We start from the raw sequence: 55,432 nt of genomic DNA on the forward strand, positions 1-55,432 counted from the left end.
CGGCGTGCAGACTATCGCCATGGGCTCGATCCGGGGCTTGAAGGACGCCCGCACCACCTTCCTCATCGGCGCGGTGTGCTATTGGCTGGTGGGGGCGCCGTGCGCCTGGCTGTTCGCCTTCACCCTGGGCGGTGGCGCGCCAGGCATCTGGTGGGGCCTGGCGTTGGGGCTGGCGTGCGCATCGGTGGCGCTGACGTTTGGCTTTGAATGGCGGATGAAGCGGATGATCGGCAAGGCGGGGATTACCGCGAAAGCAGCTGTCCCCGCTCACCTGTAGGAGCGGCTTCAGCCGCGATGGGGCAACGCGGTGCCTGGCACCCGCTTTGCGGGTGATCGCGGCTAAAGCCGCTCCTACAGGATGTCCAGCAGGCGGGGTTGCTGTGACTGCGACAGGTACTCGATCAACGCCGCCACCGGCAACGGCCGGCTGACCAGGAAGCCCTGCACCTGGTCGCAGCCGAACGCCCGCAGCAGCGCCATCTGCTCCTCGCTTTCCACCCCTTCGGCCACCACCTCCAGGTTGAGGTTGTGCGCCAGGTTGATCATCGCGTGCACCAGCTTGCGGTTCTCTTCGCGCTGCTCCATGCCACCGACAAAGCTGCGGTCCACCTTGAGCAGTGTGATTGGCAGGCTGTTCAGGTGCACGAACGAGGAGAAGCCGGTGCCGAAGTCGTCCAGCGAGAAGCGCACGCCCAGGCGCCCCAGCGCGTCCATGGTCTGGCGCACCAGTTCGTTGCGGCGCATCACCGCGGTTTCGGTGAGTTCGAATTCCAGCCAGCGCGCATCGACGCCATGCTCGACGATCAGCCGGCTCAGGGTGGCCAGCAGCTGGCTGTCCTGGAACTGGCGGAAGCTCAGGTTGACCGCCATGTGCAGCGGCGCCAGGCCGCGTTCGCGCAGGGCCTGCATGTCGCTCAAGGCACGGGAGATCACCCAGTAGCCCAGCGGCACGATCAGGCCGCTCTGTTCGGCCAGCGGGACGAACTCGCTGGGGGCTAGCAAGCCACGCTCCGGGTGATTCCAACGCACCAGCGCCTCGAGGCCGACGATGCGGCCATCGGTGAGGTTCAGGCGCGGCTGGTAGTGCAACTCCAGTTCGTCGCGACGCAGGGCGCGGCGCAATTCGCTTTCCAGGTCGGCGAGGCTGCGGGCGTTGCGGTTGATACGTTCGTTGAACACGTGGAAGGTGCAGCCCTGGCTGCCCTTGGCCTGGCGCATGGCGATATGCGCATGCCACATCAGCGGGTCGGCGCCGGCCTGGGCGCGGGCGTGGGCAATGCCCAGGCTGCAGCCGAGCAGCAGGCTCTCGCCATCGATCCAGTAGGGTTCGGTCAGCGCTTCGACAATACGCTCGGCCATCCACTCGGCGCGGTTGGGGTCGCGACGGGTGTCGATCAACAGGGCGAATTCGTCGCTGCCCAGGCGTGCCAGCTGGTCACCGGCTGCCAACTGCGCCTTCAGCCGCGCCACCACCTGCAGGATCAGGCGATCGCCACCTTGATGGCCCAGGGCGTCGTTGACGTGGCGGAAGTTGTCCAGGTCGAGGTGGCCAAGGGCAAGGCCACGTCCGTCGTTCTCCGCCAGTCGCGCCGTGAGCAAGGCCTGGAAACCTTGCCGGTTGGCGATGCCGGTCAGCGGGTCCTGCTCGGCCAGGCGTTGCAGGGTGGCGACCAGCACACCGCGCTCACGCACATGGCGCAGGGAGCGACGCAGGGTGTCGCTGCTCAGCTGCGCCAGCACCAGCCAGTCGCTGACCCCCACCGGCGTGGTGGCCGGTTCCTGCTCCAGCAGCAGGATGGTCGGCAGCTCGCAGCGCCCCGGCGCCGGTTGCAGCGCGGGGGTGGCCAGCACCACGGCCTGGCGGTCGTTGGCGAACAGGCTGTCGACCGCCGCCCAGTTGGGCGCGGTCAGCAGCACCACTGTACCGTCCAGCGGCTGCAGGCACTCGCGCAGACGCGCGGCCCATTCCGGCTCATCGGCCAACAGCAGCAAACGCAGAGGTTCGGCAGGCGTGGACAAGCGGGCTCCTTAGACGTGGCGGTGAATCGACGGGCGCGGCGTATCCTACAGCATCCAAGTGAAAATGATTTTCACTTTTAGTCATGGCCGTTCCCTGGCCGCGAACCCGACGTATTTTGACGTGCATCCTGCGCGAAACCCGCGCAACCGGCAAACAGGATTTCGGGGATTTGCGAAAGGATCGGCAGCCACCGGCGGCGAACAGGCCGCGAGAAAACATTGACTCACACGTCAGACGGTCGCGCCACAACCGCGCGAGGCCTGTTAGAATGCGCGGCTATTTTCTGGCGACCCCCGGTTTCTAGCATGTCCCGACTCAATCCCCGGCAACAGGAAGCCCGTGACTACGTCGGCGGCCCTCTTTTGGTGCTTGCCGGTGCAGGCTCGGGCAAGACCAGCGTGATCACGCGCAAGATTGCCCACCTCATCCAGAACTGCGGCATCCGCGCCCAGTACATCGTGGCGATGACCTTCACCAACAAGGCCGCGCGCGAGATGAAGGAGCGGGTCGGCACCCTGCTACGCCCAGGGGAAGGCCGGGGCCTGACGGTGTGCACCTTCCACAACCTGGGGCTGAACATCATCCGCAAGGAGCACGAGCGCCTGGGCTACAAGCCGGGCTTCTCGATCTTCGACGAATCCGACATCAAGGCGCTGCTGTCGGACATCATGCAGAAGGAATACTCCGGCGACGACGGCATCGACGAGATCAAGAACATGATCGGTGCCTGGAAGAACGACCTGATCCTGCCATCCGAAGCCCTGGAAAAGGCGCGCAACCCGCGCGAGCAGACCGCCGCCATCGTCTACACCCACTACCAGCGCACGCTCAAGGCGTTCAACGCGGTGGATTTCGACGACCTGATCCTGCAACCGGTCAAGCTGTTCCAGGAGCACCCCGAGGTGCTCGAACGCTGGCAGAACCGCGTGCGCTACCTGCTGGTGGACGAATACCAGGACACCAACGCCAGCCAGTACCTGCTGGTGAAGATGCTGATCGGCATGCGCAACCAGTTCACCGTGGTGGGCGACGACGACCAGTCGATCTACGCCTGGCGCGGCGCCCGCCCGGAAAACCTGATGCTGCTCAAGGAGGACTACCCCTCCCTGAAGATCGTCATGCTCGAGCAGAACTACCGCTCCACCAGCCGCATCCTGCGCTGCGCCAACGTGCTGATCGCCAACAACCCGCATGCCTTCGAAAAGCAGCTGTGGAGCGAGATGGGCGTGGGCGACGAGATCCGCGTGATCCGCTGCAAGAACGAGGAAGCCGAGGCCGAACGCGTGGCCATGGAGATCCTCACCCTGCACCTGCGCACCAATCGCCCGTACAGCGACTTCGCCATCCTCTACCGGGGCAACTACCAGGCCAAGCTGATCGAACTGAAGCTGCAGCACCACCAGGTGCCGTATCGCCTGTCGGGCGGCAACAGCTTCTTCGGCCGCCAGGAAGTGAAGGACCTGATGGCCTACCTGCGCCTGCTGGTGAACCCGGACGACGACAACGCCTACCTGCGGGTGATCAACGTGCCGCGCCGCGAGATCGGCTCGACCACCCTGGAAAAGCTCGGCAACTATTCCACCGAGCGCGGCATCTCGATGTACGCCGCCAGCGAGGAGATGGGCCTGGGCGAACACCTGGACGCCCGCTACACCGAGCGCCTGCAGCGCTTCAAGCATTGGCTGGACGGGGTACGCCACAAGGTTGCCCTGGACGACCCGATCGCCGCGCTGCACGAGATGATCCGCGACATCGACTACGAGAACTGGATCCGCCAGCAGACCGCCAGCGACAAGGCTGCGGAGTTCCGCATCAGCAACGTCTGGTTCCTCGTCGAAGCGCTGAAGAACACCCTCGAGAAAGACGAAGAGGGTGACATGACCATCGAGGACGCCATCGGCAAGCTGGTGCTGCGCGACATGCTCGAGCGCCAGCAGGAAGAGGAAGAGAACGCCGAGGGCGTGCAGATGATGACCCTGCACGCCTCCAAGGGCCTGGAGTTCCCCTACGTGTTCATCATGGGCATGGAGGAGGAGATCCTCCCCCACCGCTCGAGCATCGAGGCCGACACCATCGAAGAGGAACGCCGCCTGGCCTACGTGGGCATCACCCGCGCGCGCCAGACCCTGGCCTTCACCTTCGCCGCCAAGCGCAAGCAGTACGGCGAAATCATCGACTGCACGCCCAGCCGGTTCCTCGACGAACTGCCGCCGGACGACCTGGCCTGGGAAGGCCTGGACGATGCCCCCGTGGAAGTGAAAGCCGCGCGCGGCAACAACGCCCTGGCCGATATCCGGGCAATGCTCAAACGCTGACCAACCATTACTCTTTAACATCGCCGCTTCTTGCGGCCACCTTTGCTACATCGAGGAAACAACAGTGGAAGCACTGCAGCAGAAGATTCGCGAAGAAGGCATCGTGCTTTCCGATCAGGTCCTGAAAGTCGATGCGTTTCTCAACCACCAGATCGACCCGGCGCTGATGCAGCTGATCGGTGACGAGTTCGCCCGCCTGTTCGCCGACTCCGGTGTGACCAAGATCGTCACCATCGAAGCCTCGGGCATCGCCCCGGCGGTGATGACTGGCCTGAAGCTCGGCGTGCCGGTGATCTTCGCCCGCAAGCACCAGTCGCTGACCCTGACCGAGAACCTGCTGACCGCCTCGGTGTACTCCTTCACCAAGCAGACCGAGAACACCGTGGCCATCTCGCCGCGCCACCTCAACAGCAGCGACCGCGTGCTGGTGATCGACGACTTCCTGGCCAACGGCAAGGCCTCGCAGGCGCTGATCTCGATCATCAAGCAGGCCGGCGCCACCGTGGCCGGCCTGGGCATCGTCATCGAGAAGTCGTTCCAGGGCGGCCGTGCCGAGCTGGACAGCCAGGGTTACCGCGTCGAATCGCTGGCCCGGGTCAAGTCGCTGGAAGGCGGTGTGGTGACCTTCATCGAGTGATGTCGCCTGTTCCGGCCTCTTCGCCAGCAAAGCTGGCTCCTACAGGTGATCGCATTCCCCTGTAGGAGCCAGCCTTGCTGGCGATGGGCTGCGCAGCAGCCCCAGCCATTCATCGGGTCGCCGCCAATCCTGCCAGCAACAACCGCTGGTACAGCTCCTCCTTCAACCCCTGCGGCTCCGCCAGCCCCATGCGCGCCAACTGCGCCGCATAGGCATCGGGCGCCGGTGCGTCCAGCGCCGCCTTGCCCAGTTCCAGCACCTCGCTCAACTTGAACTTGCGCTTGAGCCAGTTCAGCGCCCGCAGCAGGTCGCGCTCTTCAGTCGTGAAATCGCAGCCCAATGGATACTCCGGGAACAACCGCGAATGCCGCGCGCGAATCGCCTCCAGGCGTTCGGGCGTGTTGTCGGTGTAGCGCGCATCCAGCATGAAATCCTTGGCCAGCTTGCCCGCCGCCTTGGCCTGCTCGATCAAGTCACCCTGGAACCTCGAATCGCTGACCGCCAGCAACCGTGCGATCACCTCGCTGTCGGTCTGCCCGCGCAGGTCGGCGATGCCGTACTCGGTCACCACGATATCGCGCAGGTGGCGCGGGATGGTGCAGTGCCCGTAGGTCCAGAACAGGTTCGACGTAACCTCGCCGCCCGCCTCGCGCCAGCTGCGCAGCAGCAGGATCGAGCGCCCGCCTTCCAACGCATGGCCCTGGGCGACGAAGTTGTACTGCCCGCCGACGCCGCTGAGCACCCGCCCGTCCTCCAGCTGGTCGGCCACCCCGGCACCCAGCAGGGTCATGCCGAACACCGTATTGATGAAGCGGGCATCGCGGCGCTGGCGGCGCTTGAGGTCTTCCTGGCCGTAGAGCTCGTTGATGAAGCTGATAGCCGTCATGGCGAAACGCGCGCGCTGTTCCAGCGGCATCTCGCGCAAGCGCTGGTAGAAGGCCCGAGGGCCAAGGAAGAAGCCGCCATGGATCAGCACACCCTGCTCATCCGCCGGGCGGCGCACCACGCCAGCCTCGGCCAGGGCCAGCAGGCCGTTGACGAACATCTCGCTGCAGCCGTACAGCCCCTGGGCGAACGTATCCAGCCCCCCTTCCCGCTCGATCAGCGCCCGCCACGAGCCGATATCCAGCTCATCGAGCAGCGCACGATAGCCGGCGTTGTCGCCCTGGCGCGCCAGCAGCGCGGCTGTCACGGCATCGCCCATGGCGCCGATGCCGATCTGCAGGGTACCGCCGTCACGCACCAGGGCGCTGGCATGCAGGCCGATGCAATGGTCCTGGGTGTTCACCGGCATGTTCGGCGTGGAGAACAAGCGGCGCCGCTCTGGCTGGTCGATCAACAGGTCGAACTGCTCCAGACCCAGCTCCGAATCGCCGGGCATGTAGGGCAGTTCGTCGTGGACCTGCCCCAGCATCAGGATGGTTTCGCCCGCAGCCCGGCGCCGGGCGATCATCGGCAGCAGGTCGAGGGTGATGTCGGGGTTGCAGGCCAGGCTCAGGTGGTCAGGGCGCTCGGGCGTTGCCGCCACTAGCTGGGCGATCAGGTTCAGGCCCTTGGCGTTGATGTCGCGGGCGGCGTGGCTGTAGTTGCTGCTGATGTAGTCCTGCTGCGCAGTGGCGCTGTGCAGCAGGCTGCCGGGCTGCATGAAGAACTGCTCGACGCGGATGTTCGGCGGCAGTTGGTCATTGCGCAGGTCGGCGAGGTAGGTGAGCTCTTCGTAGTCGGCGAACACGCGCTCGACGAAGGGGCCGAGGAAACGACGTTGCAGGCCGTCACCGAGGGGTGGGCGACCGAGGGACAGGGCGGTGTAGATCGTCAGATGACGCTCGGGCAGCGCGTGCACCCGAGCATAGAGCGCGTTGACGAAGGCGTTGGGTTTGCCCAGGCCCAGGGGCAGGCCCAGGTGGATATGGGCAGGCAGGCGACTCAGGACCTCGTCCACTGCCTGGTCGATGGGACAGCGCTGCATCGGGGGCCTCCTGCGACATCCATGGATTCAAGGTTGGACATGAACCTTAGACCATTGGTTGCCTGTACCGGCCCTTTCGCCGGCAAGCCGGCTCCTACGGATGGCGCCCTGTAGGAGCCGGCTTGCCGGCGAACAGGCCACAAAACAAAGCCCGCCATGAAAGGCGGGCTTTGCTGGAATCAGGCTTGGCTCACAGGCCGGACATCTTCTTGATCGCACCCTTGAGGTCATCATCCGAGCAATCCGCGCAGGTGCCTTTGGGTGGCATGGCGTTGATCCCGGTAATGGCCTTGGCCAGGATGCCGTCGAGGCCGCCCTGGTGGTCGGCGCGCTCTTTCCAGGCCGCAGTGTCGCCGATCTTCGGCGCGCCCAGCAGGCCACTGCCGTGGCACGCATTGCAGTGCTTGGCGATGATGTCATCCGGCGTCTTGGCGCCACCGCCACCTGCCGCAGCGACGACTTCCATGCCCTTGCACTCCTGGCCCTGGACACACACCTGGCCTACGGGCGCCAGGCGCTTGGCGATTTCATCGTTGGTCGTAGCGTTTGCATTGATTGCCCAAAGGGCGAAAACGGCTGCTGGTATGGCCAGCATCTTCTTGATTTGGTTCACGCGAACACCCTCATGGTGGCTAATCACGCCCGCGGCCACGGAATTGCGAGCGTTGAAAAGTATAGCGGCACTCCTGAAAGCGTGGAACGACCACACTCGGGGAAAGGGTATTGGCGAATCAATGCACTGCGCTGGATCAAAAGTTCGACGGGGTCGCCGCGCTGATCAGCCGTGCCGGTTCCTCGAACGGGTTGCGGAAACGGTGCGGGCGGGTGCTTTCGAAGTAGTAGCTGTCGCCGGCCTCGAGAATGAAGGTTTCGGTACCGACCACCAGTTCCAGGCGGCCTTCGAGCAGGATGCCGGTCTCCTCGCCGTCGTGGGTGAGCATCTCCTCGCCGGTATCGGCCCCGGGTGGGTACACCTCGTTGAGGAAGGCGATGGCCCGGTTGGGGTGCGACTTGCCCACCAGCTTCATGGTCACCGCGCCGTCGGAGATGTCGATCAGCTCATGGGCCTTGTAGACGATCTGGGTCGGGCTCTCGGGCGCCAGCTCGACCGAGAAGAACTCGACCATGGACATGGGGATGCCGCTGAGCACCTTGCGCAGGGAGCTGATCGACGGGCTCACGCTGTTCTTCTCGATCATCGAGATGGTGCTGTTGGTCACGCCCGCGCGCTTGGCGAGTTCGCGCTGGGACAGGCCCTTGAGCTTGCGGATGGCTTGCAGTCGTTCACCGACGTCCAAAGCGTGCGCCTCCAGAAACGGTCGAGGTGGGGGAAGTGTGAACGATATGATGGCAATGCCGTTCAGTATTTACAACACACCGCCCCACAGCCTGTCCGCTTCGGCGCCTTATTCGCCGATACAGTCCAGCGGCACGCGCTTGAGATTGCAGAAGATCTGGTAAGGAATGGTGCCGGCCTGCATCGCCACGTCGCTGGCCAGTACCTGCTTGCCCCACAGCTCCACCGGGCTGCCGACGGTGGCCTCGGGCACTTCGGTGAGGTCGACGCAGAGCATGTCCATCGACACCCGGCCGATCAGCTGGGTGCGCTTGCCAGCCACCACCACCGGGGTGCCGGTGGGTGCCTGGCGCGGGTAGCCGTCGGCATAGCCCATGGCGACCACGCCCACACGGGTCGGGCGTGGGCTGATGAATTTGGCGCCGTAACCCACCGGTTCACCGGCTGGCAGTTCACGCACACTGATGATGCGCGATTGCAGGGTCATCACCGGCTGCAGGCGGGCCGCTTCTGCCTGCGCCACCTCAAAAGGCGTGGCGCCATACAGCATGATGCCCGGGCGAACCCAGTCGCTCTTGATGCTAGGCCAACCCAGCACCGCCGGCGAGTTGCGCAGGCTGCACTCGGCGCTCAGGCCCTGGCGCGCGGCCTCGAACACCGCCACCTGCTGCTCGGTGGCGGCGGCATCGAGTTCATCGGCGCGGGCGAAGTGGCTCATCAGCACGATGCGCGACACCTTGCCGCTGGCCAGCAGGCGCTGGTAGGCGTCCTGGTAGTCCTTCGGGTGCACGCCGACCCGGTGCATGCCGGTGTCCATTTTCAGCCAGATGGTCAGCGGCTTGCGTACCGGGGTTTGCTCGATGGCTTCCAGCTGCCACAGCGAATGCACCACGCACCACAGGTCGTGCTCGGCGATCAGTGCCAGCTCGCTGGCCTCGAAGAAGCCCTCGAGCAGCAGCACCGGCGCCTTGATGCCCGCCGCGCGCAGCTCCAGCGCCTCCTCGATGCAGGCCACGGCAAAGCCGTCGGCTTCGGTCTCCAGGGCCAGGGCGCAACGCACCGCGCCATGGCCATAGGCGTCGGCCTTGACCACGGCGAGGGCCTTGGCGCCGGTCAGTTCACGGGCCAGGCGGTAGTTGTGACGGAGGGCTTGGAGATCGATCAGGGCACGGGCGGGACGCATGGCGGCAGCCTTCTGGCAGTTCTGGTTATCGGTAAAGCCCCGGCGCGGCAGATGGGGGTAGGTACCCACCGCGCCGGGGTGAGGGAACAGTGTCGATTGTTTCGCGGCTGAAGCCGCTCCTACAGGGCTTTTTGTGCTGATCCCTGTGGGAGCGGCTTCAGCCGCGAAGAGGCCGGTACAGGCGCCTTATTGCTGATGGACCGGCGCGCTCTGCCCGTGCTTGGCCACCTCGCGGCTGTTGCCATAACGCGAGATATCCAGGCCTTCGGCGCTGATCTGCGGCTTCTTGCGCGCGATCAGGTCCGCCAGCAGGCGGCCGGAACCGCAAGCCATGGTCCAACCCAGGGTGCCGTGACCGGTATTGAGGAACAGGTTACGGAACGCAGTGGCACCGACGATCGGGGTACCGTCCGGGGTGGCCGGGCGCAGGCCGGTCCAGAAGCTGGCCTGGCTCAGGTCGCCGCCGCGAGGATAAAGGTCGTTGACGATCATCTCCAGCGTTTCGCGCCGACGCGGGTTCAGCGACAGGTCAAAACCGGCGATCTCAGCCATGCCGCCGACGCGGATGCGGTTGTCGAAACGGGTGATGGCGACCTTGTAGGTTTCGTCCAGGATGGTCGAGGTCGGCGCCATGTCGCCGTTGGTGATCGGCACGGTCAGCGAGTAACCCTTGAGCGGGTACACCGGGGCCTTGATGCCCAGTGGCTTGAGCATCTGCGGCGAGTAGCTGCCCAGGGCCAGCACGTAGCGGTCGGCGGTTTCCAGCTTGCCGTCGATCCACACGCCATTGATGCGGTCACCGGCGAAGTCCAGGCGCTGGATGTCCTGGCCGAAGCGGAACTCGACGCCCAGCTTGATGGCCATGTCAGCAAGCTTGGTGGTGAACAGCTGGCAGTCGCCAGTCTGGTCGTTGGGCAGGCGCAGGGCACCGGCGAGGATACCTTTCACGCTGTCCAGGGCCGGCTCGACGCGGGCGATGCCGTCGCGGTCGAGCAGTTCGTAGGGCACGCCGGACTGCTCCAGCACGGCGATATCCTTGGCCGCGGCATCCAGTTGCGCCTGGGTGCGGAACAGCTGGGTGGTGCCCAGGCTACGGCTTTCGTAGGCGATGCCGGTTTCGGCGCGCAGTTCGTCGAGGCAGTCGCGGCTGTACTCGGACAGGCGCACCATGCGCTCCTTGTTCACCGCGTAGCGGCTGGCGGTGCAGTTGCGCAGCATCTGCGCCATCCACAGGTACTGGTCGACGTCGCCGGTCAGCTTGATGGCGAGGGGCGCGTGGCGCTCGAGCAGCCACTTGATGGCCTTCAGCGGCACCCCCGGGGCGGCCCAGGGCGAGGCATAGCCGGGCGAGATCTGGCCTGCGTTGGCAAAGCTGGTTTCCATGGCCACCGCCGGTTGACGATCGACCACCGTGACCTCGAAACCTTGCCGGGCCAGATAGTAGGCACTGGCGGTACCAATAACACCGCTACCAAGTACCAGAACTCGCATTGTTTATCCCTCGCACGCGGCTTGCCGCAGACTTTTGTTGATATGGCATGGATGCGCGCAGTATAAGAATCTCCGACCAGTGCTATTCACTATATAAGCGCCTATATTTGGCGAGAATTCTCGGCAATATCGCCTTTGACGGAGGGGCATCCCCTATGAGAACCCAGCACCAGAGCAAACGTGAGCTGGACAAGATCGACCGCAACATCCTGCGGATCCTGCAGAATGACGGCCGCATCTCCTTCACCGAACTGGGCGAGAAGGTCGGGCTGTCCACCACCCCCTGCACCGAGCGCGTGCGCCGCCTGGAGCGCGAGGGGATCATCATGGGCTACAACGCCCGCCTCAACCCGCAGCACCTCAAGGGCAGCCTGCTGGTGTTCGTCGAGATCAGCCTGGACTACAAGTCCGGCGACACCTTCGAGGAATTCCGCCGTGCGGTGCTCAAGCTGCCCCATGTGCTGGAGTGCCACCTGGTATCGGGCGACTTCGACTACCTGGTGAAGGCGCGGATCTCGGAGATGGCGTCGTACCGCAAGCTGCTCGGCGACATCCTGCTCAAGCTGCCGCATGTGCGCGAGTCGAAGAGCTACATCGTGATGGAAGAGGTGAAGGAGAGCCTGTGCCTGCCGATTCCGGACTGAAGCGTCAGACCAGCACCTGACGGGTCGTGGCGATGAACTGGTGGACCAGCTGCTCGGCCTCAGGCTCGATCGGCTGCGCTGGGCCACGGCCACGGGGGCAGGCCAGGCGCGGGGTGGTACCGAACAGGCGGCAGATCATCGGGCGTTCTTCGTAGACCGTACAGCCGTTGGGGCCCAGGTGCACGCAGTCCAGGCGCTCCAGGGCAGCCTCCTGCTCGGCCTGGGTCTTGCGCGGCAAGCGGGCCATCTCCTCTGTGGATGTGGTGACCGGGCCGCAGCAGTCATGGCAGCCGGGCTCGCACTCGAACGAGGGAATGAGTTCGCGCAGGAAGTGGATCTTGTGGCGGTTGCAGGACATGGCGGGGTATCTGGAATAGGTGGGCTGGATTATAGGCCCATTCGCCGGCAAGCCGGCTCCTACAGGGAACTGGGCCACGCAGGGCACTGTAGGAGCCGGCTTGCCGGCGAACGGGCCATTTGCCTATCCTGCCCCTTTCGCCTCAACCCAGGAATCAACCATGGTCCACAGCGCGCAGCACGCCGCCTCCTACTACGCCGCCAGCAGCGCGCCACACCCCGACCACGCCTTCCTGCAGGGTGAGCACAGCGCCGACGTGTGCATCGTCGGCGGCGGCTACTCAGGCCTGAATACCGCCATCGAACTGGCCGAGCGCGGCCTGTCGGTCGTCCTCCTCGAAGCCCGCAAGCTCGGCTGGGGCGCCAGCGGACGCAATGGCGGGCAACTGATCCGCGGCGTCGGCCACGGCCTGGAGCAGTTCCTCCCGGTGGTCGGCGAGGACGGCGTGCGCAGCCTCAAGCTGATGGGCCTGGAAGCGGTGGAAATCGTCCGCGACCGTGTCGAGCGCCACGGTATCGAGTGCGACCTGACCTGGGGCTATTGCGACCTGGCCAACAAGCCCGGCGAACTGGAAGGCTTCGCCGAGGAAGCCGAAACCCTGCGCAGCCTTGGCTACCGCCACGAGCTGCGCCTGGTACAGCCCGGCGACATGCATTCGGTAGTGGGTTCAGACCGCTATGTCGGCGGCCTGGTCGACATGGGCTCGGGCCACCTGCACCCGCTCAACCTGGCACTGGGCGAGGCCGCCGTGGCCAGCCGCCTGGGCGTGCGCCTGTTCGAGCAGTCGGAAGTCACCCGCATCGAGTACGGCCCCGAGGTGAAGGTGCACACCCCCCAAGGCCGGGTGCGCGCCAAGACCCTGGTGCTGTGCTGCAACGCCTACCACAATGACCTCAACCGCGAGCTAGGCGGCAAGGTGCTGCCCGCCGGCAGCTACATCATCGCCACCGAACCGCTGGGCGAGGAACGCGCGCGCCAGTTGCTGCCGCAGAACATGGCGGTGTGCGACCAGCGCGTGGCCCTGGACTACTACCGCCTGTCCGCCGACCACCGCCTGCTGTTCGGCGGCGCCTGCCACTATTCCGGGCGCGACCCGAAGGACATCGCCGCCTACATGCGGCCGAAGATGCTCAAGGTGTTCCCGCAGTTGGCCGATGTGCGCATCGACTACCAGTGGGGCGGCATGATCGGCATCGGCGCCAACCGCCTGCCGCAGATCGGCCGCCTCACCGGCCAGCCCAACGTCTACTACGCCCAGGCCTACGCCGGCCATGGCGTCAACGCCACCCACCTGGCCGGACGACTGCTCGGCGAGGCTATCAGCGGCCAGCAGAGTGGGCGTTTCGACCTGTTCGCCAAGGTGCCGCACACCACCTTCCCGGGCGGCAAGCTGCTGCGCTCACCGTTGCTGGCGCTGGGGATGCTCTGGTACCGGCTCAAAGAATTGGCCTGAGTCGACCCCGTTCGCCGGCAAGCCGGCTCCTACAGAGGTCCCGTAGGAGCCGGCTTGCCGGCGAACAGGCTCCATTCACTCCCGCCAGAAAGGCTTGCACCCCTCCTCCCGGGCCTGTTCCCAGGTCAGCCCGATGTCGCGCAGCTGGCGGGCATCCAGCTCCAAAAGGGCCTTGCGGGTGCGCCAGCGATGCAGCATCAGGCCCCAGCGACTCAAGCCAGTGGACGGGTTGTAGACTTTGGTTCGCCCCCCCTCCTCCAGTTCCTTGGCCAACAGTTGCACGCGCACATCACTCAAGCCGCTCATCGCTGCGATCTCCCGATCAGTGGTTACCGTGGAGACAGCATGCGCGTTCACACCCTCGACAATACAGACTCAAAATCGGCTTATTATTCCCATACAGAATTGGCGAAAAGCGGGCTGAATGGCGTATTTTTGCGCGATCTGTACTGGTCGGAACCACACAGAATCCCAGGAGTATGCCGTGACCCTCTACCTCAACCTGGCCGAACTGCTCGGCGCCCGCATCGAACAGGGCCTGTATCGCCCCGGCCAGCGCCTGCCCTCGGTGCGCGCCCTGAGCGTCGAGCACGGTGTCAGCCTGAGCACCGTGCAGCAGGCCTACCGCCTGCTGGAGGACAACGGCCTGGTGTCGCCACGGCCCAAGTCCGGCTACTTCGTCGCCGAGGACCGTAACCTCCCGGCCCTGCCCGACATCAGCCGCCCCGTCCAGCGGCCTGTGGATATCTCCCAGTGGGAACAGGTGCTGGAACTGGTACGCGCCACCCCGCGCCCCGACGTGATCCAGCTCGGCCGCGGCATGCCCGATGTCGCCAGCCCCACGCTCAAGCCGCTGCTGCGCAGCCTGGCGCAGATCAGCCGGCGCATGGACATGCCCGGCCTGTACTACGACAACATCCACGGCAACGCCCACCTGCGCGAACAGATCGCCCGCCTGATGCTCGACTCCGGCTGCCGCCTGGGGCCGAGCGACCTGGTGGTGACCACCGGTTGCCACGAGGCGCTGTCGTGCAGCATCCGCGCCGTCTGCCAGCCCGGCGACATCGTCGCGGTCGACTCGCCCAGCTTCCATGGCGCCATGCAGACGCTCAAGGGCCTGGGCATGAAGGCCCTGGAGATCCCCACCGACCCGATCACCGGCATCAGCCTGGAAGCATTGGAGCTTGCCCTGGAACAGTGGCCGATCAAGCTCATCCAGATCACCCCCAACTGCAACAACCCGCTCGGCTACATCATGCCCGAGGCGCGCAAGCAGGCCCTGCTGACCCTTGCCCAGCGCTACGACGTGGCCATTCTCGAGGACGACGTGTACGGCGACCTGGCGTACACCTATCCACGACCGCGCACCATCAAGTCGTTCGACGATGATGGCCGCGTGCTGCTCTGCAGCTCATTCTCCAAGACCCTGGCGCCGGGTCTGCGGGTCGGCTGGGTGGCGCCGGGGCGCTACCTGGAGCGGGTGTTGCACATGAAATACATCAGCACCGGCAGCAGCGCCTGCCAGCCGCAACTGGCCGTCGCCGACTTCATCGCCGAGGGCCATTACCAGCCGCACCTGCGGCGCATGCGCAGCCAGTACCAGCGCGGCCGCGACCAGATGTGCGACTGGGTGGCCCGCTATTTCCCGCCCGGCACCCGCGCCAGCCGGCCCCAGGGCGGCTTCATGCTGTGGGTGGAGTTGCCGGAAAGTTTCGACACGCTGCGCCTGAACCGCGCTTTACTGGAGCAGGGGGTGCAGATCGCCGTCGGCAGTATCTTCTCGGCCTCGGGCAAGTATCGCCATTGCCTGCGCATGAACTTCGCCGCGCGGCCCACGCCGCAGATCGAAGCCGCCGTGCGCAAGGTAGGTGAAACCGCCCTTCGTCTACTGGATCCGCAAGGCATCGACAGGTAACGTTGCGCCGCCCCGCACCGCTCACCCGCCGTACAGGACGATCGACCCTTGAGATTCCAGCGAGCCCTGCCTTTGCTGCTGGCACTGCTGCTCGGCCTTGCGGGCTGCGCCAGCCGCGACACACCTCGCAAAGTCAGCCAGGCCCTGCCCGCCGCCGACTCGGCGTTCGGCCGCTCGGTGCTGCGCCAGGCCGCGCCCTACAGCGGGCGCTCGGGCTTTCGCCTGCTGCCGAACAGCGGCGAGGCGTTCCGAGCCCGCGCCGAGCTGATCCGCAACGCCCAGGCGAGCATCGACCTGCAGTACTACATCGTCCACGACGGCCTCAGCACCCGCGCCCTGGTCCACGAGCTGCTGCGCGCCGCCGACCGCGGCGTGCGCGTGCGCATCCTGCTCGACGACACCACCAGCGACGGCCTCGACAGCTTGATCGGCACCCTCGCCGCTCACCCGAATATCCACATCCGCGTGTTCAACCCATTGCACTTGGGGCGCGAAACCGGCGCCACCCGCGCCATGGGCCGGCTGTTCAACCTGTCGCGCCAGCACCGGCGCATGCACAACAAGCTGTTCCTGGCGGATAGCAGCATGGCCATCGTCGGCGGGCGCAACCTGGGTGACGAGTACTTCGACGCCGAGCCCAACCTCAACTTCACCGACATCGACCTGCTGGGGGTGGGCCCGGTAGCGGAACAGCTCGGTCACAGCTTCGACCAGTACTGGAACAGCGCCCTGAGCCGTCCCATCGGCGACTTCCTCTGGCGCCAGCCCGACGCCGACGACCTGCATGCCAGCCGTCAGCGCCTGGAAACCTGGCTGGCCAAGGCGCGAATCGAGCGTAAGGCCCTGTACGACCGGCTGATGGACTACCAGTACCAGCCGCGCCTGGGGCAGTGGCGCAACGAGTTGATCTGGGCCCACAGCCAGGCGCTGTGGGATGCGCCGAGCAAGGTCTTGGCCGACGACGAACCCGATCCGCAGTTGCTGTTGAGCCGACAGTTGGCGCCGGACCTGAACAACGTCCACCGCGAACTGATCCTGGTCTCCGCCTACTTCGTGCCGGGTGAGACAGGCTTGCTGTACCTGACTGGCCGCGCCGACGCCGGCACCTCGGTCAAGCTGCTGACCAACTCGCTGGAGGCCACCGACGTGCCGGCCGTACACGGCGGCTATGCGCCCTACCGCCGCGCCCTGCTCGAGCATGGCGTGCAACTGTACGAGCTGCGTCGCCAGCCGGGCGAGAAGCGACCCCGGCATGGCCTGAGCTTCCACGGCAGTTCCGATTCGAGCCTGCACAGCAAGGCGATGGTGTTCGACCGGCGCAAGACCTTCATCGGCTCGTTCAACTTCGACCCGCGTTCGGTGTTGTGGAACACCGAGGTGGGGGTGCTGGTGGACAGCCCGGAGCTGGCCGAGTACACCCGCGACCTGGCGGTGCAGGGCATGGCGCCGGCCTTGAGCTACCAGCCGATGCTGGTGGGCGGGAAGATGGTCTGGGCCACCGAGGACAATGAGCAGCGGCATATGCTGGTGACCGAGCCCGGGGGGATCTGGCGGCGGTTCAATGCCTGGATCAGCAAGGCGGTCGGGTTGGAGAAGATGTTGTAGCTACCGGCCCATTCGCCGGCAAAGCCGGCTCCTACAAGGTTTGCACTGCACCTGTAGGAGCCGGCTTGCCGGCGAATGGTTCAGGCCGACGCGGGCTCGAAGGCACCCCGCCGCCGGATCAACACCACCAACCCGGCTGCCCCCGCCGCCATCAGCAACGGCAACGCATGCCCGCTGATCCACTGGCTGCCCGCCCCGGCCAGCAGCGGCCCGATCAGGCAACCGATGCCCCACAGCTGCGCCACATGGGCATTGGCCCGCACCAGTTCATCATCCCGGTACCGCTCGCCGATCAGCACCAGCGACAGGGTAAACAACCCGCCCGCACTGGCCCCGAACAGCACCCACAACGGCCAGATCACCGGTGTGTGCAGCAGCAGCGGAATCGCCAGGCTGCTGACCAGCAAGGTCAGCGCGCACCCACCGAACAGCGAACGACGTGACATGCGATCGGCCAGCGCGCCAATCGGCAACTGCAGCACCGCATCACCCACCACCACGGTGCTGACCATGAACAGCGCCACTTCCGTGGTAATGCCCTGCTGCAGGCAGTAAACCGGCAGCAACGTGAGGATCATCGCCTCGAAGGCCGCGAACAGCGCGATGGCCCAGGCGATCACCGGCAAGCGCCGGCAGAAGCCGAACAGGTCGCGGAAGGTGACGCTGCAAGCTTCAGTGCTCGGTGCGCCGCCTCGTCCGAACAGGATCAAGGGGGCGACCAGTAGCAAGCCGGTCGCGGCCCAGAAGCCGAAATCGTCGTCCGAGCCGAGGAAGCCCAGGACCATCGGCCCGGCCAGCTGGCTCAGGGCATAGCTGCTGCCGTACAACGCCACCAGCCGCCCACGCCACTGCTCGACCACCAACTGGTTGATCCAGCTTTCACCCAGGATGAACACCACGGTCAGCGACATGCCGATCATCAGGCGCAGCAGCAACCACAGCGGGTAGCTCGGCAGCAGCGCCACCAGTCCAATGGACAGCGCGCCACCCCACAGACACAGGCGCATCGCTGCCGGAACGCCAACCCAGCCGGCCAGGCGGCTGGCCACGGCGGCGCCGACCAGCACACCGAGTGCTGGCATCGCCGCCATCACCCCGATGGCGAACCCGCCGTAGCCCCAGGCCTCCAGGCGCAAGGACACCAGCGGCATGCTCACGCCGAGCGCGAGCCCGACACTGAGCACCGCCGCCAGCACGGCAAAGTAGGTTCCCCAACGCATCACAGCCTCCTTTAGCGCAAATCGTGTATGACAGAGACGACAAAGCCGGGACGGTGTGAACCGGCCCGGCTGTTTCCGGCCCATCGCGGGGCAGGCCCGCGAAGGAGGCGTCAGCGGATCACAGCTTGATCCAGGTCGCCTTCAGCTCGGTGTACTTCTCCAGCGCATGCAGCGACTTGTCACGGCCGTTGCCCGACTGCTTGAAGCCACCGAACGGCGCGGTCATGTCGCCGCCGTCGTACTGGTTGACCCAGACGCTGCCGGCACGCACGGCGCGGGCGGTCTTGTGGGCCTTGGAGATGTCCGAGGTCCAGATGCCGGCCGCCAGGCCATACGGGGTGTCGTTGGCGATGGCGATGGCTTCTTCGGCGGTATCGAAGGTGATCACCGACAGCACTGGGCCGAAGATCTCTTCCTTGGCGATGCGCATGGCGTTGGTCACGCCGTCGAAGATGGTCGGCTCGACGTAGGTGCCACCGGTCTCCTCAAGCGTGCGCTTGCCACCGGCCAGCAGCGTGGCGCCGTCCTGGTGACCGGCGTCGATGTACGACAGCACGGTGTTCATCTGCTGAGTGTCGACCAGCGCACCGACGGTGGTCGCCGGGTCCAGCGGGTTGCCCGGCTTCCAGGCCTTGAGGGCCTCGACCACCATGGGCAGGAACTTGTCCTTGATCGAACGCTCGACCAGCAGGCGCGAACCTGCGGTGCAGACTTCGCCCTGGTTGAAGGCGATGGCGCTGGCAGCAGCTTCGGCGGCGGCCTGCAGGTCAGGGGCGTCGGCGAAGACGATGTTTGGGCTCTTGCCGCCGGCTTCCAGCCAGACACGCTTCATGTTCGATTCGCCCGCATAGACCATCAGTTGCTTGGCGATCTTGGTGGAACCGGTGAACACCAGGGTGTCGACGTCCATGTGCAGGGCCAGGGCCTTGCCCACGGTGTGGCCGTAGCCTGGCAGCACGTTTAGCACGCCTTTCGGAATGCCGGCCTCGATGGCCAGCTGGGCGATGCGAATGGCGGTCAGCGGCGACTTCTCGGACGGCTTGAGCACGATGGAGTTGCCGGTGGCCAGGGCCGGGCCGAGTTTCCAGCAGGCCATCAGCAGCGGGAAGTTCCACGGCACGATGGCACCGACCACGCCCACAGGTTCGCGGGTCACCAGGCCCAGCTGGTCGTGTGGGGTTGGCGCGACTTCGTCGTAGACTTTGTCGATGGCTTCGGCAGTCCAGTGGATGGCGTTGGCCGCGCCTGGAATGTCGATGGAAGAGGAGTCACCGATCGGCTTGCCCATGTCGAGGGTTTCGAGCAGCGCCAGCTCTTCGACGTGCTGGCGCAGCAGGCCTGCGAAGCGAATCAGGGTTGCCTTGCGCTTGGCCGGGGCCAGGCGCGACCAGGCGCCGGATTCGAACACGGCACGGGCATTTTCGACAGCGCGGTTGGCGTCGGCCAGGTCGCAGCTGGCGACCTTGGCCAGGAAGCGTCCGTCCACCGGGCTCAGGCAGTCGAAGGTTTCACCGGATGCGGCATCGGTGTATTCGCCGTTGATGAAGGCACGGCCTTCGATCTTCAGTTGCTGGGCACGCTGTTCCCAGTCCGCACGAGTCAGGGTGGTCATAGGAAACTCCTCTCTTGTTAAGGTGCAACGCCGCACTGAGGACTCACGGGCGCTGTCAGAAATTCTGGCCGGGTGACGAACGCACACCGGCATCCGACACCCTAAACCAGGGCGGGGAAACTATCAATATATTTGACACGAATGGCCTAAAAGCCTACTGATGTGCATTTTATTAAACAACAACAGGGTAACCACCATGAGCATCGCCAGCATCGTCGACTTCGCCCAGGTTCTGACCGAGGCCGAACGCTATCGCCCCGCGGCGGAAAAAATCCTCAAGGGCGAGCCTGACCAGGCTGTCTACAACCATTATTCCAGCCCTTGCGGGCAGTTCGCTGCCGGCGTCTGGGAGGGCGAGGTGGGCCAGTGGACGGTGAACTACACCGAGCACGAATACTGCGAGATCGTCCAGGGCGTGTCGGTGCTGCGCGACCAGGAAGGCAACGCCAAGACCCTGCGTGCCGGCGATCGCTTCGTCATCCCGGCCGGCTTCAAGGGCACCTGGGAGGTGCTGGAGTCCTGCCGCAAGATCTATGTGATGTTCGAACAGAAGTAACCTTGTGGGAGCGGGTTTGCCCCGCGCCTGCCAATTCGTAGACATAAAAAAACCCGCCACCTTGCGGTTGCGGGTTTTTTCACAGGTTGCCGATCAATTACTTGATCTTGGCTTCCTTGTAGACCACGTGCTTGCGGACGACCGGATCGTACTTCTTGATCTCGATCTTGTCCGGCGTGGTGCGCTTGTTCTTGTCGGTGGTGTAGAAGTGGCCAGTGCCAGCACTCGATACCAGACGGATCAATTCACGCATGATGTTCTCCCTTAAACCTTGGCGCCAGCACGACGGATGTCGACCAGAACGGCATCGATGCCGCGCTTGTCGATGATACGCATGCCTTTGGCGGAAACGCGCAGACGCACGAAACGATTCTCGGATTCAACCCAGAAACGGTGGTGCTGCAGGTTTGGCAGGAAACGACGACGGGTTTTGTTGTTTGCGTGGGAAATGTTGTTCCCGGTTACTGGACCCTTACCAGTAACTTGACAGACTCTCGACATGCCTCAGCCCTCTAAAACCACATGCCCAACCCGGCATGGGTTGGCCGCTTAATCTCTCAGTCAATGGCGCCAAGGCGCCGTGTTCCCGGGGGTCTTATCAGCCGTGTGCGCTTTCGCGACAGACCGAGCCCCTAGAAAAGAGCGCTGCTTTATACCAGAAAGACTCCGCCACAACAACAGAAGATGAGTATTCTGGTCGGGCCGAGCGCGCCGGGGCAGCATACCGACTGGGGCGGCGAGCTGTCGACCGCCCGTCGCCGAATTAATACGAAAGGGTGTGGTCATTTGCCCCTGCCCACACTAGGGTAGGACATTTCCTGAGTTTTCCAGACTGCACCGGCAGATGGGACATCGACCAGCCAAGGAGTCACCATGCGTGCCGCCGCTCTCTCCCTCCTGTTCACCACCCTGTGCGCCGCAGGCTTGGCCCAGGCCGCGCCGTTGTCGGTGTGCACCGAAGCCAGCCCCGAAGGTTTCGATGTGGTGCAGTACAACTCGCTCACCACCACCAACGCCTCGGCCGACGTGCTGATGAACCGCCTGGTCGAGTTCGACGCAGGGCTTGGCAAGGTGGTACCGAGCCTGGCCGAAAGCTGGAAGGTGTCGCCGGACGGCCTGATCTACGACTTCAAGCTGCGTCCGGACGTGAAGTTCCACACCACGCCGTACTTCAAGCCGAGCCGCGACCTGGATGCCGACGACGTGCTGTTCAGCTTCCAGCGCATGCTCTACCCGGCCCACGCCTGGCACAAGACCGCCCCAGGCGGCTACCCGCATGCCCAGTCGTTGCAGCTGGGCAGCCTGATCAAGCTGATCGAGGCCCCCGAGCCGCACACCGTGCGCTTCACCCTCACCCACCCGGACGCCACCTTCCTGGCCACCCTGAGCATGGGCTTCGCCTCGATCTATTCCGCTGAATACGCCGATACCCTGCTCAAGGCCGGCACTCCGGAAAAACTCAACAGCCAGCCGGTGGGCACCGGCCCGTTCGTCTTCCAGCGTTTCCAGAAGGACGCCGTGGTGCGCTACCGCGCCAACCCCGACTACTTCGCCGGCAAGCCGTCCGTCGACCCGCTGGTCTTCGCCATTACCCCGGACGCCAACGTGCGCCTGCAGAAGATCAAGCGCGGCGAGTGCCAGGTCGCCCTGTCGCCCAAGCCACTGGACGTCGCCGAGGCTGGCAAGGACGGCAATCTGAAGGTACTCACGACGCCGGCGTTCATGACCGCCTTCGTCGCCATCAACAGCCAGCACCCGCCGCTGGACAAGCCCGAGGTGCGCCAGGCAATCAACCTCGCCTTCGACAAGCCCGCCTACCTCAAGGCGGTATTCGAGGACACCGCCACCGCCGCCAACGGCCCGTATCCGCCGAACACCTGGAGCTACGCCAAGGACCTGCCCGGCTACACCCAGGACCCGAAGAAAGCCAAGGCGCTGCTGGCCAAGGTCGGTTTGCCCAACGGTTTTGAAACCACCATCTGGACCCGCCCGGCAGGCAGCCTGCTCAACCCCAACCCCAGCCTGGGGGCGCAGATGCTCCAGGCGGACCTGGCGAAGGTTGGCATCAAGGCCGAGATCCGCACCATCGAGTGGGGCGAGCTGATCCGCCGCGCCAAGGCCGGCGAGCATGACCTGCTGTTCATGGGCTGGGCCGGCGACAATGGCGACCCGGACAACTTCCTCAGCCCGCAGTTTGCCTGCGCGGCGGTCAAGTCCGGGACCAACTTCGCGCGGTTCTGCGACAACCGCCTGGACCAGCTGATCAACGCCGGCCGCACCACCAACGACCAGAGCGTGCGCAGCCGGCTGTACCAGCAGGCGCAGACGCTGATCCAGCAGCAGGCACTGTGGCTGCCGCTGGCGCACCCGACGGCGGCGGCGCTGCTGCGCCAAGGGGTCGAGGGTTATCAGGTGAGCCCGTTTGGGCGGCAGGATTTCAGCAAGGTTTCGGTGAGTCGCTGAAACCTGGGTGGCAGGGCCGGCGAAGGGGCCAGCAAGGCATCCAGCAAACTAACCCGCCAACCACCCATGCTCAATCATCGACAGCGGCTCGCCATCGCCGACGATGACATGGTCCACAACCCGCACATCGATCAACGCCAGCGAGCGCTTGAGCATCAGCGTCAGATGCACATCGTCCTGACTCGGCTCGCAATTGCCCGACGGGTGGTTGTGACAGAGGATTAGGGCCGCCGCGTTATGCAGCAATGCCCGCCGCACCACCTCTCTTGGATAGATGCTTGCCCGGTCGATTGTGCCGCGGAAAAGGATCTCGAACGCCAAAGGCCTGTGTTTAGTGTCCAGAAACAGGCAGCCGAACACTTCGCTAGCCTCATGCCTCAGCATTGCCTTCAGGTAGCGCCGCACAGCCAACGGGTTGTCCATGACCGACTCTCGCTCGATGGACATCGCCAGGTTCCGGCGCCCGATTTCCAGCAAGGCCTGCAACTGGCTGTACCTGACCGGCCCGAGCCCCAGCTCACCAAGGAACGCCTGCCGATCCGCCTCAAGCACCTGCCGCAACCCGCCAAACTTCACCAACAGCCCACGTGCCAGCTCCAGCACGTTGCGCCCTTTCACCCCCGAACCAAGAAACACCGCCAGCAACTCCGCATCGGAAAGACTGCCCGCCCCGCGATTCAACAACTTCTCCCGCGGCCGCTCTTCCACCGGCCATTCCCTGATGTTCATCCCCCCTCCTCGCCTGCCACTACGGCCCTTTTGGGCGCTGTGTTAATCTAGTTCGCTTCGAAAATGCGACGATCTGCCGCAGGCAGCTGTCGTCGCCGCCCGCTTTCACTGGAATAAGGCAAGGCCTATGCAGCGGTTGTATCGCAAGCGCATCGTTCTCGGCGTCGGTGGCGGCATCGCCGCCTACAAGAGCGCCGAGCTGATTCGCCGACTCCTGGAACACGGCGCGCAGGTGCGCGTGGTCATGACCCGGGGTGGCGCCGAGTTCATCACCCCGCTCACGCTGCAGGCGCTGTCCGGCCACCCGGTGCACCTGGACCTGCTCGACCCCGCCGCCGAAGCGGCCATGGGCCATATCGAGCTGGCCAAGTGGGCCGACCTGGTGCTGATTGCCCCGGCCACCGCCGACCTGCTGGCGCGCATGGCCCAGGGCATGGCCGACGACCTGCTGACCACCCTGGTGCTGGCCACCGACGCCACCGTGGCCGTCGCCCCGGCCATGAACCAGGCCATGTGGCGCGACCCGGCGACACAAGACAACCTCGACCTGCTCAAGCGCCGTGGCATCCAGGTGTTCGGCCCGGCCTCCGGCAGCCAGGCCTGTGGCGACGTGGGCCTGGGCCGCATGCTCGAGGCCACGGATCTCGCCTGGTGCGCCGCCGAGAGCTTCAAGCGCGAGGCCCTGACCGGCAAGCACGTGCTGATCACCGCAGGCCCGACGCAGGAAAACATCGACCCGGTGCGCTACATCACCAACCATAGTTCAGGGAAGATGGGCTTCGCCCTGGCCGAGGCCGCCGCCGAAGCCGGGGCCCGGGTGACCCTCGTCACCGGCCCGGTGCACCTGCCGACCCCCGACCGGGTCAACCGCATCGACGTGGTCAGCGCGCGAGACATGCTCGCGGCCTGCGAGGCGGCCATGCCCTGCGACCTGTTCATCGCCTCAGCAGCGGTAGCGGACTACCGTCCGGAAGTCGTCGCCCCACAGAAGCTTAAGAAAGATCCCACCACAGGCGACGGCATGCTGCTGCAGATGGTGCGCAATCCCGATATCCTTGCGACCATTGCCGGCCGGCCTGATCGCCCGTTCAGCGTGGGCTTCGCTGCCGAGACCGAGCACCTGCTCGACTACGCCACGCGCAAGCTCAAGGACAAGAACCTCGACCTGATCGTCGCCAATGATGTGGCCAACCCCAGCATCGGCTTCAACAGCGAGGAGAACGCCCTGACCGTGATCGACCGCCAGCAGCACCAGACCCTCTTCGCGCAGACCAGCAAGGGCAAGATCGCCCGCCAGCTGGTTGCCTTCATCGCCGAACGGCTCAACCAGGTTCAATAAGTTACATGCACGCTCTTCAAGCCAAGATCCTCGACCCACGCCTGGGCACCGAATTCCCCCTGCCGCAGTACGCCACCCCCGGCTCCGCCGGCCTGGACCTGCGTGCCCTGCTCAAGGAGGACACCGTCCTCGAGCCGGGCCAGACCCTGCTGATCCCCACCGGCCTGTCGGTGTACATCGGCGACCCGGGCCTGGCAGCCATGATCCTGCCGCGCTCGGGCCTGGGCCATAAGCACGGCGTCGTGCTGGGCAACCTGGTCGGCCTGATCGACTCGGATTACCAGGGCGAGCTGATGGTCTCCTGCTGGAACCGCGGCAACACCCCGTTCACCATCACCATCGGCGAGCGCATCGCGCAGCTGATCCTGGTGCCGGTGGTGCAGGCGCACTTCGACATCGTCGAGCAGTTCGACGAGACCCAGCGCGGCACCGGCGGCTTCGGCCACTCCGGCACCCGCTGAGCCCGTAGCAGACCGTTCACGCCATGGATGGCGAACTCTCTGGTGAATACACCGTCCAAGCGTTCAGTTTGTGCCTACCCAGAAGCCCTTGACCTACGGAGCCCCAGAGATGAACGACATGGCCCACCTGGTACCCGCACTACCCGACAGCATCTTCCGCGCCTATGACATCCGTGGCGTGGTCGGCAAGAACCTGCACGCCGAAACCGCCTACTGGATCGGCCGCGCCATCGGCGCCCAGACCCTCGCCCAGGGCGAGCCGCAGATCTCGGTGGGCCGCGACGGCCGCCTGTCCGGCCCGATGCTGGTCGAGCAACTGATCAAGGGCCTGGCCGACGCCGGTTGCCAGGTCAGCGACGTCGGCCTGGTACCGACGCCAGCGCTGTACTACGCCGCCAACGTGCTGGCCGGCAAGTCGGGGGTGATGCTCACCGGCAGCCACAACCCGTCTGACTACAACGGTTTCAAGATCGTCATCGCCGGCGACACCCTGGCCAACGAACAGATCCAGGCCCTGCTGACGCGCCTGAAGACCAACGACCTGACCCGCGGCGAAGGCCGGGTGCAGAAGGTCGAGATCCTCGACCGCTACTTCCAGCAGATCAACAGCGACGTGAAGTTGGCCAAGCGCCTGAAGGTGGTGGTCGACTGTGGCAACGGCGCCGCCGGCGTGGTCGCCCCGCAGCTGATCGAAGCCCTGGGCTGCGACGTGATCCCGCTGTTCTGCGAGGTCGACGGCCACTTCCCCAACCACCATCCGGACCCGGGCAAGCCCGAGAACCTGGAAGACCTGATCGCCAAGGTGAAGGAAACCGGCGCCGATATCGGCCTGGCCTTCGACGGCGACGGCGACCGCGTGGGCGTGGTGACCAACACTGGCAGCATCGTCTACCCCGACCGCCTGCTGATGCTGTTCGCCCAGGACGTGCTGTCGCGCAACCCTGGCGCCGAGATCATCTTCGACGTGAAATGCACCCGCCGCCTCACCCCGCTGATCGAGCAGCACGGCGGCCGCGCGCTAATGTGGAAGACCGGCCATTCGTTGATCAAGAAGAAGATGAAGCAGACCGGCTCGTTGCTGGCCGGCGAGATGAGCGGGCACATCTTCATCAAGGAACGCTGGTACGGTTTCGACGACGGTATCTACAGTGCCGCGCGCCTGCTGGAGATCCTCAGCAAGGCCGGCCAGGACGCCGAAACCCTGTTCGCCGCCTTCCCCAATGATATTTCCACGCCGGAAATCAACATTGATGTGACCGACGAGGGTAAATTCAGCATCATTGATGCACTGCAACGCGACGCCGACTGGGGCGTGGCCAACCTGACCACCATCGACGGTGTGCGGGTCGACTACCCACACGGCTGGGGCCTGGTCCGCGCCTCCAACACCACACCGGTGCTGGTGCTGCGCTTCGAGGCCGACAGCGCGGCAGAACTCGACCGAATCAAGGCTGTATTCCGCACGCAGTTGCTGCGAGTCCAACCAGACCTGCAACTGCCGTTCTGACGACTATCCGTTCCTTACCTGGAGCCCTGCATGACCCTCGATCGCGATGCCGCTTCCCATGTAGCCGAGGTTTTGTCCGAAGCACTGCCTTACATCCGCCGTTTCGTCGGCAAGACCCTGGTGATCAAGTACGGCGGCAACGCGATGGAGAGCGAGGAGCTCAAGACCGGCTTCGCCCGTGACATCGTGCTGATGAAGGCCGTGGGCATCAACCCGGTGGTCGTGCACGGTGGCGGCCCGCAGATCGGCGACCTGCTCAAGCGCCTGTCGATCGAGAGCCACTTCATCGACGGCATGCGCGTCACTGACGCGGCGACCATGGACGTGGTGGAGATGGTCCTGGGCGGCCAGGTCAACAAGGATATCGTCAACCTGATCAACCGCCACGGCGGCAGCGCCATCGGCCTGACCGGCAAGGATGCGGAGCTGATCCGCGCCCGCAAGCTCACCGTCACCCGCCAGACCCCGGAGATGACCACCCCGGAGATCATCGACATTGGCCACGTGGGCGAAGTGGTAAGCGTGAACACCGACCTGCTGAACATGCTGGTCAAGGGTGATTTCATCCCGGTGATCGCGCCGATCGGCGTGGGCGCCAACGGCGAGTCGTACAACATCAACGCCGACCTGGTGGCTGGCAAGGTGGCCGAGGCGCTGAAAGCCGAGAAGCTGATGCTGCTGACCAACATCGCCGGCCTGATGGACAAGCAAGGCCAGGTGCTGACCGGCCTGACCACCGAGCAGGTCAACGAGCTGATCGCCGACGGCACCATCTACGGCGGCATGCTGCCGAAGATCAAGTGCGCATTGGACGCGGTCCAGGGTGGCGTGAACAGCTCGCACATCATCGACGGCCGCGTACCCAACGCCGTGTTGCTGGAAATCTTCACCGACAGCGGCGTGGGCACCTTGATCACCAACCGCAAGCGGCACTGATCGACCTTTCGGGCCTCTTCGCCAGCAGCCGGCTCTTGTAGGAGCCGGCTTGCCGGCGAAGAGGCCCGAAACGACAATGAAAAAGGCGACCACTTGGGTCGCCTTTTTCATTGCCGAGCCGGAATCAGATCCCGTACTGCGCGCGATACGCCTCGACCGCCGGCAGGTGCTGCTTGAGCTGCGGATCGTCCGCCAGGAACTCCAGCACCTGAGTCAGCGACACGATGCTGACCACCGGGATGCCGAAGTCGCGCTCGACTTCCTGGATCGCCGACAGCTCGCCATTGCCGCGCTCTTCGCGGTTCAGCGCGATCAGCACGCCGGCAGCCTTGGCCTGCTGGGCGTTGATGATCTGCATCACTTCGCGGATGGCGGTGCCTGCGGTGATCACGTCGTCGATGATCAGCACGTCACCGGCCAGCGGCGCGCCGACCAGGCTGCCGCCTTCACCGTGGTCCTTGGCTTCCTTGCGGTTGAAGCACCATGGCACGTCGAGCTGATGCTGCTCGGCCAGGGCCACCGCCGTGGCCGCAGCCAGCGGGATGCCTTTGTACGCAGGGCCGAACAGCACGTCGAACGGGATCTTGCTGTCGACGATGGCCGCCGCGTAGCAACGCCCCAGTTGGGCAAGCGCGGAACCTGTGTTGAACAGGCCGGCATTGAAGAAATACGGGCTGGTACGCCCCGATTTCAGGGTGAATTCACCGAAGCGCAGAACGCCGCGATCGATGGCAAAACGGATGAAGTCGCGCTGATACGGCTGCATGAAAGGTCCCGGACACCACGGATTTAGCTAAATGTGTTGAGCTCGGGTATCATACACGCACGAGATTTTTGGGGCCATTTATGCGGATCATCAGTGTGAACGTAAATGGCATTCAGGCTGCGGCCGAGCGTGGATTGCTCAGCTGGTTGCAAGCCCAGAATGCCGACGTCATCTGCCTTCAGGATACCCGCGCCTCGGCCTTTGAACTCGACGACCCAGCTTTCCAGCTCGATGGCTATTTCCTTTACGCCTGCGACGCGGAGGTGCCCACCCAAGGTGGCGTGGCACTGTACTCGCGCATGCAGCCCAAGGCAGTCATCACCGGCCTGGGCTTCGAGACAGCCGACCGCTACGGGCGTTACCTGCAGGCAGACTTCGACAAAGTCAGTATTGCCACCCTGCTGCTGCCTTCGGGCATGAACGGCGACGATGACTTGAACCAGAAATTCAAGTTGATGGACGACTTCGCCAAGTACCTGGACAAGCAGCGTCGCAAGCGTCGCGAATACATCTATTGCGGCTCGTTCTACGTAGCGCAGCAGAAGCTCGACATCAAGAACTGGCGCGACAGCCAGCAGTCGGTCGGCTTCCTGCCGCCGGAACGCGCCTGGATGGACGCCATCACCGGCGACATGGGCTATGTCGACGCCCTGCGCGAAGTCAGCCGCGAAGGCGACCAGTACAGCTGGTGGCCGGACAACGAGCAGGCAGAAATGCTCAACCTGGGTTACCGGTTCGACTACCAGATCCTCACCCCAGGCCTGCGCCGCTTCGTGCGCAACGCCCGCCTGCCGCGCCAGCCACGCTTCTCGCGCCATGCGCCGCTGATCGTGGACTACGACTGGACGCTGACCATCTAAAACGCATCGGGGCCGCTTTGCGTCCCTTCGCCGGCAAGGCCGGCTCCTACAGGATTTGTGCCGTACACACTGTAGGAGCCGGCCTTGCCGGCGAAGGGCCGCGAAGCGGCCCCGATGTCATTTGACGAACGTATCAGTCAGCCAACGCAGCCTGCTGCAGTTCGAAGATCTCGCCCATGCCCTTCTGCGCCAGCGCCAGCATGGCGTTGAAGTCCTCAGGCTGGAACGGCGCGCCTTCGGCGGTGCCCTGCACTTCGATGAAGCCACCGGCGCTGGTCATGACCACGTTCAGGTCGGTCTCGGCGGCGGAGTCTTCGAGGTAATCGAGGTCAAGCACAGCCTCACCCTGGTACATGCCCACCGACACTGCGGCGATCATGTGCTTGAGCGGGTTGCCGCCCTTGAGACCGCCGCGCTTCTTGATCACCGCCAGGGCGTCGCACAGGGCGACCATGGCGCCGGTGATCGACGCGGTGCGGGTACCGCCGTCGGCCTGGATCACGTCGCAGTCAACGTACAGCGTGATGTCACCCAGCTTGCTCATGTCCAGCGCGGCGCGCAGGGAGCGGCCGATCAGGCGCTGGATCTCGAGGGTGCGGCCGCCTTGCTTGCCACGGCTGGCCTCGCGCTGGTTACGCTCGCCAGTGGAGCGCGGCAGCATGCCGTACTCGGCGGTCAGCCAGCCTTGGCCCTGGCCTTTGAGGAAGCGGGGAACACCATTTTCGACGCTGACCGTGCAGATGACCTTGGTGTCACCGAACTCGACCAGTACCGACCCCTCGGCGTGCTTGGTGTAGTTGCGGGTGATGCGGATCGAGCGGAGCTGATCGGCGGCGCGACCACTTGGACGTTTCATCTGGGATACCTGTACCGGGACTTTGAATCTGCCGAGCATTATAGGGCGCCACGCCCGGCGAAGACACGCCTATCGTCGCGCCCCGGGCAGCTTGTCGACTTTTCCCGTCGCCACCCCGGCGCACCTGTAGCATGGCTGGATTGGGCGCCCGGGCCGCACTGCGCTACAATCCTGCGCCTTGCAGCCGGAAGGCTTCCCCCGTTCACCCGAATTACGCGAGGTACTCCCCATGGTGCATAGCATGACCGCTTTTGCTCGTGTCGAGCGCGCTGGCAGCCAAGGCACCCTGGTCTGGGAGCTCCGCTCGGTCAACCACCGTTATCTCGAACCCCACCTGCGCCTGCCCGAAGCGCTGCGCGACCTTGAGGGCGCGGTGCGTGAAGGCCTGCGCCAAGGGCTGTCGCGCGGCAAGGTCGAGTGCACCCTGCGCCTGAACGAGGACAGCACCGGCAAACCGCTGCAGGTCGACCGCGAGCGCGCCGCGCAACTGGTCGCCGCCGCCGAGACCGTGGCCAGCCTGATCAAGCAGCCAGCCCCGCTCAACCCGCTGGAAGTGCTGGCCTGGCCAGGCGTGCTGGTGGCGGATGCCACCGACCCCCAGGCACTCAACGCCGAAGCCATCGCCCTGTTCGACGAAGCCCTGACCGAGCTCAAGGCAGGTCGTCAACGCGAAGGCGTCGAGCTGGCCCGCCTGATCAACGAGCGCCTGGACAGCATGGCCACCGAGGTCGCGACCCTGCGCACCCTGGTGCCGCAGATGCTCGCCGTGCAACGGCAGAAGATCCTCGACCGCTTCGGCGACATGAAGGCCGAGCTCGACCCGCAGCGCCTGGAGCAGGAGATGGTGCTGCTGGCCCAGAAGAGCGATGTCGCCGAAGAGCTGGACCGCCTCAGCACCCACGTCACCGAGGTGCGCCGGGTGCTCAAGTCCGGCGGCGCCGCCGGCCGGCGCCTGGACTTCCTGATGCAGGAACTCAACCGCGAAGCCAACACCCTGGGTTCCAAGGCCTTCGACCCGCGCAGCACGCAAGCGGCGGTCAACCTGAAGGTGCTGATCGAACAGATGCGTGAACAAGTACAGAACATCGAGTAAGGCCACCCCTACCATGAATCACAGCAGCGGCACCCTCTACATCGTTTCCGCCCCCTCCGGCGCCGGCAAGACCAGCCTGGTCACGGCGCTGATCAAGGACGACCAGCACGTTCGCGTTTCGGTCTCGCACACCACCCGCGCCATGCGCCCGGGCGAAGAGCACGGCGTGAACTATCACTTCGTCATCCATGAAGAGTTCAAGGCACTGATCGCCAAGGGCGACTTCCTGGAGCATGCCGAAGTATTCGGCAACTTCTACGGCACTTCGCGCAGCGCCCTGCAGGAAACCCTCGACCAGGGCTACGACCTGATCCTGGAAATCGACTGGCAAGGCGCCCAGCAGGTGCGCAAGCTGATGCCCGAGGCGGTGTCAGTGTTCATCCTGCCACCGAGCCAGGAGGCCCTGCGCCAGCGTCTTGATGGCCGTGGCCAGGACAGCGAGGAGATCATCGCCGGGCGCATGAAGGAAGCGGTCAGCGAGATGGTGCACTATGACGAGTATGACTACGTCATCATCAACGATGACTTCGGCGTGGCGCTGGACGAGTTGAAAGCCGTGTTCAAGGCCAATCGCCTGCTGCTGAAGAAACAGCAACAGCGCCATGGGGCGCTGCTGGAACAGCTGGTCGGCTGAACGTGCATTCGCCGGCAAGCCGGCTCCTACGGGCGCGACGCCAAACCTGTAGGAGCCGGCTTGTCGTGGCGACGAACCGCGGCGAAGGGCTGCAAAGCAGCCCCATTCTTCATTCCTGCAGCTGCAAGGTCGCCTGCTGACGCAGGGTAGCCCCCAGGAAATACGCCGGCGCCCGCAGGCGCGAGAGCATCATCAGCACGATCCCCAGCGCCGAGATGATCGCCGCGATCACGAACACCAGCCCCAGCCCACCCACATGCGAGCCGCTGCCAAAGTCCGGCGAAGCGCTGTCGATGGCCGTGCGCACGAAGATCACCGACAGGATCACCCCACCCACCAGCGGGCACGCGCCGCGCATGAAGAAGTGGCGCAGGCTGTCGAACAGGCTGTGGCGGAAGTACCACACGCAGGCGAACGCGGTCAGCGAGTAGTAGAAGCAGATCATCATGCCCAGGGCAGTGATGGTATCGGCCAGCACGTTCTCGCTCAGGGTGCGCATGGTCACGTAGAACAGGCCTGCGGCGACACCGGCGCAGATGGTCGCATAGCGCGGGGTCTGCGAACGCGGGCAGACCTTGGCGAAGCGCTGCGGCACGGCACCGTAGTAACCCATGGCCAGCAAGGTGCGCGCAGGCGACACAAAGGTCGATTGCAGCGACGCTGCAGTACTGGCCAGCACCGCGATCGACATCAGGATCGCCAGTGGCCCCATGACCGGCCCGGCCAGGTGGGCAAAGACGTTCTCCTGGATACGCGGGTTGTTCAGGCCCAAGCCATCCTCGCTGATCCCGGCAAATTGCAGGGTGGCGATGGCGGTGAGCAGGTACAACCCAAGAATCAGCAGCACGGTCCAGGTGGCGGCCTTGCCCGGCACCTCCTCACTGCCGACCGACTCTTCGCTGACGGTCAGGCACACGTCCCAGCCCCAGAAGATGAAGATCGACAGCGAAAGGCCCGCGGCAAACGCCGAGAACGACTCGACGCCGAACGGGTTGAACCAGGCCAGATCGAACGCCAGCGGCGGCGGCGCCGTGGTCTCGCTGAAGGCGGCGAAAGCGAAGCCGATCAGCACCAGCAACTGCAACGCCACCAGCCCGTACTGCACGGTCATGGTGGTGGCCATGCCCCGACAACAGATCCACACCGCCAGGGCGATGAACACGCAACAGGTGACAACGTTGATCAACAAGTTGTCCGCCAGGGCTGCCAGCTCCTGGTTGCCGGTGATCTGGGCGATGAACAGGTAGAAGAAGTCGACCGCCACCCCCGCGAGGTTGGACAGCACGATGGTGGTGGCGACCACCAATCCCCAGCCGCCGATCCAGCCGATCATCGGGCCGAAGGCGCGGGCTGACCAGGTGAAGGACGTGCCGCTGTCAGGCTCCGCCGAGTTCAGCTCGCGGTAGCCGAGGGCGACCAGCAGCATCGGCAGGAAGCCGACGATGAACACCGCCGGCAGGTGTGCGCCGACCTCGCGCACGGTCGGGCCGAGCGCGCCGGTCAGGGTATAGACCGGGGCGATGGTGGAAATGCCCAGCACCACGCTGGCCAGCAGGCCGAGCCGGCCTTTGGCCAGGCCCTTGCCACGCTGGGTGCTGCCCGAGTCGGTCGCGTCGGGTGGGCGGCCGGCTTCTGTGTATTCGTTCATGAGTCTGTGCCGTAACTATTGGAATTGTTCTCACAGGCCCGCCGTAGAGGGCCCACTTTCACTCATTGAAAGCTTGCAATGGGGGCACGGTCATCCAGGACCTTCGGCTAACGTCACACTGTTTTCGGACGCACACCTTCCCGTGCAGCATGGGCAATACAGGCCTCGCGGAACGCCTCGAACAGGCGCAGCGAAACCGGGTTTTCGGCGAAACGCCATTCAGGGTGCCACTGCACGCCGAGTACAAAGCCCGGCGCATCAGGCATCGACACCGCTTCGATCAGGCCATCCGGGGCCCGTGCCTCGACGCGCAGGCCCGGGGCCAGGCGGTCGATGCCCTGGCTGTGCAGCGAGTTGACCTCGAACCGCGCAGCCAGGCCCAGGCGCTCGAACATCCCACCGGGTTCGATACCGACGGGGTGGCGAGGGCCGTATTGCACCTCCAGGGGTGCATCCTCAGGTTCGCGGTGGTCCCGGTAGCCAGGCAATTCCTGCACGCGCTGGTGCAGGCTGCCGCCAAGGGCCACGTTCAGTTCCTGGAAACCACGACAGACGCAGAACACCGGCACGCCGGCGGCAATCGCCGCCTGCAGCAGCGGCAAGGTCAGACGGTCACGGGCAAGGTCGTGCCGGGTGCCTTCCGCGCTGGGCGCGCCATTGTAATGATGCGGCTCGACATTTGAAGGCGAACCGGTAAAAAGAATGCCATCCAGGCGTGCCAGCAGCGCCTGCGTATCGCTGCCGCGATCACGCGCCGGCAGGATCAGCGGCAGCCCGGCAAAGCCCGCGGCCTCGACATACTTGTCGCCCACCGTGTGCGACGAGTTCTTCCCCACCTGCTGGCGGCAGGCGCTGACACCGATCAAGGGGACCGCAATTGCGCTCATGGGCTTACACCGTGTGCAGGTACCAGTTGTACTCGAGGTCGGAGATCGACACTTCGAACTCGGCCAGCTCGCTCTCCTTGCAGGCCACGAAGATATCGATGTAGTCCGGGCTGATGTATTGGTTGAGCACTTCGCTGTCGTCCAGCGCGCGCAGGGCGTCGCGCAGGTTGTTCGGCAGGCTCTGCTCCAGTTGCTCGTACGAATTGCCTTCGATCGGCGCATCCGGCTCGACCTTGTTGATCAGGCCGTGATGGACGCCGGCGAGGATCGCCGCGAGCATCAGGTAGGGGTTGGCGTCGGCGCCGGCCACGCGGTGCTCGATGCGCACGTTCTCGCTGCTGTCGGTCGGCACGCGAACCGCCACGGTACGGTTATCCAGGCCCCAGCTCGGCGCGTTGGGCACATAGAACTGGGCGCCGAAGCGGCGGTAGGAGTTGATGTTCGGGCACAGGAAGGCCATCGACGCCGGCATGGTTTCCAACACGCCACCGATGGCGTGGCGCAGGGTGTCGCTCTGCTGCGGGTCTTCGTGAGCGAAGATGTTCTTGCCGGTCTTCTTGTCCAGCAGCGAGATGTGCACGTGCAGGCCGTTGCCCGCCTGGCCCGGGTAGGGCTTGGCCATGAACGTGGTGTCCATCTCATGGTCGTAGGCGACGTTCTTGATCAGGCGCTTGAGCAGGATCGCGTAGTCGCAGGCCTTCAGCGGGTCGGCGACGTGGTGCAGGTTCACTTCGAACTGCGCCGGGGCGCTTTCCTTGACGATGGCATCGGCCGGCAAGCCCTGCTCCTTGGCCGCTTCGAGCATGTCCTGCAGGCAGTCGGCGTATTCATCGAGGTCGTCGATCAGGTACACCTGGGTGGACTGCGGGCGCTTGCCCGAGATCGGCGAGCGCGGCGGCTGCGGGCGGCCGTTGAGGTTGTCCTGGTCGATCAGGTAGAACTCCAGCTCGAACGCGGCGCAGATCTCCAGGCCCAGGTCGTCGAACTTGCTCACCACCTGGCGCAGTACTTCGCGCGGGTCGGCGAAGAACGGCGCGCCGTCCAGCTCGTGCATGGTCATCAGCAGCTGCGCGGTCGGGCGCTTCTGCCACGGCTCGTCCGACAGCGTGCCGGGGATCGGGTAGCAGATGCGGTCGGCGTCGCCGATGTCCAGGCCCAGGCCAGTGCTTTCGACGGTCGAACCGTTGATATCCAGGGCGAACAGCGAGGCCGGCAGGTTGATGCCCTTCTCGTACACCTTGTGCAGGCTGGCGCGCTCGATGCGCTTGCCGCGCACCACGCCGTTCATGTCGGAAATCAGCAGGTCGACGTATTGGGTATCCGGATGGGCATCCAGGAATTCATTCATCTCGCGGGAAGAACTGGCGCACGGAGAGACCGACGTCATGGCTGTACATCCTTTGATTCGGAGCGGCGATGTGGGGGCTACGGCTGACGCCTCGGAGGGCGACGATGGAATTGCTGTTGTTCTTTTCACTGACCCATCGTGGGGGCTGGTTGCCGACCGGCTGCATTGATTCCCGGGGGCCGTTCCACTATAAAATGGCCTCCACGCAACAGACATTGGCATTTTGGCAAGCAGAGCGTGCATCAATGCAATATCAGATCAACCACGCCGACCTCTCCCTGGTCCTGGCACTGGAGCGCGGCCGCTCGCTGGCAAAGGCCGCCGAACTGCTCAAGGTCGACGTTTCCACGGTGTTCCGCTCGATCCGGCGACTGGAGTCGGCGCTGGGCACCGCCTTGTTCGTCAAGAGCCGCAAAGGCTACCTGCCCACCGACACCGCCCAGGCCCTCGCCGAGCAGGCCGAACGCGCCGAACAGGCGCTGGATGCGGCGCGCATCGCCCTGACCAGCGGCGAGCAGGTGGTCAGCGGCACGGTCCGCGTGACCTGCACCGAAGCGGTCCTGCACAGCCTGCTGCTGCCGGCGCTGGCCGAGTTCATGCCCAACTACCCTGCGCTGTCGCTGGAGATGGGCACTTCCAACACCTTCGCCAACCTGAGCCGGCGCGATGCCGATATCGCCCTGCGCCTGACCAACACGCCACCGGAGCACCTGGTTGGCCGCTGCCTGGGCTCGACGTCCTACGTGATCTGTGGCCGGCCAGAGCTGCGCGAACGGCTCCAGGCGTCCGCCACCAGTGTGCCGTGGATCGCCCCCGACGATTCCATGCAGGACCATGCCACTGTGGTGTGGCGCAACCAGCACCACCCCGGATTGATTCCGCGCTACCAGTGCAGCGGCATGTCGACCATCGCCCAACTGGTGACCACCGGCCTGGGTGTGGCGGCGCTGCCCGACTACATGGTTCACGACCTGCCCAACGTGGAAGCGTTGAGCGGCCCGTTGCCCGGCTGCGACACGCAACTGTGGCTACTGACCCGGCCGGATTGCCGGGCGTTGCGCTCGGTGCAGACGCTGTTCGAGGAGCTGACCCCACGCCTACGCGACGCAATGTTGCGTTAACGCGCCAAGGCCGGTTGTTTTCGGGTAACAGGAACCGTTATCGTCCGAGTCAGGCTAGCCCGCAAACAGTACCGGCCAGAAGAGCACCCGACAAAACAGCCCTTCCCTATTGGCTGGTGATTTTTTAAACTATCGAGTCCGCCTGCCCATTCTGGGCGCACGCCTACCGCATTTGCTACTGAGGAAGACCATGGCCCGCGTAACTGTTGAAGACTGCCTGGAACACGTGGATAACCGCTTCGAGCTGGTCATGCTCTCGACCAAGCGCGCCCGCCAGCTCGCTACCGGCGGCAAAGAACCACGCGTTGCGTGGGAAAACGACAAGCCAACCGTCGTCGCCCTGCGTGAAATCGCCGAAGGCATTGTCACTCCAGAGTTCATCGCCGCCGAAGAGATCGTCACCGAGGATCCGGTATTCGCCGCGTTCGAGGACGAGAACAACGAGGCCGTCTGATTGATGCCCAGTCGACACCGTGCGGCGCAAGGCCCTCTTCTTCAGCAAGAGGTGAAACCATGCCGGGTATAGAAGCCCTCGCCGAACGGCTGTCGACGTATCTGGGCCCCGAACAGGTCAACCTGGTCCGGCGCGCCTACTTCTACGCCGAACAGGCCCACGATGGCCAGCGCCGCCGCAGCGGCGAGCCCTACGTGACCCACCCGCTGGCGGTTGCCAGCATCCTCGCCGACATGCACATGGACCATCAGAGCCTGATGGCGGCCATGCTGCACGACGTGATCGAAGACACCGGCATCGCCAAAGAAGCCTTGAGCCAGCAATTCGGCGAAACCGTCGCCGAGCTGGTCGACGGGGTCAGCAAGCTGACCCAGATGAACTTCGAGACGAAAGCCGAGGCGCAAGCCGAAAACTTCCAGAAGATGGCCATGGCCATGGCCCGCGACATCCGCGTGATCCTGGTCAAGCTGGCCGACCGCCTGCACAACATGCGCACCCTGGAAGTGCTGTCCGGCGAAAAGCGCCGGCGCATCGCCAAGGAAACCCTCGAGATCTACGCCCCCATCGCCAACCGCCTGGGCATGCACACCGTGCGCGTGGAGTTCGAGGACCTGGGCTTCAAGGCCATGCACCCGATGCGTTCGTCGCTGATCCACCGGGCGGTCAAGAGCGCGCGGGGCAACCGCAAGGAAATCGTCGCCAAGATCGAGACCTCGCTGGCCAACTGCCTGGCCGCCGACGGCATCGAGGGCGAGGTCAGCGGCCGGCAGAAACACCTCTATGGCATCTACAAGAAGATGCGCGGCAAGCGCCGCGCCTTCACCGAAATCATGGACGTGTACGCCTTCCGCATCATCGTCGACAAGGTCGATACCTGCTACCGCGTGCTCGGCGCCGTGCACAACCTGTACAAGCCGCTGCCGGGCCGGTTCAAGGACTACATCGCGATCCCCAAGGCCAACGGCTACCAGTCGTTGCACACCACGCTGTTCGGCATGCACGGCGTGCCCATCGAGATCCAGATCCGCACCCGCGAAATGGAAGAGATGGCCAACAACGGCATCGCCGCGCACTGGCTGTACAAATCGAACGAGGAAGAACAGCCCAAGGGCAGCCACGCCCGCGCCCGCCAGTGGGTCAAGGGCATCCTCGAGCTGCAGCAGCGCGCCGGCAACTCGCTGGAATTCATCGAGAGCGTGAAGATCGACCTGTTCCCGGACGAGGTCTACGTCTTCACCCCCAAAGGCCGGATCATGGAGCTGCCCAAAGGCTCCACCGCCGTCGACTTCGCCTACGCGGTGCACACCGACGTCGGCAACAGCTGCATCGCCTGCCGCATCAACCGCCGCCTGGCGCCGCTGTCCGAACCGCTGCAGAGCGGTTCGACCGTCGAGATCGTCAGCGCCCCGGGCGCGCGCCCCAACCCGGCCTGGCTGAACTTCGTGGTCACCGGCAAGGCGCGTACGCACATCCGTCACGCCCTCAAGCAACAGCGCCGCTCCGAGTCGATCAGCCTCGGCGAGCGCCTGCTGAACAAGGTGCTGACGGGCTTCGACAGCAGCCTGGAGCAAATCCCCCAGGAGCGCATCCAGGGCATCCTCACCGAGTACCGCCTGGAACTGGTCGAAGACCTGCTCGAGGACATCGGCCTCGGCAACCGCATGGCCTACGTCGTCGCCCGCCGCCTGCTGTCGGCCGAAGGCGAACAACTGCCAGCGCCGGAAGGCCCGCTGGCGATCCGCGGCACCGAGGGCCTGGTGCTCAGCTACGCCAAGTGCTGCACCCCGATCCCGGGCGACCCGATCGTCGGCCACCTGTCAGCAGGCAAGGGCATGGTCGTGCACCTGGAGGACTGCCGCAATATCAGTGAGGTCCGCCACAACCCGGAGAAGTGCCTGCAACTCTCCTGGGCCAAGGACGTCACCGGCGAGTTCAACGTCGAACTGCGCGTCGAGCTTGAGCACCAGCGCGGCCTGATCGCCCTGCTGGCCAGCAGCGTCAACGCCGCCGACGGCAACATCGAGAAAATCAGCATGGACGAACGCGACGGCCGTATCAGCGTGGTCCAACTGGTGGTCAGCGTGCACGACCGCGTGCACCTGGCCCGCGTGATCAAGAAACTGCGTACCTTGACCGGCGTGGTCCGCATCACCCGGATGCGTGCGTAGTCCGCCAACCGCAAGGAGTCATCATGAGCAAGACTGTCATCAACAGCGACAAGGCCCCTGCCGCCATCGGCACCTACTCGCAGGCGATCAAGGCCGGCAACACCGTGTACATGTCGGGCCAGATCCCGCTGGACCCGAAAACCATGGAACTGGTCGAAGGCTTCGAAGCCCAGACCGTACAGGTGTTCGAGAACCTGAAGTCGGTTGCAGAGGCTGCTGGCGGTTCGTTCAAGGACATCGTCAAGCTGAACATCTTCCTCACCGACCTGAGCCACTTCGCCAAGGTCAACGAGATCATGGGCCGCTACTTCGAGCAGCCCTACCCGGCCCGCGCCGCCATCGGCGTGGCCGCCCTGCCCAAGGGCGCCCAGGTCGAGATGGACGCCATCCTGGTCCTCGAGTGACACGCCGGTGACGGGCCCCTCGCCCGTCACCACCCCTTCCTGCCCCAAGGTTTCCACCATGCGCCACGCATTGCCTCTCGCGCTGGCAGCCCTGCTCCTGGGCGGCTGCGCCAGCCACAAACCCGAAGATTTCAACGGCACCTGGATCAACCAGGCCGCCATCGACGCCGCCGCCAAAGGCACCAGCCTGCGCCAGGCCCTGAACGATCACGGGCCGGTGCTCGAATGGAAGATCGACGTCAAGAACCAGCAAGCCAGCTTCAGCAACGGTTTCGAAGCTGCTGAAGGCCGCCTGAGCGCCAACGAGAAAGACTGGCAGGTCAGCTTCGAGGGCGGCCTGAACGAGCAGCTCAAGCTTGATGGTAATGAAATGCAGGCTATAGACCCATCGGGCCACGAACAGGTCTTCGTCCGCGCCAAGCCTGAGGACAGCAACGCGCCCCTGGGCGGCAGCTTCGAAAAAGCGCTGTACAAAACCTACCTGGGTGGCGACTGGAAGATCGTCGAGGGCCAGGGCAAAGGCGCCGTGGTGCGTTTCAGCGACACCGGCAATGTGACCGGCCTGCCTGGCCCGGATCGCTTTGCCCTGTGCCTGGCCGGCGATTGCGCGACCATGGGCGACGGCAACGACAGCCTTTGGTTGGAGCGCAACCAGCGCGGCGCGCCGTGGATCTTCAAGCGCGACGGCGACACCCTGGAGATCTTCCAGGCGGTGAACCGTGCACAACCTGACGAGATGCCACAGCTGGCTGCAGGCACGCGGCAGTGGGTACTGGAAAGGGATTAACCAGAGACTGCCGGGGGCGCTTTGCGCCCCTATCGCGACACAAGGCCGCTCCCACAGGTACTGCACAACCCTTGTGGGAGCGGCCTTGTGTCGCGATAGGGCTGCGAAGCAGCCCCAGGATCTATCAGGCTACACACAACCGTGTTTCAGCCACACCCTTGCAAGATGGCCGCATACCCCTCTTTATAACTCGGATACTGCGGCACCCACCCCAACGCCCGCGCCCGTGCATTGCTGCAACGCTTGCTGCCGGTACGCCGCACGCGCTGCTCATCCGACCATTCGGTAACCCCAAGATACTCACGCAACCAAGCCACCACGTCGGCCAGCGGCGCCGGATCGTCATCCACACCGATATAGCAATCATCGAGCACCACGCCCTGAACATCGGCCTGCAGCAGATGCGCCAGCAGGCTCGCGGCGTCCTCGGCATGGATCCGGTTGCCATACAGCGGCGGCTCCTCGGCCACGCGATAACCTTGGCGCACCTGGCTCAGCAACCACTCACGGCCCGGGCCATAGATTCCGGTAAGGCGCACGATACTGGCGGGGATGCCACTTTCGAGGGCCAGACGCTCCGCTTGGAGCATCACCTTGCCGGAATAGCCTTCAGGCGCGGTGCTGGCGGTCTCGTCGATCCACTCGCCATCCTGCTGCGCATAGACGCTGCTGCTGGATACGAACAGCAGGCGGCGCGGCTGTTGGCCGCTGCGCTCCAGCCAACCCAGCACATGCCGCAAACCCTCGACATAGGCGGCCTGGTAACCGGCCTCGTCATGTTGGCTGGCGGCAACGCAGTACACCAAGTAGTCAGGCGCACGCTCAGGCCAGGCGTCAGGCTGGCGACGATCAGCCAGATCGGCGGCAATCGGCCGAACCCCTGCAGGCAGCTGTCCGACCGAACGCCGCAGGCCGCTGACCTGCCAGCCTTGAGCAAGCAGTTGGCGGGCCAGGCGACTGCCCACATCACCGCAACCCACGATCAAAGCTGAAACGTCTGACATACCAAATCTCCTAATGCGAAAGGCGCAGGCTATCGGGTTAGCGCGATCAACGGCTATACCAAGGTCAAAAAAAGCAATCTCATTACTTTTGTTAACAAGAATTACTTGCAATAATGGCCGCCTTGTCTGTTCTCGGCCCGCCTCGAGGCCTCGAAGAACTCAACCCATTTCTCTTCATCAGGTCCGGCCAGCATGACACGCACTCAACCTTCCGCTTCGCCTACCCCGTCGCGCGCCTGGCGCGCCATCGCCGCGCTGATGTTCAGCCTGGTGCTGGCCCCGGCAGCCATGGCTGATGAGCCAACCGCACAGGCGACCACCCCGGCCGCAGCCAGCGCACCGGCCGCCGAAGGCCAGGCTCCAGCGCCCGAGCTGACGCCTGAAGCCCAGGCGCTGGTCGACAACCTGCAGAAGTCCGCTGAAGCCGTGGTCGCCGAAGACACCTCGCTGGGCATGGCCCACGACCTGTCCCCATGGGGCATGTACAAGAACGCCGACGTGGTGGTGAAGGCCGTGATGATCGGCCTGGCCCTGGCCTCGATCATCACCTGGACCATCTGGATCGCCAAGGGCTTCGAGCTGATGGGCGCCAAGCGCCGCCTGCGTGGCGAAATCGCCGCCCTGAAGCGCTCCGTGAGCCTGAAGGAAGCCAGCGACGTCTCGAACAAGGAAGGCACCCTGGCCCACACCCTGGTCCACGACGCCCTCGAAGAGATGCGCCTGTCGGCCAACGCCCGCGAGAAGGAAGGCATCAAGGAACGCGTCAGCTTCCGCCTGGAACGCCTGGTCGCCGCCAGCGGCCGCAACATGAGCAGCGGCACCGGCGTGCTGGCCACCATTGGCTCCACCGCGCCGTTCGTCGGTCTGTTCGGCACCGTGTGGGGCATCATGAACAGCTTCATCGGCATCGCCAAGACCCAGACCACCAACCTGGCCGTGGTTGCCCCGGGCATCGCCGAAGCCCTGCTGGCCACCGCGCTGGGCCTGGTCGCGGCGATCCCGGCCGTGGTCATCTACAACGTCTTCGCCCGCTCCATCGCCGGCTACAAGGCGCAGGTCTCCGATGCCTCCGCCCAGGTGCTGCTGCTGGTCAGCCGCGACCTGGACCATCAGGGCAGCGAGCGCGCCGCCCCGCACATGGTGAAAGTGGGGTAAGCCATGGGCCTGCATCTCAACGAAGGTGGCGACGACCTCGCCGAGAACCACGAAATCAACGTCACGCCGTTCATCGACGTGATGCTGGTGCTGCTGATCATCTTCATGGTCGCGGCGCCCCTGGCCACGGTCGACATCAAGGTCGACCTGCCCGCCTCGACCGCAAAACCCGCGCCGAGGCCCGAGAAGCCGGTGTTCGTCAGCGTCAAGGCCGACAAGAAGCTGTACGTCGGTGATGACCCGGTGGCCCAACCCGACCAGCTTGGCGCAATGCTTGACGCCAAGACCAAGGGCGACAAGGAAACCACCATCTTCTTCCAGGCTGACAAGGGCGTCGACTACGGCGACCTGATGGAAGTGATGAACACCATGCGCGCGGCCGGCTACCTCAAGGTCGGTCTGGTCGGACTCGAGACGGCAGCCAAGAAATGACGAAAACGCGCTCGAACATGGCGCGCTACGGCACCAGCCTGGCCATCGTGCTGGGCGTGCACGTGGTCGCCGTGGTGCTGACGCTCAACTGGTCGGTGCCCCAGGCCATCGAGCTGCCGCCGGCAGCGATGATGGTCGAGTTGGCGCCGTTGCCGGAGCCCGCGCCACCGCCACCGCCCAAGGCCGCGCCCAAGCCACCGGCAGAGGTCGAGGAGCCGCCGCTGCCCAAGCTGGTGGAGGCCCCCAAGCCGAAGATCGCCATCGCCAAGCCGCCCAAGCCCAAGGCCAAGCCGCAGCCGCCCAAGCCTGAGAAAAAGCCTGAGCCGCCGAAGGACGAACCACCGGCCAAGGACGATGTGGCGGATACCCCGCCAAGCAACGCGCAGCCGCAGAAATCGGCCGCACCGGCACCGAGCATCGCCTCCAACAGCAATGCCCTGCCCAGCTGGCAGAGCGACCTGCTGCGCCACCTGGCCAAGTACAAGAAGTACCCGGAAGACGCTCGCCGTCGCGGCCTGCAGGGCATCAACCGCCTGCGCTTCGTGGTCGACGCCGAGGGCAAGGTAGTCTCGTACTCGCTGGCCGGAGGCTCGGGCAGCGCGGCGCTGGACCGGGCGACCCTGGAAATGATCCGTCGCGCAGGCTCCGTACCGAAGCCGCCAGCGGAGCTGTTGAACAATGGCACGATCGAAGTCGTGGCGCCGTTCGTCTATTCCCTGGACCGACGCTGACGCTTTTGTTTCTGTCACAAAACGGCAAGTCTGATAACGTGCGTCTATCGATTGCAGCCGCTATGCTGGGGCCGCAACTTCATGGACGCACGTTATGACCCTCACCGAACTTCGCTACATCGTCACCCTCGCCCAGGAGCAGCACTTCGGCCACGCCGCCGAGCGTTGCCATGTCAGCCAGCCCACGCTGTCGGTGGGCGTGAAGAAGCTCGAGGACGAGCTGGGCGTGCTGATCTTCGAACGCAGCAAGAGCGCCGTGCGCCTGACGCCGGTCGGCGAGAGCATCGTCGCCCAGGCGCAAAAGGTACTGGAGCAGGCCCAGGGCATCCGCGAACTGGCCCAGGCCGGCAAGAACCAGCTCACCGCCCCGCTCAAGGTAGGCGCCATCTATACCGTCGGCCCCTATCTGTTCCCGCACCTGATCCCGCAACTGCACCGCGTGGCGCCGCAGATGCCGCTGTACATCGAAGAGAACTTCACCCACGTGCTGCGCGAAAAGCTGCGCAACGGTGAACTGGACGCGGTGATCATCGCCCTGCCGTTCAACGAAGCCGATGTGCTGACGCTGCCGCTGTACGACGAGCCGTTCTGCGCGTTGATGCCAGCCGACCACCCCTGGACCCAGAAAGACACCATCGACACGGCCATGCTCAACGACAAGAGCCTGCTGCTGCTGGGCGAAGGCCACTGCTTCCGCGACCAGGTACTGGAAGCCTGCCCAACGCTCAACAAGGGCGGTGAAGGCTCGAAGCACACCACGGTCGAATCCAGCTCGCTGGAAACCATTCGCCACATGGTTGCCTCGGGCCTGGGTGTATCCATTCTTCCGCTGTCGGCGGTGCACAGCCACCACTATGCGCCTGGTGTCATCGAAGTCCGCCCGCTGACCGCGCCGGCACCGTTCCGCACCGTGGCCATCGCCTGGCGCGCCAGCTTCCCGCGGCCGAAGGCCATCGAGATCCTCGCCGACTCGATCCGCCTCTGCTCGGTGGCCAAGGCGCCCGTGGAACAACCGGCCTGAGCCCATGACCGAGCTGTCGAACGTCCCGGTCACGGCGCTCAAGGGCGTTGGCGATGCCATGGCGGAAAAACTCGCCAAGGTCGGCCTGGAGAACCTGCAAGATCTGCTGTTCCACCTGCCGCTGCGCTATCAGGACCGTACCCGCGTGGTCCCCATCGGCCAGTTGCGGCCTGGCCAGGATGCTGTCATCGAGGGCGTGGTCAGCGGCGCCGACGTGACCATGGGCAAGCGCCGCAGCCTGGTGGTACGCCTGGGCGATGGCACGGGCGTACTGAGCCTGCGCTTCTACCACTTCAGCAACGCACAGAAGGAAGGCCTCAAGCGTGGCACCCATCTGCGTTGCTATGGCGAGGCCCGCCCCGGCGCCTCGGGGTTGGAGATCTACCACCCCGAATATCGCGCACTCAACGGCAGCGAGCCGGCGCCGCCGGTCGAGCAGACACTCACACCGATCTACCCGACCACCGAAGGCCTCACGCAACAGCGCCTGCGCTTGCTTTGCCAGCAGAGCCTGGGCCAGCTCGGCCCGCGCAGCCTGCCCGACTGGCTGCCCGACGAGCTGGCCCGCGACTACCAGCTGGCGCCGCTGAGCGACGCGATCCGCTACCTGCACAACCCGCCGTCCGACGCCGACCTGGACGAACTCGCCGAAGGCCATCACTGGGCCCAGCACCGCCTGGCCTTCGAAGAATTGCTCACCCACCAGCTTTCGCAGCAGCGCTTGCGCGAAAGCCTGCGCAGCCTGCGCGCTCCGGTGCTGCCCAAGGCCAGCCGCCTGCCTGCGCAGTACCTGGCGAACCTTGGCTTCAGCCCGACCGGCGCCCAGCAGCGCGTGGGCAACGAGATCGCCTACGACCTCAGCCAGCCCGAACCGATGATGCGCCTGGTGCAGGGCGACGTGGGCGCCGGCAAGACCGTGGTTGCCGCGCTGGCCGCCCTGCAGGCGCTGGAAGCCGGTTACCAGGTCGCCTTGATGGCACCCACCGAGATCCTCGCCGAACAGCACTACATCACCTTCAAGCGCTGGCTCGAGCCGCTGGGTATCGAAGTCGCCTGGCTGGCCGGCAAGCTCAAGGGCAAGGCCCGCGCCAGTGCCCTGGAGCAGATCGCCAGCGGCACACCGATGGTGGTCGGCACCCACGCGCTGTTCCAGGACGAAGTGCAGTTCAAGCACCTGGCCCTGGCGATCATCGACGAACAGCACCGCTTCGGCGTGCAGCAGCGCCTGGCCCTGCGCAAGAAAGGCGTGATGGGCCAGTTGTGCCCACACCAGTTGATCATGACCGCCACCCCCATTCCGCGTACCCTGGCCATGAGCGCCTACGCCGACCTGGACACTTCGATCCTCGACGAGTTGCCGCCTGGCCGCACCCCGGTCAACACCGTGCTGGTCGCCGACAGCCGCCGCTTCGAGGTGGTCGAGCGGGTCCGCGCCGCCTGCGCCGAAGGGCGCCAGGCGTACTGGGTGTGCACCCTGATCGAAGAGTCCGAGGAACTGACCTGCCAGGCCGCCGAAAGCACTTTCGAGGAGCTTGGCAGTGCGCTGGGCGAGCTGCGCGTGGGGTTGATCCACGGGCGCATGAAACCGGCGGAGAAGGCGGCGGTGATGGCCGAGTTCAAGGCCGGTGAACTGCAACTGCTGGTCGCCACAACGGTGATCGAGGTGGGCGTGGATGTCCCCAACGCCAGCCTGATGATCATCGAAAACCCCGAGCGCCTGGGCTTGGCCCAGTTGCACCAGCTGCGTGGCCGGGTTGGCCGGGGCAGCGCGGTCAGCCATTGCGTGCTGCTGTACCACCCACCGCTGTCGCAAATCGGCCGGGAACGCCTGGGAATCATGCGGGAAACCAACGACGGATTCGTCATAGCAGAGAAGGACCTGGAGTTGCGAGGCCCCGGCGAAATGCTCGGCACTCGCCAGACCGGCCTGCTGCAGTTCAAGGTTGCCGACCTGATGCGCGACGCCGACCTGCTGCCCGCCGTGCGCGATGCCGCACAGGCACTGCTGGCACGCTGGCCCGGCCACGTCAGCCCGTTGCTTGACCGTTGGCTGCGCCACGGCCAGCAATATGGCCAGGTGTGACGCTCGTCCCAATATGGATCCAGCTTGTCGGTCAGGCTGGTTATACTTCGCGTTTAAAAGAATGATTGGATACAGACCATGACTGAAGTTGCCCTGGATACCGCAACCCCAACCGCACCGTCTGTCATCCGGCTGTTGCTCGATAAACTCGGCGTGGCCTACCGCGAGGTGCCCGATCACCCGCAACAGCCTGCCGCCTCTCGGGTGCAGGCAGCCCTGCTCGACGATGAGATCGGCGCCATGCTGGTGCTGTTCCCGCAGAGCCAGCTGCTGGACCTCAAGCGCTTCGAAGAGCTGACCGGCCGCAACCTCACGGCGGTGCCATTGAAGCGTCTGAACCAGATGCTCGACAAACACCACCTCAAGACCCTGCCGGCCATCCCTGCCCTGACCAGCTCACCCTGCCAGTATGAGAAAAGCCTGCTCGACAACGACAAGCTGCTGATCCAGTCCGGCGAAACCGGCGTGCTGCTGGAAATTGAACGGGCCGCCTTCCGCAAGCTGCTCGCCAAGGCCAGCGCCAGCACGTTCGGCCAGGAGGTCAAGGACATCCGCCCGAACCTCGACCGTCCGCATGACGACTCCCAGGAAATCACCAAGGCGGTGCAAGAGTTCACCGCCCGGCGCATCCAGAAGCGTCTGGAAGAGACCATCGAGATCCCGCCACTGGCCGACACCGCGCAGAAGATCATCAAGCTGCGCGTCGACCCCGATGCGAGCATCGACGACATCACTGGCGTGGTGGAAACCGACCCGGCCCTGGCCGCCCAGGTGGTCAGCTGGGCCGCTTCGCCCTACTACGCCTCGCCCGGCAAGATCCGTTCGGTGGAAGACGCCATCGTCCGTGTGCTGGGCTTTGACCTGGTGATCAACCTCGCCCTGGGCCTGGCCCTGGGCAAGACCCTGAGCCTGCCCAAGGATCATCCGCAGCAGGCCACACCGTACTGGCAGCAGTCGATCTACACCGCAGCGGTGATCGAAGGCCTGACCCGTGCCATGCCACGTGCCGAGCGCCCGGAGGCCGGCTTGACCTACCTGGCCGGGCTACTGCACAACTTCGGTTACTTGCTGCTGGCCCACGTGTTCCCGCCACACTTCTCGCTGATCTGCCGCCATCTGGAGGTTAACCCGCACCTGTGCCACAGCTATGTGGAGCAGCACTTGCTGGGGATCAGCCGCGAGCAGATCGGTGCCTGGTTGATGAAGCTGTGGGACATGCCCGATGAGCTGACCACCGCGCTGCGCTTCCAGCACGACCCGTCCTACGACGGCGAACACGCGGCGTTCCCCAACCTGGTGTGCCTGGCCATCCGCCTGCTGCGCACCCGGGGGATCGGTTCGGGGCCGCAGGACGATATCCCTGAAGCGCTGCTCGAGCGCCTCGGGCTGACCCGTGAAAAGGCCGAAGAAGTGGTGAACAAGGTGCTGGAGGCCGAAGCGTTGCTGCGTGAGCTGGCTTCGCAGTTCCACGTGCCGCATTCGCATTAAGACCGCTTGTAGGAGCGGCTTCAGCCGCGATCACCCGCGAAGCGGGTGCCAGAAACCGCGGTGCCTGCATCGCGGCAAAAGCCGCTCCTACGCTTTCTTCTTCGGTTTCAGGTACTTCATCAAGCCCTGGAACCAGATCACCAGCGCCGGGTTGCCCTTGATCTGGATGCTCTTGTCCTGAATCCCCTGCATGAACGCCAGTTGCTTGTTGCCTGCCTGCAACGTGGCGAAGCCGTAGGCGGCGTCCTTGAAGGCGATGGCAAACGCCGGCTGCGGGTGCAGGCCACCCTTGCTGCTGATGCGCTGGCCACTGACGATGAAGTGTCGGGCAACCTTGCCGTCGAGCGTTTGCATCTGGAAGACCAGATCCTTGTCCTGCAGCTGCTGCTGGAACGCCGGGTTGTTGCGGCTGGCCTTGGCCATCAGCAAGCCCATGGCCCAGAGAAGAAAACGAAACTTCATCAACGCCCCTCGAATGAAAAATGACTGAGGCGCGCAGTTTATCCGTTTACTGCCCTATTTATGCAAGTTCGCCGCATTTGGTTACCAGAAACGCAACGGGCGCCTCTCGGCGCCCGTCAGGATGACCTGCAAATCACTTTTTCTTGGCGGGCTTGGCCGGGGCGTTGACGCTGTCGCGCAGGTTCTTGCCCGGCTTGAAGGCAACGGTGTTGCTGGCCTTGATCTTGACCGGCTGACCGGTCTGAGGGTTCTTGCCGGTGCGGGCGCCACGGTGGCGTTTTTCGAAGGTGCCGAAACCGACCAGGGTGACGGTGTCCTTGTCGAGCGCGCCGGTGATGCTATCGAGAATCGCGTTCAGGACAATATTGGCCTTTTCCTTGGTCAGATCGGCCTTTTCGGCGATGACGGCGGCGAGTTCTGGTTTACGCATAGTGAAGCCTCTTTGACGGAATTCTTGTTGTTATGCCGTGCTGCCGAAGGAAGCAGCGCTCAAGGCACCGCAGGCTCTAGTCTGCGGTAGACGCCAGTGAGAATGGCACGCCGTCCGGGGCCGCGCCAGTGTCTGGGCGGCCATTGTCGCGGCAAGAACAGGATAAATCCGACAGAACGCCCGCTATTTACGCCATCAGGGCTGGCAACTGCTTGTTCAGCGCCAGTTTCTCCATCACCGCCCCCCCGGTCAGCGCGTAGCCCAGCAACTGGCCATCTGCACCGTGGCAGAGCACCTTGAGGTCAGCGCCCTGGCCTTCCACTTGCCAGGTTCCCTCGTGGCCATGGGGCGGCGGCGAGACCACCAAGGGGCAGGCCGGGGTCTTCACGGTGACCGGCATCGGGCCATAACTGACCGTGGTCGGATTGCCGGCCAGGGTTTGGGCCAGGGCGCGGGCACAGGTCATCAGCGGCATGACATACAGCAGGTTGATGCCCTCGACCTCGGCACAGTCGCCCAGGGCGAAGATGTTGGCGTGGGAAGTGCGCAACTGGCGATCGACCACCACGCCACGGTTGACCTGCAGGCCTGCGGCGGCGGCCAGATCGGTACGCGGGCGTAGGCCGATCGCCGAGACCACCAGGTCGCAGGCGATCACGCGGCCATCGGACAAGTGCGCCTCAAGTGCCTCCCCGGCATGCTGCAGGCGAGTGAGCACGGGGCCCAGGTGGAAGCGCACGCCCAGCCCTTCGAGGCCGGCCTGCACGGCGGCGGCGGCGGCCGGGTGCAGCAGAGTTGGCATCACCTGCTCACATGGGGCGACGACCTCGCACTGCAAACCGCCCAAGGTCAGGTCGTTGGCGAATTCGCAGCCGATCAGACCGGCCCCCAGGATCAGCACCCGCTGCTTGCCAGAGGCGGCAGCACGGAAACGCGCGTAATCTTCGAGGTCGTTGATCGGGAAAATCAGCTCGCCAGCGTCGCCTTCGACCGGCACCTGCACGGTTTGCGCGCCCCAGGCCAGCACCAGGTCGCGGTACTCGACCGCTTCCTCGCCGATCCACAGGCGCTTGTGGCCCGGGTCGATGCCACTGATACGGGTGTGGGTGCGAATCTCGGCCTTGAGCTGCTCGGCCATGGCGCCGGGCTCGGCCATGCACAGGCCATCGGCATCCTTCTGCTTGGCGAAGCCGGTCGAGAGCATGGGCTTGGAGTAGGAACGACCGTCGTCGGCGGTGATCAGCAACAGAGGCGTCTCGCCGTCGAGCTTGCGAAACTCTCGCGCCAGGTTGTAGCCGGCCAGGCCGGTACCGATGATCACCACGGGGGACGTCATGCCGTTTCTTCCTTGTTCAGGTCAGGGGTTCGATCAGCCGATGGCGATCATTTCGAAGTCGCTCTTGCCTACGCCACAGTCGGGGCACAGCCAGTCTTCCGGCACATCTTCCCAGCGGGTGCCCGGGGCGATGCCGTCGTCCGGCCAGCCTTCGGCCTCGTCATAGATCAGGCCACAGACAATGCATTGCCATTTTTTCATTTACTGCTTTTCCTCGGTCAGGCCTTTCTGGTGCGTTGCCGCTGACGGCCTCTTCATGGGCAAGCCCGCTCCTACAGGGGACGCGCAGTTCCCGAAGGCTGCGCTGTACTAGTAGGAGCGGGCTTGCCCGCGAAGGGGCCACCGCGCAATTCGTGTGGGCTTTGTACTGGCCCTGCCAGCAGTATGCAAGCAGTCGGGGCAAACATGCTAAGCTCGCCGCCTCTCTGGCCTGTATCAAGCATACCCACGTGCCGTACGAAACCCCGCAAGCAGCCGCTGTCGCGTGGCTGCCGTATTCACAGCTGGCGACCACCCTCGACCAGCCGACGCTCGACTGGCTGTTCGACGAGGGCTCCCTCACCCGCCGCCTGACCCGCCTCTCCCACGACCACTTCAGCGTCACGCCCCTGTTCGAGGGCTGGCAACCGCTGCGCGACGACGAGTGCGCCGCCCTGGGCCTGGCGCCCGGCGAGGAAGGCTGGGTGCGTGAAGTCTACCTGCGTGGCCATGACCAGCCCTGGGTGTTCGCCCGCAGCGTGGCCGGGCGCAGCGTGCTGGAGCGCGGCGGCCTCGACCTGGAGACCCTGGGCACGCGTTCGCTGGGCGAGCTACTGTTCTGCGACCAGGCGTTCATCCGCCACCCCCTCGAGGCCTGCCGTTATCCACAAACCTGGTTGCCCACCAAAGTGGCCCATGAAGGGTTGTGGGGGCGGCGCTCGCGCTTCGAGCGCAGCGGCCTTGACCTGCTGGTGGCCGAGGTGTTCCTGCCAGCGCTCTGGCAAGCGGCCAAGGAGGAAACCCGCTGATGTACCTGCAACTGCTCAAGTCGCTCAACCGCCTGCATCCTCGGGCTTGGGACTTCGTCCAGCTGAGCCGCATGGACCGGCCGATCGGCATCTACCTGCTGCTGTGGCCGACGCTGGTGGCGGTGTGGATCGCCGGCAACGGTTCGCCCAGCCTGAAGAACGTGCTGATCTTTGCCCTGGGCGTGGTGCTGATGCGCGCCGCCGGCTGCTGCATCAACGACTTCGCCGACCGCAAGGTGGACGGCCACGTCAAGCGCACCGCCGACCGACCGCTGGCCAGTGGCCGGGTCAAGCCACGCGAGGCCGTGATGCTGTTCGCCCTGTTGGTGGGGGTGAGCTTCCTGCTGGTGCTGTGCACCAACGCCACGACCGTGTGGCTGTCGTTCGGCGCCGTGGCCCTGGCATTCTGCTACCCGTTCATGAAGCGCTACACCTACTACCCGCAGGTGGTGCTGGGCGCGGCCTATTCCTGGGGCATCCCCATGGCCTTCACCGCCGCGGGCGGCGAGCTGCCGGCCAGCGCCTGGCTGCTGTACATCGCCAATCTGCTGTGGACGGTGGGCTATGACACCTACTACGCCATGGTCGACCGCGACGATGACCTGAAGATCGGGGTGAAGTCCACGGCAATCCTGTTTGGTGAAGCCGACCGGGTGATCATCCTGACCTTGCAGCTGCTGTCGCTGGGCTGCCTGCTGCTGGCGGGCAATCGCTTCGACCTGGGCGGCTGGTACCACTTGGGGTTGTTGGCGGCAGCTGCGTGTTTTGCCTGGGAATTCTGGTCGACGCGCAAGCTGGACCGCGAATCGTGCTTCAAGGCGTTCCTGCACAACCATTGGGCGGGGATGCTGATCTTCATCGGGGTGGTACTGGATTACGCCTTGCGGTGACGGCACCGGCCTCGTTCGCCGGCAAGCCGGCTCCTACAGGTGTTGTGCGTGACCTTGTAGGAGCCGGCTTGCCGGCGAACGGGGCATCACTGGCTCAGGGCTTGGCCACGTGCCAGACGTCTTTCATGCCATCGCCGGTCATGTCCCCGGCTTTCTTGTCCTTGACGAAGGTGTACAGCGGCTTGCCGTCGTAGGCCCACTGCATGGAACCATCGTCACGCTTGATCTGCGACCACTTTCCCTCAGCCTTCTCACCTTCATCCGCCTTCAGCGGCGGCCAGTTGCTGGCGCAGTCGCCATTGCACATCGACTTGCCACCGGCATCCTTGTCGAAGGTGTACAGCGTCATGCCGTTTTGATCGACCCACATGCCGTCTTTTTCCATGGCGTGATGAGCCGACGCCACCCCCGGCACTGCCAGCGCAGCGCAAAGGGCCATCCAGCTCAGCGTATGTCGTGTCATTGGAATCACCATTGTTTCGGGGGTTCGGAGGGGTTCAGCCGCCGCCCGGGCGGCCCAATGAAGCCTAGTCCAGTCACGCAATGTCGCCAGAACGGCCAACACCCTGTCACACAGCTGCAATAATTCCGTTATCTAATGCGGGCCAAGACACCGTTCCTGGGAGAGGTAATTGAGCATGGTTGGCAGAAACATTCTGATCGTCGACGACGAAGCGCCTATCCGCGAGATGATCGCCGTTGCATTGGAAATGGCCGGCTATGACTGCCTCGAGGCCGAGAACTCGCAACAGGCCCACGCGATCATCGTCGACCGCAAGCCGGACCTGATCCTGCTCGACTGGATGCTCCCGGGCACCTCGGGCATCGAGCTGGCCCGCCGCCTCAAGCGCGACGAGCTGACCGGCGACATCCCGATCATCATGCTCACCGCCAAGGGCGAAGAGGACAACAAGATCCAGGGCCTGGAAGTCGGCGCCGACGACTACATCACCAAGCCGTTCTCCCCTCGCGAGCTGGTGGCCCGGCTCAAGGCCGTGCTGCGCCGCACCGGCCCGAGCGACAGCGAGGCGCCGATCGAAGTTGGCGGCCTGCTGCTCGACCCGATCAGCCATCGCGTGACCATCGACGGTCGCCCGGCCGAGATGGGTCCCACCGAATACCGCCTGCTGCAGTTCTTCATGACCCACCAGGAGCGCGCCTACACCCGCGGCCAACTGCTCGACCAGGTCTGGGGCGGCAACGTCTACGTCGAGGAGCGCACCGTCGACGTGCACATCCGTCGCCTGCGCAAGGCGCTGGGTGAAGCCTACGAAAATCTGGTACAAACCGTCCGCGGCACCGGCTACCGCTTCTCGACCAAGAGCTGATCGAGCCCGAGCATCCGCTGTACAAGGACTGTCAATTGAACCCGAACTGGCACGCGACCCTGATTCGCCACATGCTCCTGCTGATCACCGCCTGCCTGATCGGCGGGCTGGTCAGCGGCTACTACGGCTGGAGCCTGGCCATCGGCCTGGCGTTCTACCTGGGCTGGACACTCAAGCAATTGCTGCGCCTGCACGACTGGCTGCGCAACCACCAGCCCGACGAAGCCCCGCCTGACGGCTACGGCTTGTGGGGCGAGGTGTTCGACAGCATCTACCACCTGCAACGCCGCGACCAGCGCGTGCGTGGCCGCCTGCAGGCGGTGATCGACCGGGTCCAGGAGTCCACCGCGGCCCTGCGCGACGCGGTGATCATGCTCGACAGCGACGGCAACCTGGAATGGTGGAACCGCGCCGCCGAAACGCTGCTGGGCTTCAAGACCCCACAGGACGGCGGCCAACCGGTGACCAACCTGGTGCGCCACCCCCGGTTCAAGGAGTACTTCGAGTCGGAGAACTACGCCGAGCCGCTGGAGATCCCCTCCCCGATCAACGACCGCCTGCGGGTGCAGCTGCACCTGACCCGCTACGGCAACAACGAGCACCTGATGCTGGTGCGCGACGTCACCCGCATTCACCAGCTCGAGCAGATGCGCAAGGACTTCGTCGCCAACGTCTCCCACGAGCTGCGCACGCCGTTGACGGTGATCACCGGCTACCTGGAGACGCTGCTGGACAACGTCGAGGACGTGAACCCGCGCTGGAGCCGCGCCTTGCAGCAGATGAGCGCGCAAGGTTCGCGCATGCAGACTCTGCTCAACGACCTGCTGCTGCTGGCCAAGCTCGAAGCCACCGACTATCCGTCGGACAACCAGCCGGTGCTGGTCGACACCCTGCTCAGCGCCATCAAGAACGACGCCCAGGCCCTGTCCGGCCCCCGCAACCAGCGCATCACCCTTGAAGCCGCGCCCGGCATTCGCCTGAAGGGCAGCGAGTCGGAGCTGCGCAGCGCGTTTTCCAACCTGGTGTTCAACGCGGTCAAGTACACCCAGGACGAAGGCAACATCCGTATCCGCTGGTGGGCCGACGAACAGGGCGCGCACCTGTCGGTGCAGGACTCGGGGGTGGGCATCGAGGCCAAGCACCTGCCACGCCTGACCGAGCGCTTCTACCGGGTCGACTCCAGCCGCGCCTCCAACACTGGCGGCACCGGGCTGGGCCTGGCGATCGTCAAGCACGTGCTGATGCGCCATCGCGGGCGCCTGGAGATCAGCAGCGTGCCGGGGCATGGCAGCACCTTTACCTGTCACTTTGCGCCGGCACAATTGGCGG

At 64.9% G+C, this 55,432-nt stretch carries 54 protein-coding genes and 1 pseudogene (2 of these 55 running past the window's edge); 31 read left to right on the top strand and 24 right to left on the bottom strand.

The genetic code is table 11. The annotated features are described in order from the left end of the window. Positions 1 to 277, top strand: partial view of a NorM family multidrug efflux MATE transporter gene (locus PSEEN_RS25005; protein WP_011536378.1) — the 3' end only. It extends 1,118 nt beyond the left edge of the window; only the last 277 of its 1,395 coding nucleotides appear in the window; its start codon lies off the left edge, out of view; its stop codon occupies positions 275 to 277. Positions 278 to 351: 74 nt separating this feature from the next. On the opposite strand, the gene PSEEN_RS25010 is transcribed toward PSEEN_RS25005, so the two are convergent. Next, positions 352 to 2,019 carry a putative bifunctional diguanylate cyclase/phosphodiesterase gene (locus tag PSEEN_RS25010; RefSeq protein WP_011536379.1) on the bottom strand — a complete coding sequence of 556 codons (1,668 nt, stop codon included), beginning with the start codon at positions 2,017 to 2,019 and terminating at the stop codon, positions 352 to 354. Positions 2,020 to 2,325: 306 nt separating this feature from the next. Here PSEEN_RS25010 and rep point away from each other — a divergent pair, with 306 nt between their 5' ends. Next, a complete protein-coding gene (gene rep / locus PSEEN_RS25015; RefSeq protein WP_011536380.1) occupies positions 2,326 to 4,335 on the top strand; it encodes a DNA helicase Rep in 2,010 nt (669 codons plus the stop codon). A gap of 64 nt (positions 4,336 to 4,399) precedes the next feature. Then, complete coding sequence (locus tag PSEEN_RS25020; protein WP_011536381.1) at positions 4,400 to 4,972, top strand: xanthine phosphoribosyltransferase; 573 nt, start codon at positions 4,400 to 4,402, stop codon at positions 4,970 to 4,972. Between the two features lie 109 nt (positions 4,973 to 5,081). Here the strand turns inward: PSEEN_RS25020 and PSEEN_RS25025 are convergent, their stop codons facing one another. From PSEEN_RS25025 to dadA, 5 genes are all read right to left on the bottom strand, one after another. Continuing rightward, complete coding sequence (locus tag PSEEN_RS25025; protein ID WP_011536382.1) at positions 5,082 to 6,941, bottom strand: acetyl-CoA hydrolase/transferase C-terminal domain-containing protein; 1,860 nt, start codon at positions 6,939 to 6,941, stop codon at positions 5,082 to 5,084. Positions 6,942 to 7,131: 190 nt separating this feature from the next. Continuing rightward, complete coding sequence (locus tag PSEEN_RS25030; RefSeq protein ID WP_011536383.1) at positions 7,132 to 7,536, bottom strand: c-type cytochrome; 405 nt, start codon at positions 7,534 to 7,536, stop codon at positions 7,132 to 7,134. 154 nt (positions 7,537 to 7,690) lie between these two features. Next, a complete protein-coding gene (locus tag PSEEN_RS25035) occupies positions 7,691 to 8,239 on the bottom strand; it encodes a cupin domain-containing protein (RefSeq protein WP_011536384.1) in 549 nt (182 codons plus the stop codon). A 108-nt stretch (positions 8,240 to 8,347) separates the two neighbouring features. Further along, complete coding sequence (alr, locus tag PSEEN_RS25040; RefSeq protein ID WP_011536385.1) at positions 8,348 to 9,421, bottom strand: alanine racemase; 1,074 nt, start codon at positions 9,419 to 9,421, stop codon at positions 8,348 to 8,350. Positions 9,422 to 9,607: 186 nt separating this feature from the next. After that, positions 9,608 to 10,912: a D-amino acid dehydrogenase gene (gene dadA, locus PSEEN_RS25045; protein WP_011536386.1), complete on the bottom strand. Its 1,305-nt coding sequence runs from the start codon at positions 10,910 to 10,912 to the stop codon at positions 9,608 to 9,610. A gap of 155 nt (positions 10,913 to 11,067) precedes the next feature. On the opposite strand from dadA, the gene dadR reads away from it, so the two are divergent. Next, positions 11,068 to 11,556 (top strand): transcriptional regulator DadR, encoded by a 489-nt coding sequence (gene dadR, locus PSEEN_RS25050; protein ID WP_003258963.1) that lies wholly within the window; start codon positions 11,068 to 11,070, stop codon positions 11,554 to 11,556. 4 nt (positions 11,557 to 11,560) lie between these two features. On the opposite strand, the gene PSEEN_RS25055 is transcribed toward dadR, so the two are convergent. Next, the gene (locus PSEEN_RS25055) at positions 11,561 to 11,914 is read right to left on the bottom strand and encodes a YkgJ family cysteine cluster protein (protein WP_011536387.1); all 354 of its coding nucleotides are present in this window, start codon (positions 11,912 to 11,914) and stop codon (positions 11,561 to 11,563) included. 160 nt (positions 11,915 to 12,074) lie between these two features. On the opposite strand from PSEEN_RS25055, the gene PSEEN_RS25060 reads away from it, so the two are divergent. Further along, positions 12,075 to 13,367 (top strand): NAD(P)/FAD-dependent oxidoreductase, encoded by a 1,293-nt coding sequence (locus tag PSEEN_RS25060; RefSeq protein ID WP_011536388.1) that lies wholly within the window; start codon positions 12,075 to 12,077, stop codon positions 13,365 to 13,367. A 75-nt stretch (positions 13,368 to 13,442) separates the two neighbouring features. On the opposite strand, the gene PSEEN_RS25065 is transcribed toward PSEEN_RS25060, so the two are convergent. After that, entirely contained in the window at positions 13,443 to 13,673 is a 231-nt protein-coding gene (locus PSEEN_RS25065) for a DUF1127 domain-containing protein (RefSeq protein WP_011536389.1), read from the bottom strand. 178 nt (positions 13,674 to 13,851) lie between these two features. On the opposite strand from PSEEN_RS25065, the gene PSEEN_RS25070 reads away from it, so the two are divergent. Together PSEEN_RS25070 and PSEEN_RS25075 are read left to right on the top strand one after the other, a co-directional pair. Next, the gene (locus PSEEN_RS25070) at positions 13,852 to 15,282 is read left to right on the top strand and encodes an aminotransferase-like domain-containing protein (RefSeq protein WP_162042936.1); all 1,431 of its coding nucleotides are present in this window, start codon (positions 13,852 to 13,854) and stop codon (positions 15,280 to 15,282) included. Between the two features lie 48 nt (positions 15,283 to 15,330). Then, positions 15,331 to 16,887, top strand: a complete 1,557-nt coding sequence (locus tag PSEEN_RS25075; protein ID WP_011536391.1) for a phospholipase D family protein — start codon at positions 15,331 to 15,333, stop codon at positions 16,885 to 16,887. A gap of 80 nt (positions 16,888 to 16,967) precedes the next feature. Here the strand turns inward: PSEEN_RS25075 and PSEEN_RS25080 are convergent, their stop codons facing one another. Together PSEEN_RS25080 and PSEEN_RS25085 are read right to left on the bottom strand one after the other, a co-directional pair. Then, entirely contained in the window at positions 16,968 to 18,107 is a 1,140-nt protein-coding gene (locus PSEEN_RS25080) for an MFS transporter (RefSeq protein WP_011536392.1), read from the bottom strand. Between the two features lie 118 nt (positions 18,108 to 18,225). Then, positions 18,226 to 19,719 (bottom strand): aldehyde dehydrogenase, encoded by a 1,494-nt coding sequence (locus PSEEN_RS25085; protein ID WP_011536393.1) that lies wholly within the window; start codon positions 19,717 to 19,719, stop codon positions 18,226 to 18,228. Positions 19,720 to 19,915: 196 nt separating this feature from the next. Here PSEEN_RS25085 and PSEEN_RS25090 point away from each other — a divergent pair, with 196 nt between their 5' ends. After that, positions 19,916 to 20,275, top strand: a complete 360-nt coding sequence (locus PSEEN_RS25090) for a cupin domain-containing protein (RefSeq protein ID WP_011536394.1) — start codon at positions 19,916 to 19,918, stop codon at positions 20,273 to 20,275. A gap of 97 nt (positions 20,276 to 20,372) precedes the next feature. On the opposite strand, the gene rpmG is transcribed toward PSEEN_RS25090, so the two are convergent. Next, positions 20,373 to 20,528, bottom strand: coding sequence for a 50S ribosomal protein L33 (gene rpmG / locus PSEEN_RS25095; RefSeq protein ID WP_003253507.1), 156 nt, complete (start codon positions 20,526 to 20,528; stop codon positions 20,373 to 20,375). Between the two features lie 11 nt (positions 20,529 to 20,539). Further along, positions 20,540 to 20,776 (bottom strand): 50S ribosomal protein L28, encoded by a 237-nt coding sequence (gene rpmB, locus PSEEN_RS25100; RefSeq protein WP_008091535.1) that lies wholly within the window; start codon positions 20,774 to 20,776, stop codon positions 20,540 to 20,542. A gap of 372 nt (positions 20,777 to 21,148) precedes the next feature. On the opposite strand from rpmB, the gene PSEEN_RS25105 reads away from it, so the two are divergent. After that, positions 21,149 to 22,738, top strand: coding sequence for an ABC transporter substrate-binding protein (locus tag PSEEN_RS25105; RefSeq protein WP_011536395.1), 1,590 nt, complete (start codon positions 21,149 to 21,151; stop codon positions 22,736 to 22,738). A 48-nt stretch (positions 22,739 to 22,786) separates the two neighbouring features. On the opposite strand, the gene radC is transcribed toward PSEEN_RS25105, so the two are convergent. Next, positions 22,787 to 23,467: a RadC family protein gene (gene radC, locus PSEEN_RS25110; RefSeq protein ID WP_011536396.1), complete on the bottom strand. Its 681-nt coding sequence runs from the start codon at positions 23,465 to 23,467 to the stop codon at positions 22,787 to 22,789. Between the two features lie 127 nt (positions 23,468 to 23,594). Here radC and coaBC point away from each other — a divergent pair, with 127 nt between their 5' ends. From coaBC to argB, 4 genes and pseudogenes are all read left to right on the top strand, one after another. After that, positions 23,595 to 24,806: a bifunctional phosphopantothenoylcysteine decarboxylase/phosphopantothenate--cysteine ligase CoaBC gene (coaBC, locus tag PSEEN_RS25115; protein ID WP_011536397.1), complete on the top strand. Its 1,212-nt coding sequence runs from the start codon at positions 23,595 to 23,597 to the stop codon at positions 24,804 to 24,806. Between the two features lie 5 nt (positions 24,807 to 24,811). After that, entirely contained in the window at positions 24,812 to 25,267 is a 456-nt protein-coding gene (gene dut, locus PSEEN_RS25120; protein ID WP_011536398.1) for a dUTP diphosphatase, read from the top strand. Positions 25,268 to 25,400: 133 nt separating this feature from the next. After that, positions 25,401 to 26,774, top strand: a pseudogene (locus PSEEN_RS25125) (phosphomannomutase/phosphoglucomutase); the annotation flags it as partial. A gap of 30 nt (positions 26,775 to 26,804) precedes the next feature. Further along, positions 26,805 to 27,710, top strand: coding sequence for an acetylglutamate kinase (gene argB / locus PSEEN_RS25130; RefSeq protein WP_011536400.1), 906 nt, complete (start codon positions 26,805 to 26,807; stop codon positions 27,708 to 27,710). A gap of 124 nt (positions 27,711 to 27,834) precedes the next feature. On the opposite strand, the gene pyrE is transcribed toward argB, so the two are convergent. Continuing rightward, on the bottom strand, positions 27,835 to 28,476 hold the full coding sequence (gene pyrE / locus PSEEN_RS25135; protein ID WP_011536401.1) for an orotate phosphoribosyltransferase: 642 nt from the start codon (positions 28,474 to 28,476) through the stop codon (positions 27,835 to 27,837). 80 nt (positions 28,477 to 28,556) lie between these two features. Here pyrE and PSEEN_RS25140 point away from each other — a divergent pair, with 80 nt between their 5' ends. Further along, positions 28,557 to 29,336: an exodeoxyribonuclease III gene (locus PSEEN_RS25140; RefSeq protein WP_011536402.1), complete on the top strand. Its 780-nt coding sequence runs from the start codon at positions 28,557 to 28,559 to the stop codon at positions 29,334 to 29,336. A 133-nt stretch (positions 29,337 to 29,469) separates the two neighbouring features. Here the strand turns inward: PSEEN_RS25140 and rph are convergent, their stop codons facing one another. Beyond that, positions 29,470 to 30,192, bottom strand: a complete 723-nt coding sequence (gene rph / locus PSEEN_RS25145) for a ribonuclease PH (protein ID WP_011536403.1) — start codon at positions 30,190 to 30,192, stop codon at positions 29,470 to 29,472. Between the two features lie 229 nt (positions 30,193 to 30,421). On the opposite strand from rph, the gene PSEEN_RS25150 reads away from it, so the two are divergent. Together PSEEN_RS25150 and gmk are read left to right on the top strand one after the other, a co-directional pair. Continuing rightward, positions 30,422 to 31,285: a YicC/YloC family endoribonuclease gene (locus tag PSEEN_RS25150; protein WP_011536404.1), complete on the top strand. Its 864-nt coding sequence runs from the start codon at positions 30,422 to 30,424 to the stop codon at positions 31,283 to 31,285. Positions 31,286 to 31,298: 13 nt separating this feature from the next. Continuing rightward, positions 31,299 to 31,919: a guanylate kinase gene (gene gmk / locus PSEEN_RS25155; protein ID WP_011536405.1), complete on the top strand. Its 621-nt coding sequence runs from the start codon at positions 31,299 to 31,301 to the stop codon at positions 31,917 to 31,919. Between the two features lie 109 nt (positions 31,920 to 32,028). On the opposite strand, the gene PSEEN_RS25160 is transcribed toward gmk, so the two are convergent. From PSEEN_RS25160 to PSEEN_RS25170, 3 genes are all read right to left on the bottom strand, one after another. Continuing rightward, complete coding sequence (locus tag PSEEN_RS25160) at positions 32,029 to 33,567, bottom strand: APC family permease (RefSeq protein WP_011536406.1); 1,539 nt, start codon at positions 33,565 to 33,567, stop codon at positions 32,029 to 32,031. Between the two features lie 113 nt (positions 33,568 to 33,680). Further along, the gene (locus PSEEN_RS25165) at positions 33,681 to 34,454 is read right to left on the bottom strand and encodes a gamma-glutamyl-gamma-aminobutyrate hydrolase family protein (RefSeq protein ID WP_011536407.1); all 774 of its coding nucleotides are present in this window, start codon (positions 34,452 to 34,454) and stop codon (positions 33,681 to 33,683) included. A 4-nt stretch (positions 34,455 to 34,458) separates the two neighbouring features. Then, a complete protein-coding gene (locus PSEEN_RS25170; protein ID WP_011536408.1) occupies positions 34,459 to 35,841 on the bottom strand; it encodes a glutamine synthetase family protein in 1,383 nt (460 codons plus the stop codon). A 206-nt stretch (positions 35,842 to 36,047) separates the two neighbouring features. Between PSEEN_RS25170 and PSEEN_RS25175 the strand changes: the two genes are divergently transcribed. The 5 genes from PSEEN_RS25175 (at position 36,048) to PSEEN_RS25195 (ending at position 40,736) form a co-directional block, all read left to right on the top strand. Continuing rightward, entirely contained in the window at positions 36,048 to 36,923 is an 876-nt protein-coding gene (locus tag PSEEN_RS25175; protein WP_044488589.1) for a LysR family transcriptional regulator, read from the top strand. Positions 36,924 to 37,113: 190 nt separating this feature from the next. Then, positions 37,114 to 37,377, top strand: a complete 264-nt coding sequence (rpoZ, locus tag PSEEN_RS25180) for a DNA-directed RNA polymerase subunit omega (protein ID WP_008091595.1) — start codon at positions 37,114 to 37,116, stop codon at positions 37,375 to 37,377. 59 nt (positions 37,378 to 37,436) lie between these two features. Continuing rightward, entirely contained in the window at positions 37,437 to 39,545 is a 2,109-nt protein-coding gene (gene spoT / locus PSEEN_RS25185) for a bifunctional GTP diphosphokinase/guanosine-3',5'-bis pyrophosphate 3'-pyrophosphohydrolase (RefSeq protein ID WP_011536410.1), read from the top strand. Positions 39,546 to 39,568: 23 nt separating this feature from the next. Then, positions 39,569 to 39,949, top strand: coding sequence for a RidA family protein (locus tag PSEEN_RS25190; RefSeq protein WP_011536411.1), 381 nt, complete (start codon positions 39,569 to 39,571; stop codon positions 39,947 to 39,949). A 58-nt stretch (positions 39,950 to 40,007) separates the two neighbouring features. Continuing rightward, positions 40,008 to 40,736 (top strand): hypothetical protein, encoded by a 729-nt coding sequence (locus PSEEN_RS25195; protein ID WP_011536412.1) that lies wholly within the window; start codon positions 40,008 to 40,010, stop codon positions 40,734 to 40,736. A 146-nt stretch (positions 40,737 to 40,882) separates the two neighbouring features. On the opposite strand, the gene PSEEN_RS25200 is transcribed toward PSEEN_RS25195, so the two are convergent. Next, complete coding sequence (locus tag PSEEN_RS25200) at positions 40,883 to 41,740, bottom strand: SDR family oxidoreductase (RefSeq protein ID WP_011536413.1); 858 nt, start codon at positions 41,738 to 41,740, stop codon at positions 40,883 to 40,885. Positions 41,741 to 41,932: 192 nt separating this feature from the next. Between PSEEN_RS25200 and exbB the strand changes: the two genes are divergently transcribed. From exbB to PSEEN_RS25230, 6 genes are all read left to right on the top strand, one after another. Further along, the gene (exbB, locus tag PSEEN_RS25205) at positions 41,933 to 42,895 is read left to right on the top strand and encodes a tonB-system energizer ExbB (protein WP_011536414.1); all 963 of its coding nucleotides are present in this window, start codon (positions 41,933 to 41,935) and stop codon (positions 42,893 to 42,895) included. Positions 42,896 to 42,898: 3 nt separating this feature from the next. Further along, positions 42,899 to 43,327 carry a TonB system transport protein ExbD gene (gene exbD / locus PSEEN_RS25210; RefSeq protein WP_011536415.1) on the top strand — a complete coding sequence of 143 codons (429 nt, stop codon included), beginning with the start codon at positions 42,899 to 42,901 and terminating at the stop codon, positions 43,325 to 43,327. After that, on the top strand, positions 43,324 to 44,058 hold the full coding sequence (locus tag PSEEN_RS25215; RefSeq protein WP_011536416.1) for an energy transducer TonB: 735 nt from the start codon (positions 43,324 to 43,326) through the stop codon (positions 44,056 to 44,058). The genes exbD and PSEEN_RS25215 overlap by 4 nt, the downstream gene beginning before the upstream one ends. Before the next feature lie 94 nt (positions 44,059 to 44,152). Beyond that, positions 44,153 to 45,079 carry a hydrogen peroxide-inducible genes activator gene (locus tag PSEEN_RS25220; RefSeq protein WP_011536417.1) on the top strand — a complete coding sequence of 309 codons (927 nt, stop codon included), beginning with the start codon at positions 44,153 to 44,155 and terminating at the stop codon, positions 45,077 to 45,079. Between the two features lie 4 nt (positions 45,080 to 45,083). Continuing rightward, on the top strand, positions 45,084 to 47,162 hold the full coding sequence (recG, locus tag PSEEN_RS25225; RefSeq protein WP_011536418.1) for an ATP-dependent DNA helicase RecG: 2,079 nt from the start codon (positions 45,084 to 45,086) through the stop codon (positions 47,160 to 47,162). A gap of 78 nt (positions 47,163 to 47,240) precedes the next feature. Then, complete coding sequence (locus tag PSEEN_RS25230) at positions 47,241 to 48,650, top strand: aminoacyl-tRNA deacylase and HDOD domain-containing protein (protein ID WP_011536419.1); 1,410 nt, start codon at positions 47,241 to 47,243, stop codon at positions 48,648 to 48,650. An 87-nt stretch (positions 48,651 to 48,737) separates the two neighbouring features. Here PSEEN_RS25230 and PSEEN_RS25235 read toward each other — a convergent pair whose 3' ends face one another. The 4 genes from PSEEN_RS25235 to PSEEN_RS25250 form a co-directional block, all read right to left on the bottom strand. After that, positions 48,738 to 49,112, bottom strand: a complete 375-nt coding sequence (locus tag PSEEN_RS25235) for a hypothetical protein (RefSeq protein WP_011536420.1) — start codon at positions 49,110 to 49,112, stop codon at positions 48,738 to 48,740. Positions 49,113 to 49,245: 133 nt separating this feature from the next. Beyond that, on the bottom strand, positions 49,246 to 49,542 hold the full coding sequence (locus PSEEN_RS25240; protein ID WP_011536421.1) for an HU family DNA-binding protein: 297 nt from the start codon (positions 49,540 to 49,542) through the stop codon (positions 49,246 to 49,248). A 187-nt stretch (positions 49,543 to 49,729) separates the two neighbouring features. Beyond that, the gene (locus tag PSEEN_RS25245) at positions 49,730 to 50,878 is read right to left on the bottom strand and encodes an NAD(P)/FAD-dependent oxidoreductase (protein ID WP_011536422.1); all 1,149 of its coding nucleotides are present in this window, start codon (positions 50,876 to 50,878) and stop codon (positions 49,730 to 49,732) included. A gap of 33 nt (positions 50,879 to 50,911) precedes the next feature. Then, positions 50,912 to 51,079: a rubredoxin gene (locus PSEEN_RS25250; RefSeq protein WP_011536423.1), complete on the bottom strand. Its 168-nt coding sequence runs from the start codon at positions 51,077 to 51,079 to the stop codon at positions 50,912 to 50,914. Positions 51,080 to 51,327: 248 nt separating this feature from the next. Here PSEEN_RS25250 and PSEEN_RS25255 point away from each other — a divergent pair, with 248 nt between their 5' ends. Together PSEEN_RS25255 and ubiA are read left to right on the top strand one after the other, a co-directional pair. Then, on the top strand, positions 51,328 to 51,885 hold the full coding sequence (locus tag PSEEN_RS25255; RefSeq protein ID WP_011536424.1) for a chorismate--pyruvate lyase family protein: 558 nt from the start codon (positions 51,328 to 51,330) through the stop codon (positions 51,883 to 51,885). Further along, positions 51,885 to 52,775, top strand: coding sequence for a 4-hydroxybenzoate octaprenyltransferase (ubiA, locus tag PSEEN_RS25260; protein ID WP_011536425.1), 891 nt, complete (start codon positions 51,885 to 51,887; stop codon positions 52,773 to 52,775). The genes PSEEN_RS25255 and ubiA overlap by 1 nt, the downstream gene beginning before the upstream one ends. A 94-nt stretch (positions 52,776 to 52,869) precedes the next feature. Here the strand turns inward: ubiA and PSEEN_RS25265 are convergent, their stop codons facing one another. After that, the gene (locus PSEEN_RS25265; RefSeq protein WP_044488591.1) at positions 52,870 to 53,238 is read right to left on the bottom strand and encodes a COG4315 family predicted lipoprotein; all 369 of its coding nucleotides are present in this window, start codon (positions 53,236 to 53,238) and stop codon (positions 52,870 to 52,872) included. Positions 53,239 to 53,413: 175 nt separating this feature from the next. Between PSEEN_RS25265 and phoB the strand changes: the two genes are divergently transcribed. Both phoB and phoR read left to right on the top strand, forming a co-directional pair. After that, a complete protein-coding gene (gene phoB / locus PSEEN_RS25270) occupies positions 53,414 to 54,103 on the top strand; it encodes a phosphate regulon transcriptional regulator PhoB (RefSeq protein ID WP_011536427.1) in 690 nt (229 codons plus the stop codon). Positions 54,104 to 54,174: 71 nt separating this feature from the next. Further along, positions 54,175 to 55,432, top strand: partial view of a phosphate regulon sensor histidine kinase PhoR gene (phoR, locus tag PSEEN_RS25275; protein ID WP_231845328.1) — the 5' portion only. Its footprint extends 14 nt past the window's final position; only the first 1,258 of its 1,272 coding nucleotides appear in the window; the start codon lies at positions 54,175 to 54,177; the stop codon falls past the right edge of the window.

It is taken from the genome of Pseudomonas entomophila L48 (genome assembly GCF_000026105.1).
Taxonomy (GTDB): Bacteria; Pseudomonadota; Gammaproteobacteria; order Pseudomonadales; family Pseudomonadaceae; genus Aquipseudomonas; species Aquipseudomonas entomophila.

What these genes read in the sequence shown, in the direction of transcription:
- spoT (WP_011536410.1), top strand. Translation starts at nt 37,437, where the DNA reads ATGCCGGGTATAGAAGCCCTCGCCGAACGGCTGTCGACGTATCTGGGC.
- dadA (WP_011536386.1), bottom strand. Translation starts at nt 10,912, where the DNA reads ATGCGAGTTCTGGTACTTGGTAGCGGTGTTATTGGTACCGCCAGTGCC.
- gmk (WP_011536405.1), top strand. Translation starts at nt 31,299, where the DNA reads ATGAATCACAGCAGCGGCACCCTCTACATCGTTTCCGCCCCCTCCGGC.
- PSEEN_RS25160 (WP_011536406.1), bottom strand. Translation starts at nt 33,567, where the DNA reads ATGAACGAATACACAGAAGCCGGCCGCCCACCCGACGCGACCGACTCG.
- recG (WP_011536418.1), top strand. Translation starts at nt 45,084, where the DNA reads ATGACCGAGCTGTCGAACGTCCCGGTCACGGCGCTCAAGGGCGTTGGC.
- dut (WP_011536398.1), top strand. Translation starts at nt 24,812, where the DNA reads ATGCACGCTCTTCAAGCCAAGATCCTCGACCCACGCCTGGGCACCGAA.
- PSEEN_RS25105 (WP_011536395.1), top strand. Translation starts at nt 21,149, where the DNA reads ATGCGTGCCGCCGCTCTCTCCCTCCTGTTCACCACCCTGTGCGCCGCA.
- PSEEN_RS25220 (WP_011536417.1), top strand. Translation starts at nt 44,153, where the DNA reads ATGACCCTCACCGAACTTCGCTACATCGTCACCCTCGCCCAGGAGCAG.
- PSEEN_RS25085 (WP_011536393.1), bottom strand. Translation starts at nt 19,719, where the DNA reads ATGACCACCCTGACTCGTGCGGACTGGGAACAGCGTGCCCAGCAACTG.
- PSEEN_RS25140 (WP_011536402.1), top strand. Translation starts at nt 28,557, where the DNA reads ATGCGGATCATCAGTGTGAACGTAAATGGCATTCAGGCTGCGGCCGAG.
- PSEEN_RS25080 (WP_011536392.1), bottom strand. Translation starts at nt 18,107, where the DNA reads ATGCGTTGGGGAACCTACTTTGCCGTGCTGGCGGCGGTGCTCAGTGTC.
- PSEEN_RS25195 (WP_011536412.1), top strand. Translation starts at nt 40,008, where the DNA reads ATGCGCCACGCATTGCCTCTCGCGCTGGCAGCCCTGCTCCTGGGCGGC.
- PSEEN_RS25230 (WP_011536419.1), top strand. Translation starts at nt 47,241, where the DNA reads ATGACTGAAGTTGCCCTGGATACCGCAACCCCAACCGCACCGTCTGTC.
- argB (WP_011536400.1), top strand. Translation starts at nt 26,805, where the DNA reads ATGACCCTCGATCGCGATGCCGCTTCCCATGTAGCCGAGGTTTTGTCC.
- PSEEN_RS25175 (WP_044488589.1), top strand. Translation starts at nt 36,048, where the DNA reads ATGCAATATCAGATCAACCACGCCGACCTCTCCCTGGTCCTGGCACTG.
- exbD (WP_011536415.1), top strand. Translation starts at nt 42,899, where the DNA reads ATGGGCCTGCATCTCAACGAAGGTGGCGACGACCTCGCCGAGAACCAC.
- phoB (WP_011536427.1), top strand. Translation starts at nt 53,414, where the DNA reads ATGGTTGGCAGAAACATTCTGATCGTCGACGACGAAGCGCCTATCCGC.
- PSEEN_RS25030 (WP_011536383.1), bottom strand. Translation starts at nt 7,536, where the DNA reads ATGCTGGCCATACCAGCAGCCGTTTTCGCCCTTTGGGCAATCAATGCA.
- rph (WP_011536403.1), bottom strand. Translation starts at nt 30,192, where the DNA reads ATGAAACGTCCAAGTGGTCGCGCCGCCGATCAGCTCCGCTCGATCCGC.
- PSEEN_RS25170 (WP_011536408.1), bottom strand. Translation starts at nt 35,841, where the DNA reads ATGACGTCGGTCTCTCCGTGCGCCAGTTCTTCCCGCGAGATGAATGAA.
- exbB (WP_011536414.1), top strand. Translation starts at nt 41,933, where the DNA reads ATGACACGCACTCAACCTTCCGCTTCGCCTACCCCGTCGCGCGCCTGG.
- rpoZ (WP_008091595.1), top strand. Translation starts at nt 37,114, where the DNA reads ATGGCCCGCGTAACTGTTGAAGACTGCCTGGAACACGTGGATAACCGC.
- PSEEN_RS25240 (WP_011536421.1), bottom strand. Translation starts at nt 49,542, where the DNA reads ATGCGTAAACCAGAACTCGCCGCCGTCATCGCCGAAAAGGCCGATCTG.
- PSEEN_RS25235 (WP_011536420.1), bottom strand. Translation starts at nt 49,112, where the DNA reads ATGAAGTTTCGTTTTCTTCTCTGGGCCATGGGCTTGCTGATGGCCAAG.
- PSEEN_RS25200 (WP_011536413.1), bottom strand. Translation starts at nt 41,740, where the DNA reads ATGTCAGACGTTTCAGCTTTGATCGTGGGTTGCGGTGATGTGGGCAGT.
- radC (WP_011536396.1), bottom strand. Translation starts at nt 23,467, where the DNA reads ATGAACATCAGGGAATGGCCGGTGGAAGAGCGGCCGCGGGAGAAGTTG.
- rep (WP_011536380.1), top strand. Translation starts at nt 2,326, where the DNA reads ATGTCCCGACTCAATCCCCGGCAACAGGAAGCCCGTGACTACGTCGGC.
- PSEEN_RS25250 (WP_011536423.1), bottom strand. Translation starts at nt 51,079, where the DNA reads ATGAAAAAATGGCAATGCATTGTCTGTGGCCTGATCTATGACGAGGCC.
- PSEEN_RS25215 (WP_011536416.1), top strand. Translation starts at nt 43,324, where the DNA reads ATGACGAAAACGCGCTCGAACATGGCGCGCTACGGCACCAGCCTGGCC.
- PSEEN_RS25090 (WP_011536394.1), top strand. Translation starts at nt 19,916, where the DNA reads ATGAGCATCGCCAGCATCGTCGACTTCGCCCAGGTTCTGACCGAGGCC.
- PSEEN_RS25245 (WP_011536422.1), bottom strand. Translation starts at nt 50,878, where the DNA reads ATGACGTCCCCCGTGGTGATCATCGGTACCGGCCTGGCCGGCTACAAC.
- PSEEN_RS25150 (WP_011536404.1), top strand. Translation starts at nt 30,422, where the DNA reads ATGGTGCATAGCATGACCGCTTTTGCTCGTGTCGAGCGCGCTGGCAGC.
- dadR (WP_003258963.1), top strand. Translation starts at nt 11,068, where the DNA reads ATGAGAACCCAGCACCAGAGCAAACGTGAGCTGGACAAGATCGACCGC.
- PSEEN_RS25065 (WP_011536389.1), bottom strand. Translation starts at nt 13,673, where the DNA reads ATGAGCGGCTTGAGTGATGTGCGCGTGCAACTGTTGGCCAAGGAACTG.
- PSEEN_RS25265 (WP_044488591.1), bottom strand. Translation starts at nt 53,238, where the DNA reads ATGACACGACATACGCTGAGCTGGATGGCCCTTTGCGCTGCGCTGGCA.
- coaBC (WP_011536397.1), top strand. Translation starts at nt 23,595, where the DNA reads ATGCAGCGGTTGTATCGCAAGCGCATCGTTCTCGGCGTCGGTGGCGGC.
- PSEEN_RS25025 (WP_011536382.1), bottom strand. Translation starts at nt 6,941, where the DNA reads ATGCAGCGCTGTCCCATCGACCAGGCAGTGGACGAGGTCCTGAGTCGC.
- alr (WP_011536385.1), bottom strand. Translation starts at nt 9,421, where the DNA reads ATGCGTCCCGCCCGTGCCCTGATCGATCTCCAAGCCCTCCGTCACAAC.
- PSEEN_RS25055 (WP_011536387.1), bottom strand. Translation starts at nt 11,914, where the DNA reads ATGTCCTGCAACCGCCACAAGATCCACTTCCTGCGCGAACTCATTCCC.
- PSEEN_RS25190 (WP_011536411.1), top strand. Translation starts at nt 39,569, where the DNA reads ATGAGCAAGACTGTCATCAACAGCGACAAGGCCCCTGCCGCCATCGGC.
- PSEEN_RS25060 (WP_011536388.1), top strand. Translation starts at nt 12,075, where the DNA reads ATGGTCCACAGCGCGCAGCACGCCGCCTCCTACTACGCCGCCAGCAGC.
- pyrE (WP_011536401.1), bottom strand. Translation starts at nt 28,476, where the DNA reads ATGCAGCCGTATCAGCGCGACTTCATCCGTTTTGCCATCGATCGCGGC.
- PSEEN_RS25165 (WP_011536407.1), bottom strand. Translation starts at nt 34,454, where the DNA reads ATGAGCGCAATTGCGGTCCCCTTGATCGGTGTCAGCGCCTGCCGCCAG.
- rpmB (WP_008091535.1), bottom strand. Translation starts at nt 20,776, where the DNA reads ATGTCGAGAGTCTGTCAAGTTACTGGTAAGGGTCCAGTAACCGGGAAC.
- rpmG (WP_003253507.1), bottom strand. Translation starts at nt 20,528, where the DNA reads ATGCGTGAATTGATCCGTCTGGTATCGAGTGCTGGCACTGGCCACTTC.
- ubiA (WP_011536425.1), top strand. Translation starts at nt 51,885, where the DNA reads ATGTACCTGCAACTGCTCAAGTCGCTCAACCGCCTGCATCCTCGGGCT.